Genomic DNA, 56015 nt, shown 5'->3' on the forward strand with positions numbered 1-56015 from the left:
TCCCTCCGAGCACTCAAAACCTGACATTTAGGCGGGACGCGGCGAAGGACTCGAAGGAGCCCACTTTGACCGATGCTGTGTGATGCCCCAATTTCAGCAATGCGCAGGAAGTGGACGTAGCAAACTCACGTTGGCCACGGCGGTGTAATATGTGCAATCGGCCTATTACCCACTTTCGACGACAGGTGATAAGCATGCGACATAGTATTTCAAAGTAGGAAGTATCCGCTGGTCATGCTTTGGGTGGCGGCCTTTGAACGTCGCTTTGGCACGCGCAAGCGCAGATTGGATTGGACCGTATGCCAGCCGCGAACGACCGCTTAGAAGTTTTGAACGCGATAAACTTCGGTTACATTCCAGAAAGCCCAGCATTGGTATTCAAAAGAAACTGGCGGAAAATTGGGCTGCTAGCCGCCCCAATGCCGCGAGCGTTTTCCCCAACTGCAGCGGCCTCAACGACCGGAGGAATCAAGCCGCGTTTGTCTTGGTTGACTAAGTAACGGCGAACCCTGGACACCAGTTCTTCCCGAACCTCAGGCGGGAACGCGCCATCGATAAAAATGGCCTCGAAGTCGATGACAGCACAGATTGAAAGAGCGGCCTTAGCTAATTCTTGCGCTGTGGTGCCAATCCACGGCTCGACATATCGAGAAATGCTGCTCCAATCTTGCGGCTTCTCCCATAGTATCCCCGGGTCGACACCCGCTTCGATCAATCGGTCCTCGAGCAAAAACAGCGACGCCGTGTCGATCAGTTGCTGGCTCTCACCCAATGGGCCCGTCGTGCGCATGGCGCCCAATGCACCGGCATTGCCTTGGTTGCCCTCGAACACGGTGCCGTTCAGCGCAACACCGCCCCCGATCATTGAGCCAATAAAGAAGTAGAAGTAGTCACGGTATTCTGCCCCACGCCCATACAGATGTTCTGCGTGACATGCGGCTGTTGCGTCGTTGACCACAAAAACCGGCAGATCGCTGAACTTGGCAACCTCGGAAAAGAAGTTCACGTTTCTCCAGGACCGGAATTTTTTTGCGGCAAGCCCAGACAGATCGTGCCATTTCCAAAGTTCGAATGGGGTCCCGATCCCGATCCCACAAACACGATCACGAAGCCTCTGAGCCTCGTGGGACAAAAGCGTGTCCAAACCAGTTTCCAAAAACCCGAAAATGACCTCTGGTAGCGGATAGTCATAAGCGGTGGAAAGCTGGCGGCGTGGTGTACCTGTAAAGTCGATCAAGAGCAGGTCGGCGCTACGCCGCCCGATCTTCATCCCAACCGACAAGATACCTTCCGGGTTCAATTCCATTGGGATCGAGGGCTTTCCAACTTTCCCGCGCAGTGGGGTTCCACGCTTAAGAATCGCATCCTTTTCAAGCTTGCGCAGAATAATTGATACAGTCTGAGGAGACAGGCCCGTCAATCGCGCGACGTCGGCGCCTGCGGTGGGGCCATGTCGTTGTAAAACTGTCAAAATCAGACGTTCGTTGTGATCGCGAACCCCGCTTTGACTTACCCCGCCGGTCAGTGTTCTGAGCGCCTCTTTCTCCATAATCCTGAACATAAACACCTTGTTTTCTTATGAAAAGACGTCTGGGTAAATTAATAAATAAACTTTATTTATTTATTGACAGGAAGGCTAGAATCACTTTTTCTTGAAAAAGACCTTCATTAGGGGATGAGGGCGAGCCTCGTTGGCGGGCCATGCGGGGCAACAACAATTTTCTGGGAGGACAACATGAAAAATCTATTCAAGATTGCCGCGTCTGCTACCGCACTTACAGTGGCTGCGGCGTCTGCTCACGCGGCTGGAGAAACCGTTTGCCTGATCACTAAGACAGATACCAATCCATTCTTTGTAAAGATGAAAGAAGGCGCAACGGCCAAAGCTGAAGAGCTTGGAATGACCCTTAAGGCGTTTGCAGGTAAGGTGGACGGCGACCATGAAACGCAGGTGCAAGCCATTGAAACCTGCATTCTCGACGGCGCAAAAGGCATCCTGCTTACTGCGTCGGACACAAGCTCGATTGTCCCTGCGGTTCAGCAGGCGCGGGATGCCGGTCTTTTGGTGATCGCGTTGGACACACCGCTAAGCCCGATTGACTCTGCCGATGCTACATTTGCCACGGACAACTACAAGGCAGGCCTGCTTATTGGACAGTGGGCGAAGGCCAAGATGGGCGATGCAGCCGCGGATGCAAAGATTGCAACGCTTGATCTGAACGTTAGCCAGCCCACCGTAGACGTCTTGCGCAATCAGGGTTTCCTCGACGGTTTCGGGGTGGAATTGGCAGATCCTAACGTCATCGGAGACGAAACCGACGCACGACTGGTTGGCAGTGACGTGACGGACGGCAACGAAGAAGGCGGGCGTCGCGCGATGGAGAACCTGCTGGCCAAGGACTCGTCCATCAACGTTGTACACACGATCAACGAACCGGCAGCAGCCGGTGCCTACGAGGCGCTTAAGTCCATTGGACGCGAAAATGATGTATTGATCGTCTCGGTCGATGGCGGCTGCCCCGGGGTCCAGAATGTGGAAGCTGGCGTTATCGGGGCCACCAGCCAACAATATCCGCTGTTGATGGCGTCACTTGGCGTTGAAGCCATCAAGAAATGGGCCGACGAAGGCGTGAAGCCGGAAAACACTCCTGGCAAGGACTTCTACGATACGGGCGTTGCTCTGATCACCGATCAGCCGGTTGATGGGGTGGAATCCATTTCAGTCGCAGAAGGTCTGGAGCTTTGCTGGGGCTAAGCAAAGACTTTATGGATGAGGCGCACCTGAGCGCCTCATCATTCCATTCACCATAAAACTGAAACTTCCTGTAAGCTGACCTCGTGGGACAACGCGATCCACGAAAAGGGGGAGAGATGTCCGAAGCAAACCAAGGCACCCAGGAATTCGAAACTGCGGCCAGTCGAACAGAAACTGTTGCAGAGTTCGAAGACCATCGGCGCGGCGTTCTGGGGAAGTTGCAGCATCTTCTCCACGTTAACCCATCTTTCGTGCCCCTGATCGTTCTGGTCGGTGCAATCCTGATCTTCGGGCTGCTTTTGGGCTCCAAGTTTTTCTCGCCCTTTGCGATGACCCTGATCCTGCAGCAGGTTCAGATTGTCGGCATTGTGGCGGCAGCACAGAGCCTTGTCATTCTGACCGCAGGCATCGACCTGAGCGTCGGTGCGATCATGGTGTTCTCGTCCGTGATCATGGGGCAGTTCACCTTTCGATATGGTATCCCCGTGCCCGTTGCAGTGTTTTGCGGCCTCGCCGTTGGCACCGCAATCGGAGCGATCAACGGCTGGCTTGTCAGTCGCGTTAAACTGCCCCCGTTCATCGTGACGCTGGGCATGTGGCAAATCGTTCTGGCCACCAATTTCTTGTATTCCGCAAACGAAACCATCCGCAGTCAGGATATTGAGGCCAACGCCCCCTTCCTGCAATTCTTTGGCACCAAGTTCAGCATCGGCGGCGCCACATTCACTGTTGGCGTGATGTTCATGCTAATCCTGATTTTCGTGCTTGCCTATGCGCTGAAACACACCGCCTGGGGCAGGCATGTCTACGCGGTCGGGGATGACCCCGAGGCCGCCGTGCTGTCCGGTGTCAACGTCCACAGAACCCTTATGTCCGTCTACATGCTGTCTGGTCTAATCTGCGCCTTCGCGGGTTGGGCTCTGATCGGGCGCATCGGATCTGTTTCGCCAACGTCCGGCCAATTGGCCAACATTGAAAGTATCACGGCGGTTGTGATCGGCGGCATCTCTCTGTTCGGTGGACGGGGCTCGATTCTGGGGTCGTTGTTCGGGGCACTGATCGTCGGTGTGTTCACTCTTGGGCTGAGGCTGTTGGGTGCAGATGCGCAGTGGACCTTCCTGCTCATCGGTCTTCTCATCATCGCAGCGGTCGCCGTTGACCAGTGGATCAGAAAGGTATCGGGCTAATGTCAGACGCAACTCCAGTCGTCCAAGGACGTGGGATCGTGAAGCGCTATGGCCACGTGACCGCCATCGATCACTCCGATTTTGAACTGCGGCAAGGAGAAATTCTGGCGGTGATCGGGGACAACGGCGCGGGCAAGTCTTCCATCGTAAAGGCAATCTGCGGCGCCACGATCCCGGATGAAGGCGAGATTCTGATTGAAGGAAAGAAGGTAAACTTTACCTCTCCAATCGACGCCCGGAATATGGGTATCGAAATCGTCTATCAGCAACTTGCCATGTCTCCTGCCCTGTCGATTGCGGACAACATGTTCATGGGGCGAGAGATCCGCAAACCGGGTTTCATGGGCAAGTACATGCGTCAGCTCGACCGCCCCGCCATGGAGAAGTTCGCACGGGACAAACTGACTGAGCTTGGCCTGATTACCGTCCAGTCGATCAATCAGGCGGTAGAGACACTGTCCGGTGGCCAGCGACAGGGCGTGGCCGTTGCGCGCGCAGCGGCCTTTGCGACCAAGTTCATCATCATGGACGAACCGACGGCTGCGTTGGGCGTGAAAGAGAGCCGCAAAGTACTTGAACTGATCCAAGATGTGCGGGCTCGCGGCATTCCGATCATCCTGATCAGTCACAACATGCCGCATGTCTTCGAGGTCGCTGACCGAATTCACGTGCACCGGCTGGGCAAAAGACTCTGCACGATTGACCCCAAGGATTACACGATGTCTGACGCTGTGGCCTTTATGACCGGAGCCAAGGAACCACCAAAAGAAGACGCCGCCTGATTGAGCAGGATGCAAGGCGCGTGTGCGACTTGATCACCTCCCGGAGGCAGGTTGGGGTTCGGACGATTGTCGCAATCGCCAGCCCCCCTGCATCAGGAAAATCGACACTGGCGGAAACCGTTGTGCAATTGCTGAACGCATAACAGAGCTCGACGGTTCCGTTGGCTACACTGGTGCCTTTGGATGGCTTCCATGTGGACAACCGTATACTTGAAGCGCGGAGTTGGTTGGCGAGAAAAGGCGCGTCAGAGAGCTTCGATGCAGTTGGATTTTGCACCGCAATCAAAGTGTTACAATCCGCGCATGACGAGTCTTTTCACCCCAATTTTGACCGTCAAATGGATCTAACCATTGCCAACGCGATTGCGGTTCATCCGGACACTCCTACCGTTGTTGTCGAGGCGAAAGACCTTTTGATGGATAGCGACCCGTGGAGAATGCTAGCGGATGTTTGTGTTGCGACGGTTTTTGTCAGCCCAAACATGGGTGAACTCGAAAAGCGGTTGCAACACCGTTGGATCAAGCCTGGATTTGATCCGAAAGCCGCCTTGCAACGCGCGAAAACGAACGATCTGCCCAACGTTGAACGTGTCATCCGTGATAGCCGGAAAGCCGATCTTACACTGAACCAGAATTACACCGAATTCGGGATGCGCTACGCATTCTGAATTTGCGCATTGGATTTGCCCATCCGTTAAAGCAGCACCTCTCAGCGGGTTCAGGTGCAACCAAAATCACTCCATTCACGATGAGGAAACCTCATGAAGTTCTTTGTGGGCACAGCAGAAGTAGACGAGATCAAAGACCTTACAGGCTTTGGATTAGTAGATGGTATCACCACCAACCCAAGCCTGATTGCCAAGTCCGATCGCAATTTCAAAGAAGTTGTCGCCGAAATTTGCACCCTGACAGATACACCCGTGTCGGCAGAAGTTGCAGCCCTGGACACTGCGGGAATGATTGCAGAGGGGCGGCATCTTGCAGCAATCGCCGACAACGTCGTTGTCAAACTGCTGCCGACACTTGATGGCCTCAGGGCCTGTGCTCATCAAAAAAGGAAGGGATCAGCACAAACGTCACACTCTGTTTCTCAGCCAATCAGGCACTCTAGGCGGCAAAAGCGGGTGCAACCTATATATCGCCTTTCATTGGCAGATTGGACGACATCAATCTGGATGGGGTCGACCTCATTAGAAGTATCCGGAGCATCTTCAACAATTATGACATTGAAACTGAAATCATTGCAGTATCCATCAGAAGCCCCAATCACATAACCGAGGCTGCTTTGGCCGGATCAGACATTGCCACGACACCCCCGTACGTCATCCGCAAACTAGTCGCACATCCGCTGACGGACGCTGGCATTGAACAGTTTCTTTTTGATTGGAAGTCTGCAGGGCAATCGATTCTATAATGGGCTTTCATTTTGATTGAAACGGGATGACCAGAGCCAGACCTTGAACGGCTGAGTAGCAAGGCCATGTTTTGGGACATAAAACTAAATGAGACGCTCCTTGATTTGACAAACTGGCCGAGTTTCGTGGAAAACTGACGAAACTCCTCTTCAATTGCGCATGAACACTGCGGCAACAGCAGACCGCTCCAACGTCCGCTTTGTTGAAGTGACTGGAGACTTTGGAGCGGTCGCAGCAACACGTCCGCTTCCCGCCCCGAGCGTTGGACTCAATCGTACGCTATTGGGCTGAAACTGGGCATCCAGAGGCCTAAGTGCAATCGGGGCTTTGTCCGCATTTCGGCGTTTGCAAAGCACGACGACGAAGCTCCGGTTTGGGCCGTCTGCTACCCTCCGGCGCAAGCTGGCCAATGGTGGAAAAGTCCGCGAGGCAGCCTTTTGTACTCGTCCCACTGAATGGCCGCCACTCAACCAGAGATCGCTTCACATAAAACCGCTTCAGCGATGTTCGCGGTTTGTTATGACGCTGCAATTCGTGCATTGGTTGCGAAATTCGGCCGATCAAGCTCTGTTTTGGCGAAGACTACGATGCGCAACACTGCTGTCTTAAGTGGTGACCGGTCAAACGTCAGCCTTGTAGTGAGCCAGAAACATGGCGACGAAATCGTCCAGTACATCTTTAGGCGTCGGGTTCTCGCCAAGGAAGAACTCCGGCCAGAAGAAGAAGTTTTTGACGAGTGCCAAAAGCTGGTTGGTCGCAAAAACCGGATCAGCTTTTCGGATTACACCTGCGTCCATGGCTTCGCTGATCAGCCTCGTTATTGGGTAGTCATGTGTCGCGGTTTCACTGAAGAATTGCCGGGACCGGTCAAGGTCACGGATCAATTCTGAGATAACCATCCGGTTTAATCCGATGGCGGTCTCATCTGTGATCACCCCAATGTAGCGCCACAAGGCTTCCTTCAACTGCTCGACGAAGTCGCGATCCGGATCATAGGGCACTGGCTCCATGCTCCGGTTCTGCTCCAGCATGATCTGTGAGATCGCCTCGAAAAGGGCCTCCTTGCTCTCGAAATGATTGTAGAGCGTGCGACTCGATACGTTGGCCTTTTTGGCAATTGCAGTGGTCTTTGCCCCCAGAAACCCCTGTTCTTTGAACTCATCGATGGCTGCATCGATGATATCTTTTCTTTTTTTATCAGTACGTTTCACGATTTTAGCCCCAAAAAGTAAAAAGATGTGTTTACAAACACCATCTCCCCACCATAAGTAAACACAACGATTTACTTTAGCAAGGCGCAAAGCTGTCTGACCCCGAAAGGACCAACACCATGACAACCCAAAATTTCACCGCGGGCAAAAACGAAGTCACCTTCAAATCCTTTGGCGTGGATCTGGCGGGCGATCTCTACCTGCCCGAAGGCTTTGATGAGACCAAGACCTACAAGGCCATCGTGGGGGCCAGCCCATTCCCGCAGGTCAAAGACCAGATCCCCGCAACCTATGGACCAGAAATGGCCGCACGCGGCTTTATCTATCTCGGCTTCGACTACCTCGGCATGGGCGATAGCCCTGCGCTGTCGGGCGAATTCAAGCAATCGCGCTACAATTTCCGCCTGATCGAAAACACGTGGGACGCGGTGTCCTACCTGGGCACGCTTCCATTCGTCGAAGAAATCTATGGCCTGGGCGTCTGTCAGGGCGGTCAGACAATCGCCTCGGCGGCGGTCACAGACCACCGCATCAAGAAAATCGCCATGGTGTCGGGCATGATGGCGTCGGACGCGTTCCAGTGGGCCAACCGCGATATGGTGAACCAGATGATCGCCGCCGCAAACGCGTCGATGCAGAAGCAATATGAAACCAGTGAACCGGACTACGTCGCGCCCTTCGGCCTGAACGACGATATGTCGCGCGAAGACTTCACATCGGCGGCCGCCTATCCGGAAATGGCTGGCGAGACCTATGACTACTATGGCCGCGATGGTGCCAAAGGGCCGGTTGCCGTGCCAAACTACACCAACATGCATATCGGTGATCAACCCATGCAGTCCTTGTTCTCGATTTGTGAAGCTTACGTTGACAAGATCGTACAGCCTTCGCTGACCATCTACGGCACAAACGCCTCTACCGCGATTTGCTCAACCGCTTTTGTCGCAAAACTGACCAACGACCATAAGGAGTTGGCCTTTGATGAATTCAGTCACGTAGACTTCTACTACAAGCCCGAGGCTGTGAAAGCGTCGACCGACGCAGTTGCCGAATTCTTTGGCAGATAAGTAGATGAGGCAGAAGTCATTCCGTGACCTCTGCTATTTTGATAGATCAAATGCGGGATCGCTTGACCGTAACACCTGTTTAGCGATGTTCGCGATTTGTTGTGTCGTAGCATTTCGGAAAGGAGATGTCTGCGCGCCTCTGAACCAGAAAACACGCGCAGACTATCAAGAAACCTGCCGGGCATCTGGCCCGGCGTGATGGGCTCCGACGGGTCCGCCGCCATCCCCATCGCCGCGCTTGATCCGCCCCACCGTGCGGCGTCTCCTGCGGTCCCCGCGCTTGATGGGTCCGGGTCCCCAAAATCAATTCCAATCAGCCGTGAGGGTTCAGGAAGTGAAGGCCTCGTTTTCTGTGATCTTTTCAAACGCGGGTAAGAACGCGTCATGGTGCAGCGAAAGGTAGCGTGTGATCTGCTCGCTGCGCATCAGTTTCGCGATGTACCCGCGTGTCAGGACCAGATCGAGATGATCCGCACCGTAGCTGTCTTCGACAAGGCGGACCTCGCGTTCCAGATTGGCAGACTCGCGCTCCATCAGCTCCAGCTGTTCGCGCGAAATGCCTTTGATCTTTTTCGGCGTTGCCGCTGATACCAACTGGCGCTCGGGTGTCGCGGCCAGAAGCGATCGGGCATAGTTGATCGTGAACTTGTTCATCGCAACCATCAGTTGCGCCGCTTCAATCTGGCGGATTGGCTTCATCTTTTTCAGAATCTGAAACCCGGTCAAAGCCACTTGTTTGTCTTTCAGCAGTTCCGCCGCCTCATCGCAGATACCATCCAGAAGTTGGCGTTTCTGCTTCAGGGTCTTGATGTTGACATTAAGCGCGCTCGCCAAACGGGCTTCCGGTACACCAAGAGAGAGGGCTCTCAGGATCATCTTGTGCTCTTGAATGGTCGCGAGACGAGAGATGCGTTTGTTGTAGGTGAAGGCTTCGTCGTCTGTGGAAACAAGACATCGCGTATGTGTCTGACCCTGGTCTTTCAAAACCTCAAGGCGTAGATGCCCATCAAGCAGAGTGTATTGACCAGCGTTGTATGGGTCGCGGGACACAACAATAGGTTCAACAAGGCCAATTTCATGAACTGATGCGGCGATCTGTTTGAATTTGATGCTGGACTTCTTTTGCGGCGTGAGCACATAGAGCGGCGCGATGTTCTCGAATGAGAGCGTCACCAGCTCCTGTTCAAAAGCAGCTACAACCGTCCGTTCTTTCCTGGTCACCGTCATGCGGACACCTCCTCGGATTGCGCCAACCGGTCTGCAACCTGCTTTGGCAGATTGGTTAGCCCTTCGGCGCGAAGCAAAGTAACGAAGTTTTCGTCAGTCATCAGGGTCTTGAGCGCTTCTGTCAGAAAGAGCAGCTCACTCCGCGTAGCACTTGCTTTTCTCAGCAATACCTTCTTTTTCTCGACATCGTTTTCATAAGTCTTGAGCAGGCTTTCGACCGACAGGCTTTTACGCGGTCGTTCGCCAGTGGGCGCGCGGCCCTTGCCATGCTTCTGGCGCGCCTCAACAAGACGCTTGGCCGCCAGGAGTCTGCCGCCGCGCAGAAGCTTTTTCTCATAAGCTTGCCTCAGCACACGTTGCACGCCGACGTCATCCGCGTCCGCAATGTCAACGGCAACACTGACCGGAATCTTACCGCTTTCCACTGCACGCAGAAGGCGGTGTTCGTGACTTTCCAGAAGTTTGATGACGCCGTGGACATACTTCTTGGACAGCTGGGTCTTGGCGGCGATTTCAGTTTCAGAGTACCCCCTTTCTTTGAGGCGCCCAATGTCTCTGAGCAAGTCCAGCGAATGGTGGTGCCTGCGCGCCAGGTTTTCCACCAGGCTCATAACAAGGCAATCTTCGCTGCTGGCATCTATGACGATCGCCGGTATTTCAGATTGGCCAAGAACCTTGAATGCCTCAAGACGGCCCTGGCCGCAGACCAATTCGTATGCTGGCTCACTTCCGTCCTCAGTCTCACGCGCAGCAACCGTTATGGGTCTTTTCAACCCAAGCTCCGCGATGTTCGCGGTAATCTCGTCGAAAACCTTTTTGTTCCTAAGCCTTGGGTTGACGACGGTAATTGCATCGACAGGAACAAGAACAGCGCGTCCGACCGGCGCATGGTCCATCACGCTGCCTCCAGTATTGGCGTACGTGCGGCCATGTCGAAGAAATGAGCCAGGTTATCGAAGCGGAATGCATCAAGGGACAAACCGTTGTTTTCCGCCAAGCGCAGCTTTGATTTGGTCATGTCAAAGGTAGGCAGCAAATAGTAGTCGAGCGGCGTTCTGTTTGACTGCCCCATCCTGACGACGATGGACATGTCGGGGAGCTGGCCGGTGTTCAAACGAATGTTCCAGCGATACGAACCTGCGCCTGTCTGAAGACAGCGCGCAATGACAATTGAAACGGTGAACTCGTCATTGATGATGAGGGTATCTGTATTGGGGTCACAGGCGACATCTCCGCCAACGGCTTCGACTCCTGCGATGATGTCCCGGATGATGTCGGAATGCAGGCTGCGCAATCGTCTGTTGATCTCAATGTACCGGTAATCTCTGTCAGGCTTGAAGCAGACGAGGCTGTAAGCGCGCAATAGGCTACCAAATCTGTTCTGATAGGCCCCGCTGGATGGGAGCTTTGGCGCTTCATTGATGACAAAGCCCGAGAGATACCCGTTTTTCTCCAGAACCTCCTTCAGCCGATCCAGCATTTCTTCGTCGGACAGCACATGGGAGCGGGCTGCAATGATTGCTCCGGCAGCGTCGAACAGATTGGCGTCAACGATTGCTTCAAAGGCACCAACAGCGCGAACCCAGTCTTCCGGATCGTTCCGGACATGGTGTTTCTTGAGTTTGAAGGAATTGCGGTTCCAGAGATTGTTCCCAATGTACTTTTCGTTGGTCAGAATTTGACGCACAACCGCTGGTGACCAGTCCCGATCCAGATCGGTTCGAATTCCGCGCTGGTTCAGGTCTGACGCTATCTCAGCTTCAGACCAACTGTCGTTCACAAACCTCAAGAAGATCTGGTTCACTATTGCGATTTCATCAGCGGGACCCGGAACAAGTGTTACCCGGTCGGTCTGAATACTCTTGTGTTCCCCTCGCGAAAGAAGGCCCTTGGTCCGTCCTGCTTCATCAATCAGCATCCGCCGTAACCCGAACCCGGCTGCGCCGCCTTGTCGATAGCCCAACTCGATCAGCCGCTGCTGCCCCGCAAAGACCTTTTGTGAAAGCTCACTACTATATTCGCCAGCCATAGCCCGCTTTAAACCTTTGACGACGGTGGACATTGGGCTGCCATCGTTTTCGAATTGTTCCGCGCAGTATTCGACCGAAATGCCCGCCCGTTTGCAGATATATTCGTAGTAGGCGCTTTCATCCGCGTCCTGGAAGCGCCCCCAACGGCTGACATCGTAAACGAGAACAGTTCCGAATTCGGTCTGGCCAGCTTCGATGTCGTCGATCAATTGCGATAGGCCTGCGCGGCCTTGAATTCTCAATCCGCTTTTGCCTGCATCAGAATAGGTTCGGATAATTCTGTAGCCGCGTTCATCGGCATAGCGCTGGATGGCGTCGGCCTGGTTTTCGGTCGAGTAGCGCTGATGCTCTGTCGACATGCGAACGTACTGTGCGGCGTTCCGGCGGTTTTCCCTATTTGTCTTGTTCTTCGGCCAACTCAATGCTGCGGCTCCCACCACTCAAATTTGCAAACCTGTACGGGAACACTGCGATTCCTTTCTCAATCCTAATGGGAGAGGTCCGGAAACATGTTTCATAAAAAGGGCAACACGTTTCATCGAAAGTGCGACGAGCGCGTTTCGGCGTCAGAATACAGGGAGGCGATTAGAGACGCTCTTTCTCAAGAACTGGGTGGGGCAGGGCGAGCTACAAAATCAACGATGCGGTGGACTGGAGCAAGTGAACGAACGGCTAAGAACTGGATATCTGGCTCATACGGACCAACAGGCGAAAACCTGATCGCATTGATGAAGCATTCAGACACAGTTTTCGCGGTTGTACTCGAATTGGCAGGACGGAGCGAAGCGATATCGATAGCACGGCTAAAGCTTGTCAGAGAAGAACTGGCCGGAATTTTGAGTGTTTTAGATACGATCTGTGCGGATGAGGGCGATCAAAAACCAGAATAGACTCTTTCGGGTGCTCCAACGTGATGGAAAGCCTTTGAGTCGCAAATGGCAAAACCCGTGCGGCCATAAAAAATCGAATGACTCAAAATCAATGATTTAGCTGTAGTTGAATGGCAAAACTATGTGTCGCCCGACAATCTTTGTCAGGCGACACATAGTTCTGCCACCAGCGACAGAACCTTTCCATTTTCGCCTCACATCCTTCATCCAGCACCTCACCCCGTGATGAGCTGGGTGCAAGACCCGACATTCGCTGCGTCGTGATGAGTGATCAAGTTGGGCTCTATTGAGACCTTAACCGACAGGGCGCGGTAAGGCATAGGGTAGCGCCAAGTCTGGCAACAATTCTTATTCGGGCACGCCCGCTTTTTGCAAACTAGCCAACCAGATCCGTCGGTTTTCGGGGTGGTTTTTTGATCCTGCGAATTGCCTGCGCATCGCTGAGATTGACAGTTTCGGGTTGATCTCAAGCGCATCGTTAACAGCTTCTTGAGCATCGTCTTGCCTGCCCATCTCGGCGAGAGTGGCCGCGCTCAACAGGTGATGAAACAGTCGCCAAGTATTGCTTGTTGCCACCGCGCCCAACTGCCGGGCTGCGTCCAGCGCTTCTTCGTAGCGTTCCAGATGAAACAAGATATGACCCTGGTAGAAGTACATGTTTTGCAACATCGGATCGCGCGGGCTTAACCGGATTGCCATCTCTATCTCGGGCAGGGCGCGGTCCTGCATGCGGAACCAGTCATAGGTATGTGCCAATTCCAGCCGTATTTGCGCATCATTGGGATTGAGCGCGACAGCGCGTTCGAGATTTGCGATGGCTGGATCGGCCTCTCCTGTAAAGCGGTAGATATAGCCAAGAGCCGCATGTGCCTGCGCGTCCTGATCGTCCAGTTCAATTGCTCTCTTGGCCGCCTCAGTAGCGGCAATCAACGTGTCCTGAGGAGTATCTGACCACTGAAAGAAGAATATCGTTCCCAGCGCGCGGGCCAACAGGCTGTGTGCTGCCGCGAATTCCGGATCCGCTGCGATGGCGGACTGTGCAAACGTCACCGCGTCTTGTTGAGCCTCTGGCGAAAACACTGCCTGCCGCGCCCGGCCGCGCAGATACAGATCCCATGCCCCCATGTCCTCGGTCGGTTTTTCCTGCGACCGTGCTTCGCCGGATTCATAAATCTCCGGCAATAGCTGGCCTGCGATCGCCCGGCTGATCTCGTCCTGAACGTCAAAGACATCCGTTACCTGACGATCAAAAACCTCGGCCCAGATGGTTTCGGCGCTGTCGACATCAATGAGTTCTCCGCTGATGCGCATCTGACCATCGGCGCGGCGGACGCTGCCGCGGACAACATAGCCAACCCCCAGGTCGCGTGCGATTTCAATCGGGGTTGCCTGATCCTTCGCGTAAGAGAACATCGTTGCGCTGGACACAACGAACAGTTCCCGGTTGCGCGACAAATGCGCGATCAGGTCGTCAGTTAGACCATCGACGAAATACTGACCCGTTCTTTCGTCCCCGATATTGTCGAACTGCACAACGGCCAAAGAGGGTTTTCCGGTGTCCGGCAATCGCTGCCGGTCGGCAAATATGGAGAGCGACAGCATGGCGATTGCCAAGGTCAACAGAACACCCGCAACTAGAAAGCCACGTTTGGGCGCCTGGGCAATACGCTCAGGCGAGTCGTCCGATGCAACCGGGGCCACAAATTGGAACCCGCGCTTTGGAAAGGTCTTGATGTAGTCTGAGCTTGCCGCAGTATCGCCCAAGGCTTTGCGCACGGACCGAATGCGCGTGTTCAGCGCGGCATCCGTGATCGCTGCGCCGCCCCAAATCTCGTCAATGATCTCTTGCTTGCTAACAATCCTGTCTCGGTTCCTGACGAGAAATTCCAACAATTGAAGGGCCTGAGGTTCCAGAGCAACCGGTTCGCCGCCGCGGTTCAATCCCTGTGTCGGATCAAGTTGGAACTCTAAGAAACGGTACATACTGAAACCTACACTCCGCCATGTCTTTGGCTCAACGAAGTTTGCGGATTGTCAGATGAATGTCAGAAAAAATCAGCATCCGATCAAGCCCGGCGCGTTCGCCGGGCGTAGCGTTTTCGGGGGCTCGCGCTCCGCAACGTTATCTGAAGCAAAAAGGAGACACGATATGGCACAACTAAAAACACTTTGCATGGCGGCCGCGATCGCTCTGACGGGAAGCATGGCATTCGCTGAAACGGATCTTGAGGCGGCATTGAATAACGGTGCCGAGCGCCTCAATGCCGATCAGATCGCAGAGCTTCTGATCGGAAATACTGTCACAGCCACGTCGGGAGAGAAGAGATTTCGCTTTTTCTATGACCCGAACAATGTCGTGAGCGGAGAGCTTACGAACGGTGGCTGGAATGGTGCAGGCGCATTTGCCATCACCGATACAGATAAGGTTTGCGTTTCCATGGCCGCCGACAAGGGGCGCTATCGCTGCATGACAGTGCTGCGTGTCGGGGACTCAGTCCAGAAGTTCAGCGCCGATGGAAAGAGAACTTTCGAGCTGCACAGCTTTGAACCGTCTACTGGTCTCTGAGTTTCGGTTTCAAACTGGTTCTAACTCTGGACCTCCCATTTTTCTGGCTAAGGTGAAATAGCAGGCGCGAACCCAGCGGCCCTGTTCTCCACGCGTGGTGAATGGTCGATTTTACGGGCTGCCTCGCAGCATCATTAGCCATGCCCGACGGCAGCAAAAGGCCGTCTCCAAAGACTTTGGGCGACATGCGCCAGTGGATGCGGCGTTGCCTCCTATGGCAAGCGTGAAGGAGAGTGCTGCAGTTCTTTGGATGGGAAGACTGTCGCGGACACTGCATTTTTCAGTGGATCATGTCTGAAACTGGGACCAGAGAATGCGGTGATCCGAGATATGATAGCGCATATAAGCATTAAAGATGGTCTGGCTCTCTCTTTGCCAAAGCTCCGAAAAAAGGGCACCATCAAAATCAAAGACCCCAGAGGCGACAAAATCATCTGACGTTCGACCTGGGAAGAAAGCGATCTGATCGTACTGCGCATCATTGGTGATCGTTGAACCTATGCGTGTCGAATGCTGAGGCACATGAAGGCCGCGTCTGGTCAAGGCGTCGAAGATAGGATCGCCGGGTTGCGACATTGGCATGTTCAAATCTCCGATGACCACGACATCCGTCGTATAGGCCAAAGCACTTTTGCCTGTCAGATCGGCCCACCGACCTAGCGCATAGGTTTCCAACGCCCGCCTATTCACATCGCCGGTCGAAGCGCTACCGAAAAACGAATGCGCATTGACGACTGTCAGGCGCAAGCCGCCTTGACGGAAGGCCACCGCAAAGGGGTTGCGATCAAAACCCCGGAATTTCCGGGTAATCCCAGGGAGTTTGATATGGCGATGATCCTTGGGCGGCACGGCCACCTCGCCTGCGAGTTCCTGTAGATCGACCTTTTCGCTATCGTAGAAAAAGGCCAAACGCTCCTGATTTCCCGCCTTGTCTGTGAAGATCAGTCGGTAAGACGATGGCAGGTTCGCCTGCACGCCTTTTAGGCCAACTAGGTCTTCTTTAGCCTCTTGGATCGCAATGAGATCAAACCACGAGATCATCTCCGCCATGATTTGATAATCATTGGGGTGCCGAGGCTGACGGGGGTCGCCGAGATTGGCAATGTTCCAGGACGCCAGCAGCAACCTGTTGGCCCGCTTGCGAGGGATATCACGACCCGGTTCCGAATCGCGGTACCGGCGCAGCGCACGGATTTCCCGTTCAGGAGTGTAGTTAAATGCAACCGGTGTCGGAAATGGGGGCATGGTATCCTTCAAAAAAATCTAAGCAGCTCTAATTGCGAGCAAGCTTAGGATGGGCCCGCGCTTGGATCAAATAGGATCAGCGTGGTTCATCTAGCAGTTCGCACAGATATCGGCGCGAAGTGCATCGAAGGCCGCAGGAGAGTTCGACAAGGTGAAACCACCTTCACCAATTCCGCGTTCAATCCCGGTAATCACTTCGCCAGCAGGCAATGCAAAGAAGGTGATGGAAAGCCCGGCATCAGCGGCCTGGATCATGATCAGGTCCTGGACATTCGGTCGGAGCCCAAAATTTCCGATCTTAAGACCACCGAACGATGCTTCTGGCGCATTGATCGCCGCCATTGCCGCTTCCAGATCGCGGTTCACCGTCGCGGCATAGATCGACGCGCCTCGATCCGGGTCGAAGAGGATGATCGGGCGACCGACAAGTGCCTGCACTTCTCGCCAATCGATCGCGTAAAGAAAGGCCCGTTCTGCCGCTGCTTGCGCCTCTGCCCCACCCGGTGCGTTCAGAACAAGGCTCAGATAGCCATTGTTGAGAGACACCGTGACCGAGGCCGACTTTGATGCGAGTAGGCCGGCGCCGTCCTCAACCTCCACCGTCACCGCGTGAGTACCAGGCATCACGAAGCGACAATTGACAATAGCGGGATCTTTTGCGGGCGTACAGCTTGCGGCAGGGTTCTCGCCAAAAGGCAAACCGTTTAGGCTCCAACGGAAGGTGATGCTATCTTGCTCGGGATCGCTTGAGCCGGCCGCGCTGAAATTGATTGGCTGATTGGCATCAGCTTCAAGCACACTTGGAACGAGGTCGGCCAACGGTGGCTCATTTTTCAAGGTGATCCAGGTTATCAAGGCCCCAAAGAGAGAACCTAAAATGGCGACGACCGCGCCAATGAATATCTGGCCCTTTGCCGTCTCTGCAAAACTACTCATGGCTTGAACTTTCAAATTTCGATGCGTTTGAAGAAATGTGTGTCTTAATTCCGATCATATGAAATCGTCCATGCAAAGCCAGTCACGTCAATACTGATAGGATTCCGGGCGCGTCGTACTGAAGTTGGATCGATTGGCAAAGTGCTTTCTCAGAGAGGCGGAAGCTCGGCGATCCTTCGTCAATGTCTGCCGTCGGAACCGCTGCACTGCGGCGAAGCCGGTGGTGACCAAAGCCCGGTTTGGGCCGCGAGCTTTCAATTCGAATTAATTTTGCCAGTCTATGTTGGCTTCGCAAACAAACTGTCCACCTAGCGAGCGGCCAGCGTTAGATTCGCTGGCCGTTCTACTGCGTTTAGCACTGAGGGTTCCAAGGTTGGGAAGCCAACCCTTACCCCGTTTGAGCGTGATTGCCGAAGTACATGAACTCTTTGTTCATACCCTTAACATCTGCCGCGTTCAGCGACAGGTTGGCGCTGTCCAACATCTTGTAGCTGGCCTGGGATTTCACCCACTCATCCGCGTCCTGCAAGGTGGTCAGGGTATAGCTGGTGGTCTCACTCAGATAATGTGTCGGAATGATAACCTTGGGGTTCAGGCGCGACACGATATCATCGCCCTGACCATAGCTGAGGATATGTTGCGATCCGTCTACCGGCAGCGTGAGGATGTCGATTTCCCCGATGGCATCCCAGAACTCCTGCGGTGGGTTGTGCCGGTTGTCGCCCCAGATCAGCGTTCGCAGCCCACCGGATTCGATCACATAGACCACCATGTCCATATGGCTGACGTTATTGGGCGGGCAGGCTTCAACGCCGAATTCGGCCAAGGCATTTGTCCAATTGTACCAGCCAGGTGCCTGGCACGCATGTTTGTCGGCAAACCCCGTGATCCTGATATCGGCAAATTCAAAGTTTCCGACCATCCGGTCCAGTACCATGGTTGAGACCGGGCGGTGGATGGCATCATGGTCAAAATGAGTGTGGGTGGACATGCAGATGTCCACTGGCACCTCGGGGAATTCGTTCTTGAACCACAGCCCCCAGGCACCGGACGGGTCATCGCGCCAGGGATCGAATAACACCGTCGCCCCGCCCGGCGAGGTGAATTTCAGTGCGCAGTGGCCGTAGAAGTCGATCCCCAGATCGCCGTCGACCGCAGTGCCAGTGGTTTTCTGCAGTTCGATGACACCATTGTTGTTGCCTGGCTGGGTCCAGTCCGTTGATTGCGCCTGAGCGGATGTGCTGGACAGAAAAGATGCGGCCCCACTCACCCCGGCTGCCCCGGCGGCCATAAAAAACGAACGTCGTGAAAGGCCCGGCGTCAGATCGTCTTTTTTGCCATTCACCAATGTTGGTTTCAGATTTAGGTCTTCTCGTTCCATTTTGTGTTTCCCTGTTGTTGCCCGGCACCCGGATGGGTGCCTTGGGCAAAAGGGTACCAACGGTATTCAGTCAGATGAGTGTGAGAAAACCAAGGGTAAACCATGGGGGTAATCCCCATGTTTATTGCAGGGACCGTAGCTTGCTGCGCAGGTTCTGGCCCGTTTTCCGCAAGCCCAGTTTCTTGCGAATGTTATTGCGATGAAACTCAATCGTGCTGGGCTCGCGCGACAGAACTTGCGCGATATCCTTTGTGGTCTGGCCGCGCATGATCATTTGGGCGATGTCCTGCTCGGACGGGGTCAGCTGTTCGAATGCATCCCGCTTTTCGTCGGACATCGAGGCGGTGATGGATCTTAGATTCTCTTCCAGGATATCAAGATAGACCAGAGCCGCGTCGTTTCCTGCGACCCGGCTACGCAGCTTGGCAAAGGTCGGTGCGACCACCCCTTTGATCTGTCGCATGATGTTCTGGTCATAGTCATCGCGTGACCGCTCAACGCTTTGCAGCAGAACGCGCAGGGCGATGTTTGCCTCTTCCAACTCGGCCGTACGCTCTTCGACACGTGTTTCCAGCTGATCCAGACTTTCCTGAAGCTGTCGTTCAAGCTGGACGCGCCGGTCCGCTTCGACAAGCAGTTTAAGGTCCGCTTCGATTACGCGGGCAAACTCTTTCAGCCCTTCGCGAAACATCAGAGCACGTCGGTTCAATTTCGAGTCCAATACGCAGATTGTCCCAAAAACAGACCCGTCCGGCCAGTAGAGTGGGAAGCCGACATAGAAACTCATACCGTGTTCCATGTCGTCATTGTCCGTCCATCGGGGATCGTGCTGCGCGTCTTCTACCACTAATTCGCCCCGTTCCAGAACGCCATGGCAGTAGAGTTTTTCGTTCAGCCTGAAACACAGCCCGACGTCATAAGGGTGGTCCGCAGTGTCATTGCTGACGAAGACTGAGTGTTCGGGGGCGTGGGTGCGCATCACCAGACTGGCAGGCACATCCGCCAATCTGGCGATGAGGTTCACAATTCTCTGCCAGTTATTGATCGTTTCTCTTGGAATATTCAACATTGGCCAAACAGCGCCTCTTGTATTTGCTGCCTTGGCACCACCATCACCAATTCCAAGCAACAGAACAATTAGAATAAGCCGATTGCCCTTCGATCAAGCCCTATTGCTCCAGTAAGGCGCGCGCTTGCCGCGCAGTCCGGCGTCCGCCAGTTAAATGATAGATATTTGCCGTGAACGATGGTCCGTTTCCACAAAAGAGCATAATCTGCCGCCGATCGTTTCCCTAACCCTTACCAAACACAAAGCCACATAAATTCGGAGATCAGCGTGGGTACTTTATCGAGCACGTGTAGCGAAAGTCTGCAATACGGGCTGCGATCACAGCATCGAAACAACGGGTTGGAAGTCGGCTCTGGGCCGTCCGCGTGATCAGTTAAGAGTTGGGCAGAAACCTTTTCCGCAGCGGCTCTGAAGTCGCAAACGAGCTCGCAGGTGACCAAGGATTTTCTCGCTGAGCGCTCGCAGAGAAACTATTACGACAACCCTGCGGCAACTCAATTGTCATACGTCATCATAGCCGCGGTTATGGCGCTGATCGGATTTGCGTTGGTTCAGTGCGACAGGTGTTGTCGACCGCTGTTTCGGGTCGAGATCCGCCATGCACTCCCACAAAGACAACACGACGTTGACCGATCCAGCCTATTACGTCATGCTGCGCTGCCTCCGAGGTCAGCTCCGAGCCTAAAGTGGACAAAGCTCGGTTCTCTGTCTGTTGCTCCAACCTAAGCTCTTGAAAAACTGTCTGTCGATAGGCCAATCTCAACTATAAGGCAAATCCAACTTGCCATTTGTGGAACCCTGAATGCGGCTGATCAGAACATGTTTGATTTTGGTAGCGGTGATCGCATTGATCATTATGGGGTTACGACTGACATTTCCGCTTCCTGGAGAAAACTTCTCTGAGCCAACGCTTAAGCAAGATGCCGATTGGGGCGGGCCACTGGGTGCAACAATAAAAAATGCACTTGAACGCAATCCCGGGCTCGACGGCGTAAGGCCGTTGGGAAATGGACGCGCAGCCTTTGCGGCCCGGGCGATCCTTGCAAGAGAAGCGACATCCTCAATCGATGCTCAGTACTATATCTGGCAAGATGACGTGACCGGCCTGATGCTTCTGGAAGAGCTCAGGGCAGCAGCAGAGCGCGGTGTCCGTGTCAGATTATTGGTCGATGACAACGGCATTTCCGGATTGGATGAATTGCTCGCCGAACTGAACGCTCTGCCAAATGCAAATGTTCGCATTTTCAATCCGTTCACTTTGAGAAACCCAAAACTTCTGTCCTATGCATTTGACTTTGGGCGCCTGAACCGGCGAATGCACAATAAATCAATGACAGTGGACGGGGTCGCCACAATTGTTGGCGGACGCAACATAGGTGACATCTATTTCGACTACGGGGCAGGAACGCATTATCTTGATGTGGACGCGATAGCTATCGGCCCGATTGTGGAGGAGGTATCGCAATCCTTCGACGCATACTGGAATAGTGGCTCCGCGTACGACGCGGAGTTATTTTTGGAGCCTCCGTCGGGAAAAAGTCTGAAAACGAAGGCAGACGCCGCTCGCCAGACTGCGGTTGGCGCAGGTTATCAAAGAGCAATTCAGGAAAATGAACTGGCCGACCGGATATCGGCACGCGATCTGAAATTCGAATGGAGCGAAGTCACTCTTTTCGTCGACGACCCGTCAAAAGGGTTGGGTGAAGTCGAGAGTGAAGATCTGATTGTCGAGCAACTTATCGAATTCGCCAAAACCTCTGAGACCTCGTTAGATCTTGTCTCAGCCTATTTCATTCCGGGCGAAAGAGGCGCGGAGGTTTTGGAAGGGTTGGCAGAGTCCGGAGTGAAGGTCCGCGTTCTGACCAACTCATTGGATGCCACGGATGTTATGCCTGTTCACGCGGCCTATATGCGTTACAGGGAAGACTTGCTGAACAGCGGTGTAGAGTTGCTTGAGCTACGAGCTTTGCGGCGTGAGCATCGTGAGCGCAGCCTGCCCGAGATGCTGGCCGGATCGGCCTCCGGTTTACACGCAAAAGTCTTTGGATCGGATGGAGAACGGATCTTTATTGGCTCTTACAACCTCGACCCCAGGTCCGCGCGGCTGAATACAGAAATGGGCCTTATGATCGAAAGCCCAACTATAACTCAGGCGCTTGCGGAGCAATTGAACCGGCCTGAGTTTTCTTATCGCGTCGAACTCAACGACAGCGGCGAGATGATATGGCTGCAAGAAGAGCAGGATGGGACAGCCACCATTCACACCGTGGACCCGGAAACCAACGGTTTGCAGCGTGCCCTTACGGCTGTTGTCAGGTGGCTGCCGGTCGAATGGATGCTCTAGTCACCAAACGACCGACAATCCATTGACCTGTGGCCACAGATGCCAGTGCTTGATCCGACTTACAGAGAAGTCACAATACCTCTGGCGTAAGCTTCCATGTCGATACTGGCACCTCCGGTTGCGTACCAAACGACAACGGTGTCTTTTCTTGGAGAGACATAGATTCCTTGGCCATTCATCCCACTTTTGTAGAAATCGCCATCGGCAAAAACAGCATCCCATTGGTATGCGTTTGCCATCGGTTGTTCGCGGAATGCGTCAGAAAGGTGCGGGCCAAGTGTTCCCTTCATGTAGTTTTCGGCGACACCCGCTGTTTGGATTGTGTCGATCATCTTTTCAGATACAATGCGGTCTGACGCTGTCTTGTCCCAGCTTGGCGTGTAGAGCAGACCAATCTTTGCCATGTCGATCAAGCGGCTGCTGATCAGACCGTGTATGATGCCGTTTCCTTGAGGCGACAGCGCTAGGGTGGCATCGCCAGTCATCCCAGCTTTGCTCCAGACCCGTTCCGTGATCGCTTCGCCAAGTCGCTGGTTCGTAACGGCTTCAATGACAAGACCAAGCATTTGTGTGTTTGCAGAGGAGTATTCGAAGGCCTCAGCCGGTTCCCGCAGTTTGGGTATAGCAAACAGGGCTTCGTTATGCGTTTGCAGGACGCCTGCTTCGTTTGGAACACCAAGCTCAGCCCTAACAAAACGCCCATATGGTGTGTCGCCTTTGCGTGAGAGGGGGTTCTCTTCCAGATCCAAACCAGACTGCATGTTCAGGACGTCGATGACTTTTATGTTTTCCCAAGCTGTTCTTTTGGTGCCATCTACATAGTCGCCAACTGTTTTCTGTACGTCGATCTTACCCTCATCTTCCAATTGACCGATCAACAAGCTCGAAAGGATCTTTGCATTGGACATCCAGACGTGGTTGTCCGTCCGTCGCATTCCTGGGTAGGCCTCGTAAGCGATTTCGCCTTTGTGAAGAACCATAACGCCCTGCACCGTGGAATTATCGGCATTAATCATCTCGTCAAGCGAGACAGCATCGCCATCAGCGCCCGGGACGCTCGTGGCACCTATGGCGTCGTTAAGGTTTGTCGCAAGCATCGCAACGGCCCCGTCGCGGCGAATTACCGAGCTTGGCAGGAACTCGGCGAGGTTCATGTACGAAAACGCCCCGGCTTCGGTGATGTCGAGAAACTTCTGCAAATTCCATTCAGAACTCAGGTTGTAGGCTTGCTCGGCCGTGTAACCATTCCGTAGGTCACGGATGGAAAAGTCTTCTCGCGGCGTAGCGTATGGGTCGTCTTCAGCATGTGCAGGAGATGTTCCAAGGCTTTGCATAATCAAACCTCCAATAAGCGCAAAAACTGGAAAATTGGACTTTGAAAGTAATGAAGTGTTTGGCATGGCAGTATCGCTCCAAATGAGTTGCAACTGAAGTATGGCCGCGGCCAGCGTGTTGAAATCGGGTTTTCGAAGAACTGAACAACGTAGTTTTGCTCGGCAAAGCATAGTCCGTTTTATCGGGAATTCGAGAATTACTGCCGCTCTCCCTTACCTGGTGAAATATCCACTTTGTTCGCATTGCAGTCATTCTGTGAATTTCGGCGAATGTCTGCCACGAGACAACAGCGGGCCGCGAAAGTGGCTTTCAAATTTATGTCGCTCAGTCGGTGTTTTGAGACTGACGGCTTAGGTTGACACATCGCAGACCAACCTGCTCTGATCGAAGCAATTTATTAATGTCCGCAATCCTATTCGGAGGCATCAATGAGTTTCTCTAAGTCTCTAACCATACTCGCTTTCGCCCTCATGCCGCTTCACGGTGCTGCGCAGTCTCCTTCTTTGCAAGACGCCTTCGAACGTTTCCCTGAGTTTCCCGGCACGACTGTCTACGTCGGTGGAGAAGTTCTTACCATGGACCCGGACGCCCCGTTGGCTGAGGCCGTGGCAGTTAGAAACGGTCGAATTGTCGACGTCGGAACCCTAGAGGGTATCGAGGGTCGGCTGCCCGAAGGTAGCTATGCAATTGACCGCAGTTTTGAAGACAAAGTCATTGTGCCTGGGTTCATTGAACAGCATTTACACCCGCTTCTGGGCGCACTTGCGATGATGTCGGATGCCATCATTTCCATCGAGGACTGGCAATCGCCGGCCGGATTTGCGCCTCTTGCCAATAGCGAGGAGGAGTTTCGCGCACGCCTGTCCGAGGTCATCAATACATATGATCCTAGCAGTGGGCGGCCGTTGATGGTCTGGGGGTATCACGCGTCGTGGCACGGCGACATGAACCGTGCGATTTTGGACGAACTGGCCCCCGACATTCCGCTGGCTGTATGGCAGCGCTCTACCCACGAGATGTACTTCAACTCGGCGGCCATCGAACAACTGGATATCACCGAAGAATACATTGAAAGCTGGTCGAGCGAGTTGGCCCGGTCTCAAGCCAATCTTGAAAAAGGCCTCTTCCTTGAAGCTGCATTCTGGGAGCATGTGTTCTTTGAGAAGTTTGCTCCGGTCTATGCGTCTATCGACAGGGTCATGGCAGCGCTGGAGTTCACAGAGGACTATTATCACCGCAGCGGGATCACGACCCTTGCAGAGCCTGCTGGCCCTGTTAATCAGAACGCCCAAGCACTCGTAGCAGAAGCGTTCGGGCCAGACGACACACCGTTCAACTTTTACTTTATTCCGGACGGTCGGACGCTTGGCGGTTTATTTCTGAACACAGAGGGCCCCGAAAAAGTACTAGCCGAAACCGAAGCCATGCTGGCTTGGAGCGAAGGCCGAACCCAGTTCCTACCTAAGCAGGTCAAGCTGCTGTTAGATGGAGCGATATTCAGTGAATTGATGATCATGCGCGATGGCTACCTGGACGGGCATGAAGGTGAATGGATTATGACGCCCGATTTCTTCAAGCAGGTTTTCGACCTTTATTGGGACGCAGGCTTTCAGGTCCATGTTCACAATCTGGGAGACGGCGGTCTGGACATTCTTCTGGATGCCCTCGAAGCTGCCATGCAGCGCAATCCGAGATATGACCATCGCACCGTCGTCGTGCACTTTGGCTACGCTCAACCTGATCAGATCGCACGCATTAAACGTCTTGGCGCGATTGTCAGCGGCAATTCCGTTTATACGCCGACCCTCGCAGATCGCTATGCCGCAGGCAGCGTCGGTAGCGAGCGTACAGAGCGCATGGTGCCTTTAGGCGATGCCGTTCGAGCAGGTATCCCCTTCTCGATGCACTCGGACATGCCGATGGCTCCTGCGGAGCCTTTGAAATACATGTGGGCTGCTGTCAATCGGATAGCCACGAGCGGTCGTGTCGTTGGTCCGGACCAGCGCATCAGTGCAGAACACGCTTTGGAAGGTATCACCATCGGCGCAGCCTATTCACTGCAATTGGAGGATGAAATCGGTTCCATCGAGCCTGGCAAACTGGCCAACTTCACAATCCTTGAAGAAAATCCGCTAACTGTGGATCCTTTGACGCTGGCCGATATCAATGTGTGGGGAACTGTCCTTGAAGGCCGTCTTCAGCCCGCTCCTCCCGCAGCAGATGGAGAACATGACGAAGCCGATGCAGGCCAGCTCATCTATAATCCGGAACGTGTGCTGATGGCGTCGCTACGCCACGCACGCAGTAAGGCCCACTATCACGATCACTCGCAATCAACGCAGTCCAACGTCTATGATCCGCTCGGGATTTCGACCTTTGATTCTCGCTGATATTGCCTTGAACAAGTCGGCTGATTGTCCCTTCTCGCTCCGATAGGCGCGGTGCCTATTCTAGCGTCTTGCGCAGGCGCAGAACTGTCGCGCCCTCTGCGTTCTTGAGCGCCAGATTTGTTCCGTTCGTCACGTAGCCCACTGCCGCAGACAAGGCTCAAAGCCACAGAGGACTTCATGGTGTCGATGGTTTGGGCGAGGCCGTTGAGACCGCCCAACTTCTTCACCTCGCCTATTCCTCTGCTCATCTTGCATGCGCTGCCATCGGAGACGGGTTTGCCGTCAGGCCCAGCGCTTATGGTCTTCGACAGCACGCCGCCGTTATTCTGCCATATCGTGACCGGGATCGTGTCTTTTGACATAACGCCCCTCGTATTCAGATCATTTGTCGTTGATCCGGTCCGCTGCAGTTGCCCTGAGGTCTGGCGTGTCGATCTTCACCAGCCGCCAGTCGATACCCGCGGCGATTGCGCGGACGTGTTCAGCGCGCCAGAAATGCTGGCGACCGATCTGGATGGGCTCGGGCGCATCGCCGCTGTCCACCATACGCAACCACGTTGATGGCGATCCGGGGAACATGCCCAATTGACCACTGTGAGTGGATAGCTGCTTGAGGGTGACGTTCCCTGTTTTCGGGAAATTATCCGGGTGAATGGGCATGCGGGCGACACTCATGCTGGCACCTCAATGACGAGACCGTTCAGCACGTCCACGTTCTGTGCGATCAGGATGTCCCGGCCCAGCCAGTATTCACGGCTTTTGACAACGGTCGGCGCGACGCCTGCACCTGTCATGAATTCGCGGTACTCCGGACCCTTCAGACCACACATGATGGCGGCTTCACGATCGGTGTAGAAACGATCAGGGATGATACGGCCCCCGGTGATGTAGGGCTTCTGATCCAGAAATGTCTGGGCGCTTGACATATTGGCCTCCGAGCAGGTGTCTCTTTGGCTTCAATAAGAATTCCATATCGGCAGTGGAGAGCAACAGGAGGTTTCCACTTTCTGAACTTTCGGACGAAAAAAGACCTTGCCGGTGATCGACAAGGTCCCTGAAATTGGCCACGCGTGTCCGTTTTAGTCTTCGAACTTTGCCCAGCGCCGCGCTTGAGTTTCGAAGTGCAGGAGCGCGCGATCAACGGTGTCGAGATCGTCATTGATAATGCTTGGCTTCCAGACAGCGACATAGTCCTTGATTACCCTCATCGCGAGGATGTCTTCATCGCGGCGCTGTCCGACAGTCCAGTCCCTCACCGTACCCCAAGCCGTGGGCCTGCCGTTGTTCGTCATGATGGATGCAATACGCGTACACGCATTCTCAACAGACCAACCTTTCGATTTCAGGATATCAACCACTGCCCGCGCCTCATGGACCAGCCTGTCATGAGCGCGATCTCGCCCACCTCGTTTCATCGGCCCAGCCAGATCGTTGATGATTGCATTGATCGGTGCCAGCAGGTCAGGATCAGCATTCAGTATTGGCAGGGATTCCAAGAAATTGTTGGCCGCATAGAGCGCAGCCCATTTCCTGATGCGTGCGGGCATTGCCTTATCGCTTTTAATGGCGATCAGGAACTGAACGAGACGCGCGAATTCCACGTTGAACGTCTTCTCAATATGCTCCACCGTATCGTGTTTGCTCATACTTTTGCCGCCGCAATCATCGGCACCACGTTAGCACGGCTTGCCTGCAACTGAACCAGAAACTGCGAATAGGCCTCCATCATCACCCTGCGCTTGCCGAGGAAGATGGTGCGGTCGTATGCGCGGCCATGTTGTTCCTTAGACGCGTGGCTCAACTGAGCCTCTGCGTGCTCCTTGTCGAACCCGAGGCGCTCGACCACCAATGTACGGAACGTGGCCCGCAGGCCGTGGCCGTTGGTCTCCTTCTCGAACCTGATCTTGCGGATCATGTCCATTGCAGCGGGCGCAGACACGGGGCCGTTGTCGCTGGCAAAGACGTATTCGCGGTGACCGTTCAGCTTGGACATCTCACTCAGGATATCGATCACCGGGTTCGTCAGAGGAATGGCAATGGTGATGCCTGTCTTGGTCACCACGTTGTTCCAGACACGCACGCCCATGTTGATGTCCGCCCAGCGCATCTTGCGCACTTCCCCGACACGCTGACCGGTATGCGCAACGATTTGCACCAGAGGTTTGCCCAGCGTCGGGTGCGGCCACGCATCCAGCGCCTGCAGGAACATCGACAGACGTTCTGGCTCAACGATGGCGGGGTGGTGTTTCTTGGGCTTGGGCTTGAACCTGTCGATCACGTTTGCACCCGGCACAGTGGAGATTAGGCCCTCGGCCTCCGCATAGCCCAGAACCTGCCGCAGGATGCGGATGACCCGGCGCGCAGTCTCATGGCTCCCACGATCCGCGATCTTGAGAGCAACGGCCTTTATATCGACTGCCGTGATGTCCGCGACCTCCACAGTCCCCAGCAGAGGGATGGCATCCTTTTCGATCCGGTTGCTGGCGCGGACATAAGTCTTCTCTCCCCAGTGCAAGCGCTCCTCCGCCAACCACGCGCGAGCAACCCCGGCGAAGGTGGTGACCGTCAGACCTGACCGAGCCTGTACCTCCGCGCGCATCTCCGCCACGTCAGGGGCGATATTGGTGTCCAGCAGGTTTCTCTGCGTCTTGACGCGCTGGCGCGCGTCCTTCAGGCCAACAGAGGGATAGGAGCCCAAGGTCATCTCACGCTGCTTACCATTGACCCTGTAGCGCCAGACCCACGTCTTGCTTCCCTTTGGGTGAACGATCAGGGCGAGGCCACCGCCATCTGCCAGCTTGATCTTCTTGTCTGTCAGTTTGGTCATCTTGCATACTTTCACACTGGCGAACCCCACACAGACCCACACAATGGGAATTCTGGCAGAGCCCAAGTTTCCTTGGGGGTGAGAAAGACTGACACGTCAAAGGCCTTATTTACAAAGCCGTGTGACTGCGAGTGAATTCGAACTGAGGAGAAAAATGGTGGAGCCTAGGGGAGTCGAACCCCTGACCTCTTGCATGCCATGCAAGCGCTCTCCCAACTGAGCTAAGGCCCCATCTAGGGACTGCCGAAGCAGTGGACGGACGTTTATGAGACGGCGGCAGCGAGTGCAAGTCCAAAAATGGATTCTGGCAAAATCTTTCCGCTCATCGTCCGGGAAGGTTCGAGGCGGCGCTGGGCCGCCTCTGAACGGTATTAGTTTTCGTCTTCAGACGACATGTCTTTGATGTCGTCCAGAGAGACGTCATCGCTGTTGTCGTCATCATCATCCAGCAGGTCATCTTCCAGATCGACATCGACATTGTCGTCATCGTCCAGAACAATATCCTCGTCCGACGCATTCTCGCGCGCTTTGGCCGAGGCCGCGTCTTCTGCGTCAGCGGCAATCATCCGGCTTTTGCCGGTGTCCAGCTCAACGATCTCGCCGGTGTAGGGGCTGACGATCGGGTCCTTGTTCAGGTCGTAAAACCGCTTGCCGGTTGTCGGGCAAACGCGCTTAACGCCCCATTCTTCCTTGGGCATGTGAAATCCCCTTGATATCAGGTGAGTCGTAATAACGATTCAGGTCACGTGCCACATGCAGCGGGCACTGTCAAAGCCTTTGCACAGGAGAACATAACCAATGGGAGAGCACGCACTGCCCGGCACACCCCGTGTGCGGCTGACATTGCGCAAATCAGCGCTTGCCAGGCGGATCAGCCTGCGGATTTCCCAATTGGATGGACGTGTTACACTAACTTACCCCGATGGTGTGCCCGAGTCTGAGGCGTTGAATTTTGCGCATCTCAAGGCAGACTGGATACGCCAACATCTGCAAGATCGTCCGGATCCTGCGGTGGTGCAATTTGGTCAGATGTTGCCAATCGAAGGAACCGAACGGCGAATCGTCCCGGCAGAAGGGCGGCGCGTGCTTCTCAGAGGCGACGAAATCGCCGTACCCGAGGGCGCCGAGGCAAAGCGTTTGGCCCGGTTTCTGAAAGAGCTCGCTCGCGACCGGTTGACCGGTGCCTGCGATGACTACGCGGCGATGTTGGGGCGCAGTTACTCTGGCTTGACTATTCGCGATACGCGGTCGCGTTGGGGGTCATGCAGCTCGGCCGGTGGTTTGATGTTTTCATGGCGGCTGATCCTCGCGCCGTCTGAAATTCTGCACTATGTCGCTGCACATGAGGTGGCCCATCTGGTCGAGATGAACCATTCCCGAGCGTTCTGGGCCCAGGTTGAGCGGATATTTGGTGACTACCGTGAACAGCGGCGTTGGTTGCGCGACAACGGGGCGCAGTTGCATCAGTACAGATTTGACGCTCCTGTGAGTTGACCCCAAATCATTTTGTGATCACATGGTCGAATGTTAAGCACGCGTCCTTCCGACTCGCAGACAGCTACGCATGACAGGGTGTATCGGACCCTGCGTGCGCGGATCATGCATGGGGAAATCGCCCCGGGGCATGCGTTGACCCTGCGTGGGATCGGTAAAGAATTCGGGGTGTCCATGACGCCCGCACGCGAAGCTGTGCGGCGTCTTGCGGCCGAAGGCGCCTTGTTTCTGTCCTCATCCGGGCGGGTGTCGACACCAGAGCTGACCAATGACCGTATCGAGGAACTTGCCGCTCTGCGCGCGCTTCTAGAGGTCGAGCTTGCCAGCCGGGCCCTGCCGCGCGCGCACATGGCCCTGATCGACCGATTGCAGAGCATCAACATGATCGTTGCCGAGATGGTTACCAAGCGCGATGCCGTCGGCTACATCCGCACAAATCTCGAATTCCACCGCACTTTGTACCTGAGGGCGCAGGCTCCAGCTATGCTGGCGATGGCCGAGACTGTGTGGCTGCAACTTGGGCCGACCATGCGGGCGCTTTATGGGCGGCTGCGGCGTACAGAACCCCCGCAGTATCACAAACTGATCATCGCCGCGCTCAAGGCCGGGGATGAGCCCGGTTTGCGTCTTGCGGTTCGTTCGGACGTGACGCAGGGTCTGCGGATGCTGGTAACTTAAGCGGCGATTTGCCGACATTGCCGCGTGCGTTTGTTTCGCGACAGCAGTTCTGGCTTGGACGGAGGGTCTGGGTTACTCTGATCCCAAATCACAACAAGAGCAGATTTTAAACATGATCAATCGTCGGGTATTTTCTGTCGGTCTTGGATCGACCCTTTTGGCCGCCTGTTCAGGTGGTACGCAAACGACAGCTCCCGCATCGCGGATGCGGCCGGTTCCGAATGCCGGGTGGGACGCCTGGGTAGCCGGTTTCAAAACCCGCGCCGCATCGCAGGGGATTTCGCAGACAACCCTCAACCGTGCGTTCCAGGGGGCAGGCTATTTGCCCGGAGTTATCGAACGTGACCGCAATCAGGTCGAGTTCAAGCGTTCGCTCGAGGATTATCTGGCTATCGCAGCCTCGGATGAGCGGATCGAGACAGGTCAACAGATGATGGTTCGGCACGCCGCAACTCTGTCGCAGATCGAGGCGCAATATGGTGTCGACAAAGAGGTTGTCGTCGCTGTCTGGGGGTTAGAGAGCCGATATGGCGCGCGGCGCGGGGATGTGCCGGTGGTTTCGGCAACATCCACATTGGCTTATGACGGGCGGCGCGGTGCGTTTTTCGAAAAACAGCTGATCGCGGCGCTTCAGATCATTCAGGCGGGGGATACGACCCCGGACAAGATGACCGGCAGTTGGGCCGGTGCAATGGGGCATACTCAGTTCATCCCGACCTCGTATCTGGCCTTTGCCGTGGATCATACCGGCGACGGCAGGCGTGACATCTGGTCCGAGGACCCCTCGGATTCGCTCGCGTCGACAGCGGCCTATCTGGCCCGTTCGGGATGGAAGCGTGGGCAGCCCTGGGGGGGTGAGGTCGGCACGGTTTCCGGTACACCCGTCGCGGTGCTGCAGCCGCAGGTGCCGGGGCCGCGCATTGCCGTGTTCCGCAATTTTCAGGTGATCAAGCGGTACAACAACTCGGATAGCTACGCGATTGGAGTCGGACACCTGTCTGACCGGATCGCGGGGGGCGCGCCGTTTCAGGCTTCATTCGGGCCGGATGCGACCGGGTTGACGCTGGAGGACCGCAAAGAGCTGCAGCGCCGTCTGACCGCTGCGGGTTACGACACGCAAGGCGCTGATGGGGTGATTGGGAACAACACCAAATCCGCCATCAGCGGCTATCAGCGCGCCAATGGCCTTCCGGTGACCGGAGAGCCCTCGGTCGCGCTGTTGCGCAGGTTGGGCGGCTAGGCGCTTTAGGCCGCCAGACCTTTCGAACCGATATCCAGGAATTTCTGGCGGCGGTCGCGTATCAGGGCTGCCGGGTCTTTGCCGTCGAGCTCTTGAAGCATCGAGGCAATCGCCGCACGCACCGATTCAACAGTGGTCGAGGGATCGCGATGTGCCCCGCCCTTGGGCTCGGTGATGATCCGGTCGCAGACGCCAAGTTTGTATAGGTCTTGGGCGGTCAGGCGCAACGCCTCGGCGGCCTCGCGCATTTTCTCGGCATCTTTCCACAGGATCGAGGCACAGCCCTCGGGCGAGATCACCGAGTAGACCGAATGTTCCAGCATCGCGACACGGTTAGCCGTCGCGAACGCAACCGCACCGCCCGAACCTCCTTCTCCGATGATCACGGAAACCAGCGGCACACCGATCTTCAGGCACATCTCGGTTGACCGCGCGATGGCTTCGGACTGGCCGCGTTCCTCGGCCCCTTTGCCGGGATAGGCCCCGGCCGTGTCGATCAGGGTGATCACCGGCAGGCCAAAACGCCCCGCCATTTCCATCAGGCGCACGGCCTTGCGATAGCCTTCTGGGCGGGCCATGCCGAAATTGCGCTCGATCCGCGATTTGGTGTCTGATCCTTTTTCGTGGCCGATCACCATCACGGGCTGATCGTTGAACCGCGCCAACCCGCCGATCACCGCGAGATCGTCGGCAAAATTGCGGTCGCCGGCCAGAGGGGTGAATTCGGTAAACAGCTCTTTGACATAGTCCTGACAATGAGGGCGCATGGGGTGCCGCGCCACCTGGCATTTGCGCCAAGGGGTCAGATCGCCATACAACTCATCAAGCAGCTTGGCGGCCTTGGCATCCAGCGCCGCGGCTTCTTCGGCCACGTCCATTTCTTCGTTGGCGCGGGCCAGCGCGCGCAGTTCCTCGGCCTTGCCTTCGATCTCGGCCAGCGGTTTTTCGAAATCCAGATACTGGGTCATGACGCCTCTCAACGCGGAAGTTCCCTGCTATATGACCTGACGTCGCCTGGGATGCAACTCAGCAAGATTTGTGGATCGGCAATATGCTTGTGTGAGGGGGCAAGGAAGAAGGACGAAGCCGGATGGCAAACAGCTATGAAACCCGCATCCTGCGTGTGCTTGAATACATCCACGACAACCCCGCAGGGGATCTGTCATTGGATGCACTTGCGGATGTGGCGGCGATGTCGAGATTTCACTGGCACCGTGTGTTTCGGGCAATAACGGGCGAAACCTGTGCGCAGGCAGTGCGTCGGATCCGTTTGCACCGTGCCGCCAGCCGGTTGGTGCAGACCGACGTGCCGGTTGCGCAAGTGGCCAACGACGTGGGCTATCCGAACCTGAACTCCTTTGCGCGGGCGTTCTCTGACGCCTATGGCACCAGCCCAGCCGCCTTTCGCAAGGCCGGTCTGTTTCTGCCAGCACATCCACATTTCAAAACAGGAGACTACCCGATGCACCCCGTTGAAACCCGTACCGAACCTGCCCGCCGGATTGTCGCGTTGAAGCACCGCGGCAACTATGCCGAGATCGGCAGGAGTTTTGAAACCTTCGGCGCGTTGTGCGAATCCCGCAAGCTTTGGCCTCAATTAGGCCCGGTCATTGGTCTTTACCTAGACAGCCCCGACGAGGTGCCCGAGCAAGACCTGCGCAGTTACGCAGGCGCGGAATATCGTGGAGACGCGGCCCCGGACGGGATGGAAGACCTCAGTATCCCCGGCGGTAAGACGGCTGTCTTGCGCTACAAAGGTCCCTATTCCGGTATTCACGCCGCCTATCACAGCCTGTTCGGCAATTGGCTGCCGGACTCAGGCGAAGAGCCTGCGGATCAACCCTGCTATGAGATTTACCTCAACGACCCACGCGATACGCCGCCCGATGAACTGCTGACCGAAATCTGCCTGCCTCTCAAGTAAATCAAGCAGGCCAAAGGACCGGATAGAGCGATGCAACCAGCAGCGTGGCCATGGTCCAATTGAAAACCAGCAAGCGGCGCGGGTTCGTGAGGACTCGCGCCATTTGCTGTCCAAGTACCGTCCATGTGCTGACCGAAGGCAGATTGACGGCGCCAAAGATCAGCGCCACGATCAAAATGGCCTCGGGCGTGCGGCCCGGAGAATAGGCCGTGATCGCTGTCAGGGCCATGGCCCACGCTTTGGGATTAACCCATTGAAATGCGGCAGCTTGCAGGAATGTCATGGGCGTTCCAGCCCCGGCCGCTTGACCTGAAGGCGCGGCATTGGCGATTTTCCAGGCCAAGAATAGCAGATAGATCACGGATGCGATTTTCAGCACCGTGTAACTGGTTGGGTATTGGTCGAAGACAGCCGCCAGACCCAGCCCAACCAAAACAACCATGAAGGTGAAACCAAGTCCGATCCCAAGCATATGAGGGATTGACCGGCGGAACCCGAAATTTGCGCCCGAGGCCATTAGCATCAGGTTGTTCGGTCCCGGTGTAATGGAAGAGACAAAGGCAAAGGTGATCAGGGCCAGAAGCAAGTCGTAGGTCATGGCGCGCAGCATTGCCCAGAAAACAGCAAATGAAATTGCAAAATTGTGTGTGTGTCTTTATTTTTAGCAACAAATGTCGAAGATAGATCAAATAAACCAACATATATTGCGTGAATTGACCCGAGATGGCCGTATCAGCAACCTGGAATTGGCCGACCGCGTGGGCCTGTCCCCCTCGGCTTGTTTGCGCCGGGTGCAGGAGCTGGAGCGCTCAGGCGTAATTTCAGGTTACCGCGCAGTATTGAACCCGGCGGAGTTAGGGGTGGGCTTTGTGGCCTATATCGGTGTCGGGCTGGGCGAGCATACAAAAGCGGCGCAGGAAGGGTTTGAGCGCGCACTGCAAAACGCGCCCGAGGTGGTTGAGTGCCACAACATCACCGGGACGATCGAGTACCTGTTGCGCGTAGAGTGCCAAGATCTGCCGGCCTACAAAACATTCCACACCGACGTTTTGGGAACACTGCCGCATGTCACCTCGATCACGTCATATGTGGTGATGGGTTCTCCCAAAGACATGCGCGGATGACTGCGAAAATGTGATTGTTAACTCTCTTGCCGGGTAATTTCCGACGTCCTAGTGTTGGACAAATGTCCCAACCAAAATGGGGAATAACCTCAAAGGGACCGTATCAGGGAGAAGACCATGAACCTCGTTCGAACCGGAGCACTTGCCGCTGCCTTGGCGATTTTCGCCGGGGGTGCGTTGGCTGCACCCTTGAAACTGCAACCGGCAAACCCGCAACCCAATCCCAAACCCGGATTGGATGTGAAATACGCATGGGAAGGGAATCCTCCTCGCAAAATTCAAAACTTGGCCAAAGTTGGTTTTCTTCTGAAGAAAGCCAAGTCAGGTAAACCACTGCGAGGCTTGGATTATCGCGATACGACCGAAGGCGATCCGGTTTTGACATTCAACGAGGCGTTCAACGTCGCAGCCGAAGTCACTGGGTATATCAAGTTCGATTCACCGGGTGTCTACGAGCTTGAGACTTGGTCGAATGACGGTATCGACGCTTGGGTCGGGGGGCAGCAGATCGGCTATGTCAATGGGCGGCAAGGCTGCGAAGCCAATCAGAGAACCGAGGTCGAAGTGCCACAAGCCGGGTGGTATCCGCTGAAGATCACATATTTTCAGAAATATGGCACATCCTGCCTGATGATGAAATCGGGCAAGAAGGGCGAGCGTTTTACATGGACGCCCAACGACGTCTTCGGTCGGTAAAGAAAAAGGCGCCCCGCGGGGCGCCTTGCTTCGTTAACCGTTGGCGGCGATCAGTTCGGCCTGTGCCACGATCACCTCGGCCTGTTTGATCGAGGCGATATCGACCAGACGCCCTTTGTAGACGGTTGCGCCTTCGCCATTGGCTTTGGCCTGTTCCATCGCGGCCAGGATCTCGCGCGCCTCGGACACCGCTTCGTCCGACGGGGTGAAGACCTGATTGGCCAGCGCGATCTGCTTGGGGTGGATCGCCCATTTGCCCACCATACCCAGCGTGGCCGAGCGCTTGGCCTGTGCGATATACCCCTCATCATCCGAGAAATCGCCGAACGGGCCGTCAACCGGCAGCACGCCATGGGTGCGGCAGGCGGCGACGATGGCGGCCTGCGCCCAATGCCACGGATCGGACCAGTGCTTTTCGCCTTCGCGCAGCATGTAGTAGTTTTCCTGCGTGCCACCGATGCCGGTGGTCTGCATCCCCATCGAGGCCGCAAAGTCTGCTGCCCCAAGACTCATGGCCTGCAGACGCGGGGAGGATGCCGCGATGGCTTCGACATGGGCGATACCAGCAGCGGACTCGATGATGACCTCAAAGCTGATCGGTTTGGTGCGGCCCTTGGCGCGTTCGATCGCGGTGACCAGCGCGTCGACGGCGTAAACATCCTCGGCGCAGCCCACCTTGGGGATCATGATCTGGTCCAGACGGTCGCCGGCCTGCTCCAGCAGATCGACCACGTCGCGATACCAGTAGGGCGTGTCGAGGCTGTTTATACGGACCGACATGTATTTGCCGCCCCAGTCGATGCTGTTCAGCGCCTCGATCACATTGGCGCGGGCCACGTCCTTGTCGGTGGGGGCGACGGAATCCTCCAGGTCCAGGTTGATCACGTCTGCGGCCGAGGCTGCCATTTTAGGGAACAGTTTGGTGTTCGATCCGGGGCCGAACAGCTGACAACGGTTGGGGCGGGCAGGGGCGGCGGGTTGAAGGCGAAAGCTCATCTGGACCTCGTGCGAGTAAGGAAATTACGATTTTCTTGCCTCATTGGGTATTAAATTGCGCAAGCCTGCGCAAGCGCCTTTGTGCAGTTGCGGCATTGCATTCGCAGCATTCACTAAAATACGCTGCGTCTCCGGTGGTTAAAGTTTAATCGCTTTGTGAACATGAAAGATTTTTGCGGAAATTTGGGTAGGTGTGCAAAAATTTCCCAACCGGCCTTATGTTGCCCAAGGAATTCGCGAAACTCTCGCCTGCCGGCTCCACTAGCCTGCGTCGGAATCAAAGGAGTGCACCGCAATGATCGAGACACCGTATCTGTTGTTTTTGGGCGATGCGCCCGACCAGCTGGCCGCAAAAGTTGCCATCGGCATCCGGGACTGGCGTCCCGAGAACGCTGTGGGCCAGTACCGGATGGAGGGTTGCAAGGCCGATCTGGGCATGACCGACCTGACTCTGGCCGAGGCCAAAGCTGCCGGGGCGAAAACGCTGGTCATTGGCGTTGCCAACCGGGGCGGTGTGATCAGCGCGGCGTGGAAAAAGGTGCTGATCGAGGCGCTTGAGATGGGGTTTGATCTGGCCTCTGGCCTACATAACCTGCTGCGCGATGAGGGCGATTTGGTGGCCGCGGCGCAAACCCATGGCTGCACGTTGCATGATGTGCGGGTGCCGACCGTTGGCTATCCGATTGCCAATGGCAAAAAGCGCAGCGGCAAGCGGTGTCTGGCCGTGGGAACCGATTGCTCGGCCGGTAAGATGTATACCGCCATGTCGATGGATGCCGAGATGCGCAAGCGCGGCATGAAGTCAACCTTCCGCGCCACGGGGCAGACGGGTATCCTGATCACCGGGCAGGGGGTTCCTTTGGACGCGGTTGTGGCCGATTTCATGGCCGGTGCGGTCGAGTATCTGACGCCCGAGAATGACGCGGATCACTGGGATCATATCGAAGGGCAGGGGTCACTGTATCACGTGTCCTATTCTGGTGTGACCATGGCGCTGATTCATGGTGGTCAGCCCGATGCGCTGATCCTGTGTCATGAACCCACACGGACGCATATGCGGGGCTTGCCCGAGTATTCTCTGCCATCGTTGCCGGACTTGCGCGATACGGCCCTGCCGCTGGCGCGGGTCGCAAACCCGGCTTGTCAGGTTGTTGGCGTCTCGATCAACACGCAGAACCTGAGCGAAGACGAGGCGCGCGCCTACATCGCCGAGGTCGAGGCCGAGATGGGCCTGCCCGCCACCGACCCGTACCGCTTTGGCGCGGGTAAGCTGGTTGACGCGCTGGCGGCGCTGTAACACGGTCTGGCAAAGATTTTTCGTCGAAAAATCTTGGTCGCACTATTGGGGAAAGATGTGTAATGCGGATAGACGTTTCGCGGGATGTGTTTCGGTTGGCGCAGGTGTTCACCATTTCGCGCGGATCGCGGACCGAGGCCAAGGTGCTTACCGTTCGGATCTCGGACGGGGTGCATCAGGGCTGGGGAGAATGCGTGCCCTACGCGCGGTATGATGAAACGCTGGAGTCGGTCGAAGCCGAGATTGCGGGATTGCCTGCGGACTTCACCCGTCAGTCATTGATGGATCTGCTGCCTGCTGGGGCGGCGCGAAATGCCGTAGATTGCGCGCTGTGGGATCTGGAGTGCAAACGTGCGGGCAAACGGGCGTGGGACTTGGCCGGTCTGCCGGTGCCCGGCCCCGAGATCACCGCATATACCCTGTCGCTGGACACGCCCGAGGCGATGCAGGCGCAAGCTGCGGCCAATGCGCATCGCCCGCTACTAAAGATCAAGCTGGGCACACCGGATGACATGCCACGGCTTGAAGCTGTGCGCGCGGGCGCGCCGAACGCGCAGATCATCGTCGACGCGAATGAGGGTTGGTCGGCCGCTGTTTATGCCGACCTTGCCCCGCATCTGGTGCGTCTGGGTGTGGCGCTGGTCGAGCAACCCTTGCCTGCAGGTGAAGATGACGCGCTGATCGGGATGGAGCGCCCGGTGCCCGTTTGTGCCGACGAGTCCTGTCATGATCGCAGCAGCTTGCCCGGCCTCAAGGGCAAATATGATGTGGTCAACATCAAGCTCGACAAGACCGGTGGTTTAACCGAGGCGTTGGCGCTGCGCGAACAGGCACTGGCCGAGGGTTATAATGTCATGGTTGGTTGCATGGTCGGCAGCTCGCTTGCGATGGCCCCTGCGACCTTGTTGGCGCAGGGTGCGATGGTAACGGACCTTGACGGCCCGCTTCTTCTGGCCGAAGACCGCACCAACCCGCTGATTTTTGATGACGCCGGAGTGCATCCGCCAAAAGCGGCGCTCTGGGGCTGAGGAGAGTGACATGACCCGCACCGTTTACGTGAACGGAGAGTACCTGCCCGAGACCGAGGCCAAGGTCTCGATCTTTGACCGTGGCTTCCTGATGGCTGACGCCGTTTATGAGGTGACCAGCGTGCTGGACGGCAAGCTGATCGACTTTGACGGCCACGCGGTGCGTCTGAAACGCTCGCTGGACGAGCTGCAGATGGCCGAACCTTGCAGCAAGGAAGACCTGCTGGAGATTCACCGCAAGCTGGTCGAACTAAACGGGATCGAAGAGGGGCTGATCTATCTGCAGGTGTCGCGCGGCAGCGATGGCGACCGGGATTTCGTCTTTCCCGCTGAGGGAACCAAGCCAACGCTGGTTCTGTTCACCCAGAACAAGCCGGGATTGGCCGACAGCCCGGCGGCGCAGAAGGGCGCCAAGATCATCTCGATTGACGACATCCGCTGGGGTCGCCGTGATATCAAGACGGTTCAGTTGCTGTACCCGTCCATGGGCAAGATGATGGCCAAGGCCGCCGGATGCGATGATGCGTGGATGATCGAGGATGGCTATGTCACCGAAGGCACCAGCAACAACGCCTATTTCGTCAAGAACGGCAAGATCGTGACCCGTCCGCTGTCCAATGACATCCTGCACGGCATCACGCGTAAGGCTGTGCTGCGCATGGCAGCTGAGGCGCAGATGGAAGTCGAAGAGCGCTTGTTCACGATTGATGAGGCGAAAGAGGCGGATGAAGCGTTCACCACCTCGGCCAGCGCTTTTGTCATGCCGGTGGTTGAGATTGACGGCGTCGCGCTGGGCGATGGCACGCCTGGCCCGATTGCCAAACGCTTACGTGAGATTTATCTGGATGAAAGCCGCAAGGCGGCGATCTAAACACAAAGGCCCGCCAAACCGGCGGGCCTTTTGATTTCAGCGTTCAGCCTTTTTTGGTGACGTTTTCGTCAAAGGCGACCTCGAAGGCGGCCTGTTTTTCGGGGCTGGCTTCGGTCTGATAATTGGCTTTCCATTCATCCATGGTCATGCCGTAGAACATCTGACGGGCCTCGTCCTTGCCCATCTCGATGCCCTTTTCATTGGCCGCTTCCTGATACCAGCGCGACAGGCAGTTGCGGCAGAACCCGGCCAGATTCATCATGTCGATGTTCTGAACGTCGGTGCGGTCTTCCATCAGGTGCTTTTGCAACCGGCGGAAGGCTGCGGCCTGAAGTTCGATTTCGGTTTGCTTGTCCATGTGCTGACTCCGGATGACAGTATCGTTGTCCTTGACCTAGCGGCCCGGAGGCGATGTTTCAACAAACAGGACGTCAGGCCAGTTTCAAGGCCAGCCAAGGCACGATGCAAAAGATCAATGTGAGGACCTTGTAGTTGGCCAGATACCGGAAGTACGATCGTTTCACTTCCGACCGCTCCATCTGGAATAACTTGCTGTGAATGCCCGCAATCTGCTCCTGCAGCAGCAGGACCATTAATGTTGTGAACAACAGCACTGCGATGTTCAGCGCGGCCATCCAACCAAACACAGAGGTTGCGAATTCCTGGGTCATGGCGATCCCCTTTCGCCGAATATATGGGGATCAGGAGGTATCCTCACAATGGCGTGTGATTAAAGGTCGCTGGTATCCAGCGCGTCCTGTAGCACAACGGCCAAACGTTCCGCCCAAGCCCGTTGTCCCGCGTGATCGGCGATCAGATCATTGCGCAGCTCGATCAGGGCATTGGGGCGGCCAAAAGCGGTGCAGTGCTTGTCGATGGCATCTCCTGGCAGGACACCGGTATAGGGTTCGTTTACACCGACGCACAGGTCGTCTTCGGCCTGCAACCGGGTGATCAGCGGGCGCGCAAAACGCTCGTCCGGGGTGTGCAGCACGCCAACATGCCACGGACGCGGCTCGCGCCCCCGCAGCTGTCGGGTAAAAGAGTGCATGGACACAATCACCGCATGGGGCAGGGCCGCCAGCTCGGCCAAAGCATTGTGATAGGGGCGATAGCACATGTTCAGCCGCCGTTCCCGCTCGGCCGCGTCGGCGTGACGATTGCCGGGGATGATTGATCCGTCATACAGCTTCATCAGAATGGTCGGGTCATCCTCGCCCCGGTTCGGGTCGATCACAAGACGCGAGAAATTGGCCGCCACAACGGGCGCGTTCAGGATTTCCCCAAGATGTTTCGAGACCTCATAGGCGCCTACGTCATAGGCGATGTGACGCTCCATATCCTCGCGCGGCAGGCCAAGGTCTCCGCCATTGATGTCATGCGGGACGGTGTTGGTGGCGTGGTCACATGTGATCAGCCAACGCGAAGGGCGATCTGCGCCGTGGATAAAAAACGGAGAATACGTCATAAGCCTGTCATCTGGTTTGTCGCAGGTGTAGGGCAGTTGCTAATAAAAGGGAATTGCGCAATAAGCAGCTTGAAGCAATGTTTGCGGTAACATTTGCGCGACGCCCAGGGAATACATGAGGAGAGCACCAACAATGCGACGCCTGAGAAATGTGAAAATCGTGGCGACGCTGGGTCCGGCGTCGAATGACTATGACATGATCCGCGCCCTGCACGAGGCCGGGGCCGATGTGTTCCGCCTGAACATGAGCCACGGTAGTCATGATGAAATCCGCGAACGCCACCGGATTATCCGTCAGGTTGAAAAGGACTTGGACAGCCCGATTGCCATTCTGGCCGATTTGCAGGGGCCGAAACTGCGTGTCGGCGTCTTTGCCAACGACTCTGAGGAATTGGAAGAAGGCGCGGCCTTCCGGCTGGACCTTGACCCGGAGGCCGGGGACATCAATCGCGTTTGCCTGCCGCATCCCGAGATTTTCGCCGCGTTGGAACCCGGCGCACGCCTGCTTGTCAATGACGGTAAAATCCGCCTGATCGTGCAGGAGTGCGGTCAGGATTTCGCCAATTGTACCGTTGAGGTGGGCGGCACGATCTCTAACCGCAAGGGCGTAAATGTGCCTGATGTGGTGCTGCCGTTGGCGGCCCTGTCGGCCAAGGACCGCGATGATCTGGAATTTGTTTGCCAATTGGGTGTCGACTGGCTGGCGCTGAGCTTCGTGCAGCGCGCCAAGGACGTTTTTGAGGCGCGCGCGCTGGCCGATGGTCGGGCCGCGATCCTGTCCAAGATCGAAAAGCCCGCCGCGGTCGAGGCGTTTGACGACATTCTGGATGCGTCTGACGGGATCATGGTGGCGCGTGGCGATCTGGGGGTTGAACTGCCGGTTTCGGCTGTGCCGCCGATCCAGAAACGTCTGGTGCGCAAGTGCCGGGGCGCGGCCAAACCGGTGATTGTCGCGACGCAGATGCTGGAAAGCATGATTGAAAGTCCAATGCCCACTCGGGCCGAGGTCTCGGACGTGGCCACCGCGATCTATGAGGGCACCGATGCTATCATGCTCAGTGCCGAGTCGGCTGCGGGTTCCTACCCGGTCGAAGCTGTGCAGACAATGAACAAGGTCGCCATCGAGGTCGAGGCGGACCCGACATATGGCCAGATTATTGCCTCGTCTCGTACGGCCAAGGGGACAACGATCGCCGATGGGATCGTTGCCGCTGCGCGCGAGATTGCGGAAAAGACTGATATCAAGGCGATCTGCTGCTTCACCCAAAGTGGGACTACTGCTTTACTGACAGCCCGAGAAAGGCCCGAAGTGCCGATTATCGCCATGACCCCGGCCACCGGCACTGCGCGGCGACTATGCCTGAGCTGGGGGTGCCATTGCGTGATGACGCCCGAACTGGAGCGATTCAAGGGCGCGGTTGTGAATGCAGCCCGTGCAGCTCGTGCTGGGGGCTTTGCCGCTGAAACTGATCAGATCGTGGTGACTGCTGGTGTGCCGTTTAATGTGCCGGGCACCACCAATATCTTACGTATCGCGCCCTGTGATGAGCGTTTGATTTACAACACAGATCCGGGTTGAGGTCCTGAATTGCTCAATAAATAGGCAAAATATACACTTTAAAAACATATATATAGGTGAAATTTGAGGGCAATCTGCAGTTTCCCCTCTGTTTTTCGCTGTTTTTCTCGGATACTGATTTTCACGGGTAGTCTATTGAATTCGTTCCAGACTCCGGCTGCCCGCCCGGGGGCACGGGCCCCGGTATAATCAACAATATTGGAGAAACGTCATGACAACCAAGATTGTCATCGGACTGGACGGGACAGAAACCGGAGAGCGCGCGATCGCCTTTGCCAAAGACCTGGCCGAGCGGATCGGAACGTGTGAATTACTTGTGGTTTACGTCATCGAATGGTCCCCTTTTACTTTCCAGACACCGGAAGAAAACGCCCAGCGACACAAGCGGCGCGAAGAAGAAGTTGCATTGGCGACTTCGCGCATCGTTACGCCTGCGGTTGAGGCTTTGACCTCGGGCGGGTTCACGGCTCAGGGCATCGTGCGCCACGGCGACGTGGCCGAAACGCTGAACGCGATCACGGTCGAAAATGGCGGCACCCAGATCATCGTCGGGCGTGCCTCGGCGGATGGGTTCAAGAAACGGCTGTTCGGCAGTTCGACCCAGAATCTGGTCATGCATGCCGATGTACCGGTCACTGTCGTGAACTGAGGAGAGCGATGAAAATGAGTATCTATCAGAAAACAGCGCTGGCCGCCGCCGCGATGCTGGGCGCCAGCCCTGCAATGGCGCAAGAGGCCGCGGGTCTGGACGACAGGATCAATCAGGCTTTTGCCGATTTTACCGGTCCGTTCGTCAGCTTTATCTTCGCGCCGTTTCCCGGCTCGGGTTTCCCATGGATCGTAGGGTGGCTGGTTATCGCCGCGACGGTCTTTTCGCTGTATTTCGCCTTTGTGCAGTTCCGTTTCTTCGGGCACGCGATCAGCCTTGTCAAAGGCGATTACTCCGACCCGAATGACGCGGGTGAGGTCAGCCACTTTCAGGCGCTGGCGACGGCGCTTTCGGGTACGGTCGGTCTGGGCAACATTGCCGGTGTGGCCGTGGCCATCGGGATCGGCGGTCCGGGCGCGACCTTTTGGATGATTGTGGCGGGCCTTCTGGGCATGGCCTCGAAATTCACCGAGTGTACGCTGGGTGTGAAATACCGCAACGAATACGAAGACGGCACCGTCTCGGGCGGTCCGATGTACTACATGTCCAAGGGCTTTGCTGAAATGGGCCTGCCAGGTGGCAAAATTCTGGCGGTTCTGTTCTCGATCTTCTGTATCCTTGGCGCGCTGGGCGGGGGCAATATGTTCCAGGCCAACCAGGCGCACCAGCAGATCGCGGGTATCGTGGGCGACTATCCGGGTTGGATTACGGGTGTGGTTTTCGCATTGATCGTCTTCCTTGTGATCGTGGGCGGCCTGAAATCCATCGCGCGCGTGACCGAAAAGGTCGTGCCGTTCATGGGCGTCATGTATGTTCTGGCCGCTCTGGTCATTATCATCATGCATGCGGATCAGATCGGCTGGGCCTTTGGCCAGATCTTTGCGGGTGCCTTCACCGGGCTTGGCGTCGCTGGCGGTATGGTCGGTGCGCTGATTCAGGGCTTCCGTCGTGCGGCATTCTCGAACGAAGCGGGCGTGGGTTCGGCTGCGATCGCGCACTCGGCGGTGAAAACCAGCGAGCCGATCACCGAAGGGTTCGTGTCCCTGCTGGAGCCGTTCATCGACACGGTTGTGATCTGTACCATGACAGCGCTGGTAATCATCATCACCCAACAGCTGATCGTTGATCCGGCAACTGGCCTGTACGTGCTGAACGAAGCGGGCAACGGTATTGCAACCGTTGACGGCAATTCGGGCGTCAGCCTGACCTCGGCGGCCTTTGGCAGCGCCTTTGGCTGGTTCCCGTTCGTGTTGGCTATCGCGGTGGTTCTGTTCGCCTTCTCGACCATGATCAGCTGGTCCTATTACGGCCTCAAGGCCTGGACCTACCTGTTTGGCGAGGGCCACACCAAAGAGCTGATCTTCAAGATCATCTTCTGTGTGTTCGTGGTGATCGGTGCGGCAGCCAACCTTGGCCCGGTCATCGATTTCTCGGACGCGGCGATCTTTGCCATGGCGGTCGTGAACGTCTTTGCGCTGTACTTCCTGATGAAAGTGGTGCGTGAGGAATTGGCCAGCTATGTGGCTCGGCTGAAAAGTGGTGAAATCCGCAAGTTCGGCCACTAAATCCTTTCACCGGGGCGGCATGCGTCGCCCCGGTGCCTGACCAGTTGCAGAATCCGCAGATTCTGGTCCAAACCCCCTTGCCAGTATGATCGAACTTGCGTAAACGGCGCATCTGTTGCGTGACCGGCCGAGATGGCATGCCGAGTCGCGTCTGAAACCGAACCCTGGAAGGAGACGGAAATGCCTAAGATGAAGACCAAGTCGAGCGCCAAGAAGCGCTTTAAGGTGACTGCGACCGGTAAGGTCCTTGCTGGCCAGGCCGGCAAACGGCACGGCATGATCAAGCGGACCAAGAAATTCATCCGCGATGCCCGTGGCAACACCACCCTGTCCGCCCCCGACGCCAAGATCGTCAAGGGCTACATGCCCTACGACCGCTAAGAGGAGATTAAGAGATGTCCCGCGTTAAAGGTGGAACCGTAACTCACGCCCGTCACAAGAAGGTTATCAAGGCCGCCAAAGGTTACTATGGCCGCCGCAAGAGCACCTTCAAGGTTGCCCGTCAGGCCGTCGACAAGGCCAACCAGTATGCAACCCGCGACCGTAAGAACCGCAAGCGCAACTTCCGCGCGCTGTGGATCCAGCGTATCAACGCTGCTGTCCGTTCGCATGACGAGGCTCTGACCTATTCCCGCTTCATCAACGGCCTGAACCTGGCCGGTATCGAAGTGGACCGCAAAGTTCTGGCCGACCTGGCCGTGCACGAACCGGAAGCGTTCGGCGCGATCGTCGCCAAAGCTCAGGCCGCTCTGACTGCCTGATCCTCTGAATACAGAGACAGTGAAGGAAAGGCCGTCCCATTCGGGGCGGCTTTTTTCATCCCGTATTGTAGCCGGTATGTTGTCAGGCGATGTGGATCCCCGGTAAAGGCTTCATCCGAGGCTGCCGCTATCCGGTCTGATACGTTACACGTGGCGTACTTCCACGATGCAAATTTAGCGCAGCGATTCAGGTAATTGGTTGGTGTGACTGGCCAAAAATCTGCCGTAATTCCAAAATACGGTTCTATAGAAACTTTTTAGAATCGACAGGTTTGTATGCCCGTCAACGTACTCGATTGGAGAAAGCGATAATGTGCGGACACTGCGGAAGGCCATTAAATCCCAACCTTATTGATGATCTGCGGACTGAGCTTGCCACTGATGCAGCCGCCTCGGGCACTGGAGGCAATTCTGGGACTGTGGCGCTGGTTGATCCAGGTGCTGTCGAGGCAAGTGGCGGTTGGAATTTGCAGGCTGAAGGTATTTCCTTTCAAAACAATGAAGCGGCGCCCAACACCAACGCGTGGGGCGGCGAAGATACATTTGTGTTTCATGCTACGGGGCGTGACTCGGACAGCAATACATCAACCAATTGGATAGAAATCGGGCTTTCCGATGGGTCAAATAGTGATTCCCCACTCATGTCCTGGCAAGTTTCCGGTGCGGAGGAAGCAGAGTTTTGGACCTATAATCTGGAGTCATTACTCGAAGACTGGCACTTCTGAACGAAGCGTGAGGTTGCTTTCGTGATGAACTGATCACGTTACCGGATTGCAGTTCTGCCCACCAAGTTATGTGTATGGTTGGACTACGCGAAAAAAACCGGCGCCGTTCGTGCGCCGGTTTTTTTAGGATTATACGGGTTTAACCGAAGACCCGCCCTAGCGCACCGTCGACCGCGTCGGTGATCTGGTCTATGTCGTCCGCCGTCGCAATCAGCGCTGGTGAGAAACATAGCGTGTTGTTCTTGCCCGGGACCGAGCGATTGGTCACACCGATGATTACGCCCTGCGCCATGCAGTCGGCCACAACGGCTTGTGCCATCTTTTCGTTCACCGGCTCGCGGGTGGAACGATCCGCAACCAGTTCTGCGCCAAGGAACAGGCCCTTGCCGCGCACGTCGCCGATGACCTTGTGTTTCTCCATCAGCCCTTGCAGGTTGCCCATCATACGCGCGCCCATGTCGGTGCAGTTTTGCAGCAGGTTCTCATCTTCGATGATCCGCATGTTCTCGATCGCCGCCGCCGGACCGGCGGTGCAGCCACCAAAGGTCGAGATATCGCGGAAATAGTTCATCGGGTCGTCTGCATTGTCTTTGAACATGTCAAAGATTTCCTCGGTGGTGACCATGCAAGCGATGGCGGCGTAACCCGAGGCGACGCCCTTGGCCATGGTCACGAAGTCAGGCTTCACGCCATATTGCTGATAGCCAAACCATGTGCCGGTACGACCGATGCCACAGACAACTTCGTCGATATGCAACAGGATGTCATACTTGTCGCAAATCTCCTGCACGCGCTGCCAATAGCCTTCGGGGGCCTCGATCACGCCGCCACCGGCCGTCACAGGCTCAAGACACAGGGCGCCCACGGTGTCGGGGCCTTCGCGCAGGATGACCTCTTCGATCTGGTCAGCCGCCCATTCGCCGAAATTCTCTTCGGGGGCGCCGTCCAGCTCGTGCTTGCGGTATTCCATGCAGTGCGGCACGCGCACGAAATCCGGCGCGAAGGGGCCGTATTGCGCGTTGCGCTCATCCTGACCGCCCGCCGACATCGCCGCCAGGGTCGAGCCGTGATAGTCGCGATCACGGTAAAGAATCTTGGTCTTCTTGCCGCCGTATTTCTTGTGGGCGATCTGACGGACCATCTTAAAGGCTTTCTCATTCGCCTCAGAGCCTGAGTTCATGTAGTAAACGCGGCTCATCCCCGGCATCTTGCTGATCAGTTTCTCCGCAAAGATCGAGCCCGGAATCGAGCCTGCCGACTGGGCGAAATAACACAGCTTCATCAACTGGTCATAGACCGCCTTGCAGATCGATTCGCGGCCATAGCCCACGTTGACCGTCCAGACCCCGCCCGAGACGGCGTCCAGATGTTCCTTGCCGTTCTGGTCCCAAACGCGCATGCCTTTGCCTTCGACGATGATACGCGGATCATTGGTTTCAAACGGCTTATGCTGGATCAGATGATGCCAGATATGGGCGCGGTCGGCCTCGACCACGCGGGAAAGATCGTTTTCGTTGAACGTGCCGTCCATGACATGTCCTTTCACAAAGTATGGGTGCGCAAGGTGCGGGAACTGGGCCCCGGCCTGTGTGTTCTTGATGGCTCAGATCACCGCGAATGGCCATCCGTAGATAGGGCCAGATTGCATCATCGCGTATCGCCAGTCCATGACTGTGCGCGTATTTCTACGAATTTGTCTTGCCCGCAGGATTGTGATCAAGTCCCGTGCAACAAGGGAGGGGCAAACGATGACCGAAGCCAATATCTATGAGCGCCACCTGGGCAGGAACCGGGCAAATTTTACGCCCTTGTCGCCGCTAAGTTTCATCGAGCGGACCGCGCAGATTTATCCCGACTATCCGTCCGTTGTTTACGGCGCGCGCCGGTACACATGGTCCGAGACATATACCCGGTCCCGCCAAATGGCTGGCGCTTTGGCTGCGCGCGGGATCGGCAAGGGCGATACCGTCTCGATCATCGCCGCCAACATCCCCGAGATGTACGAGGCGCATTTCGGTGTCCCAATGTCCGGGGCGGTACTGAACGCCATCAATACGCGACTGGATGCACCGATCATCGCGTTTATCCTGAATCACGCAGAGTCCAAGGCCCTGCTGGTTGACCCTGAATTCTCGGGCGTCGTCAAAGAGGCGTTGAAACAGGTCGATCACGACGTACTGGTGATCGACATAGAAGATGAAAGCTTTGAAGGCAGTGAGAAGCTTGGGGCGCTGACCTATGACGCGCTGCTGGCTGAAGGCGACCCAGAATTCGCGTGGTCTTTGCCAGATGACGAATGGGACGCAATCACCCTGAACTATACGTCGGGTACAACGGGCAATCCCAAGGGTGTTGTGTACCATCACAGGGGTGCGATGCTGAACGCGCAGTCGGATCTGTTGGATTGGGATATGCCCAAACACTCGGTCTATCTGTGGACCTTGCCGATGTTTCACTGCAACGGTTGGTGTTTCCCATGGGCGATGGCGGCGAATGCGGGGGTTTCGGTCTGCTTGCGCGCTGTGCGGGACGAGCCGATCTATGCCGCTTTCCGCGACGAAAAGGTTACGCATTTCTGCGGCGCGCCAATCGTTCTGAACATGCTGGCGAACGCGCCGGATCACCTCAAGGATTTCGACCACCAGATCAAAGTGATGACCGCTGGTGCTCCGCCACCTGCGGCAGTTATCGCGAATATGGAAGGGATGGGGATCGAGGTCACCCATGTCTATGGGCTGACCGAGACATACGGCCCTTCGGTTGTCTGCGCCTGGAAAGACGAGTGGAACACTAAAGATGCAGACGAACGCGCTGCGTTGAAGGTACGGCAGGGTGTTCGGTACACGGCTTTGTCCGGGCTGATGGTAGCCGACCCCGAAACGCTGGCCCCTGTGCCCGCCGATGGCGAGACCATGGGCGAGATATTCATGCAGGGCAATGTGGTGATGAAGGGGTATCTCAAAAACCCCGATGCGACCGACAAGGCGTTCAACGGCGGATGGTTCGCCTCGGGCGATCTGGGGGTAATGCACCCCGATGGCTATATTGCGCTCAAAGACCGGTCCAAAGACATCATCATCTCGGGGGGCGAGAACATTTCATCGGTCGAAGTGGAAGATATCCTGTATAAACACCCCGCCGTGATGGAGGCTGCTGTGGTCGCCCGGCCCGATGATAAATGGGGCGAGACGCCCTGTGCATTTGTCGAACTTAAGCCCGGCGCGCAGACGAGTGACGCAGACATCATAGCATTCTGTCGCGATCACATGGCCCATTTCAAAGCGCCCAAGACGGTGGTGTTCGGGCCGCTGCCCAAGACGTCGACCGGCAAGGTTCAAAAGTTCAAGCTGCGCGATCGGGCTAAAGCGCTGGGCTAAGCACCCATTCGGTCAAAGATCGACAGGTCCAGCTTCAGCATCTCGCCCATCCAGATGGCGCGATCCCGATGGTCCTCAAGATGCTGGCCGGTTTCGGGATGCGTAAAGATGGTCAATCCTTGCCGGTTCAGCATCAGCCACGGAATGACTTGATCGAAGGCGTCCGGGGCAAATGCCAATTGGCAACTCCACCGCGGATGCGGGCCAACATTTTTGGCGTGCATCCGACCTATCTCGACGGGGAACAGGCGACCTGCTTCTTGGCAAAGCTGTTCCGCGAGTGTTTGAGTATCAGCATCGAAATAGACATGGGCGTGATAGCCGGTGATCTCGGGCATAGGGGCCTCCATCCTTGCTGAGAAGACTTTATGCCACCGCGGTTCTATTTCCTACTAACGTGCGCACACAGACCCTGTGCGGTCAGTCATGCGCGTGCCGGTCCGGGTGCGCCTGTGCAAAAGCGGGCAGGTCTGCGCAGGCAGCGTCGACACTCAGGATACGGGGTAGCCCGGTCAGATCGACCTGCCAGCGACGTGCGTTGTATAGCTGAGGGATCAGACACAGATCGGCCAAACCGGGCTGTGCGCCTGTGCAGTAGGGGGATTGTTCAAAATCGCCCAAAAGGGTTTCGAACGCCAAAAGGCCGGGGCGGATGAAATGGCGCATCCAGTCGCCGGGCATATTGTCGGTATCGTGGCTCAGCGAGGTGGCGTGGCGCGCAACCGATAGGTTGCAGACCGGGTGCAGATCAACCGCGATGGATTGTGCCAAGGCCATTGCCTGTGCGCGGGCTGCGGGTTCAGCGGGCAACAGACCCAGCCCCCGCGTGTTGTCCAGATAATCTATGATCGCCAGCGATTGAGTCAGCCGCAGGCCGTCAATCTCAAGCACGGGGACCAACCCTTGCGGATTACGTGCCAGATGCGTGTCAGACTTTTGGTCACCACTGGCCAGATCGACAGAAACCGCGCGATAGGCGACCCCAGCCAAATTCAGCGCGATGCGCACGCGGTAACTGGCTGAAGAGCGCCAAAAATCATACAATATGACGCTCATCCTTACCTCCTGTCAGTCTTGGTTGTCATCCAATTCTGCCGTTTTCAAAGCCTGAGACAAGACGTCAGCGTCACCGATATGGTTGGCCAGCACCAAAACCAGCCGTGCGTTGAGCGCGTCGCTGTCTGTCTTGTCCAGCCCGTCATGCAGGGCCAGCAGGTTGGCATAAAAGTCGTCTGCATTGTCGAAATTCGGTGTGAGTATCAAGTCAGCCATCCCACTTACTCCTTTCCGGTTGCACGGCGCATCGCCTGCCGAAACGCGTTTTCTTCGAAAGTGTCCCGCCGGGCGGCCACGTGCTGGTCGGGGCGGATCAAATAGACCGCGCTGTCCGCATCCCCCAGATAGCGACGCTTTAACTCCAGCGTCAGGTCATCCTTCACGGACAATGCCAAGCGCGTGGCTTCGATACCGCCTTCTTCAAGGCGCTCAGGCGCTTCGGCGTCTATCGTCAGCAGCGTGAATTTTCCGGCCAGTTTCGGCAGCAGGAATTCGTCGCCCAAAGGCGCGTCCGGACAGGCCGAGCCCGGGCATGTGATATCTGGGCCATTCAATGCGTCCGCCGAACTGAGCGATGATCCCTTGTACGTACAGGGCGCGCTAAGACGTCCGGAATTTACCAGAGGGCGTGCGAATTCGTATTGCTCGCTCAGGTCCAGTACCGCGTCGCGCAGTAAACGCGACATTTCGGATTTGGGCGTGATGAAATCGGTTGAGCGGGTCGACATAGTGATGTTCTCATCTGCGGCCTGAACACGCTCGCGGCTATAACTATCCAGTAGCAGTTCAGGTGCTTTCCCTTCGATCACCAGTTTCAGCTTCCAGCACAGGTTGTCGGTGTCCTGAATGCCCGAATTCGCCCCGCGCGCGCCGAACGGGCTGACCTGATGGGCGCTGTCTCCGGCAAAGAGGACACGGCCATGGCGGAACCTCTCCATCCGGCGGCACTGGAATGTGTAGATCGAGACCCATTCGAGTTCGAACTCCACATCCTCGCCCAGCATCGCCTTGAGGCGAGGGATGACGTTTTCGGGGCGTTTCTCGCGCTCTTTGTCGATGTCCCATCCCAGTTGCAGGTCAATGCGCCAGACATTGTCAGGCTGTTTGTGCAGCAGCGCGGATTGACCCCGGTTGAAGGGCGGGTCGAACCAGAACCAGCGCTCGGACGGGAAATCGGCCTCCATCACCACATCGGCGATCAGGAAGTTGTCTTCGAATACCCGCCCGTCGAAATCCAGCCCCAGCATCCGGCGGGTCGGAGAATGCGCGCCATCGCACGCAATCAGCCAGTCGGCTTCGACGTTGTAGGGGCCTTCTGGCGTCTCGACCTCAAGCTTGACGTGGTCGGCATGGGTGCCGATCGCCTCGACCTTGTTGCGGCCGCGAATTTCGATCGGTGCGCCTTCGGCCTGTAAAGCGCGGACACGGTCTACCAGAATATTCTCAAGATGATATTGTTGCAGGTTCACGAAGGCGGGGTTGGCAAAGCCTTTTTCGGGCAGCAAGTCGAACTCATAGACTTTGCGGTCGTCGAAAAAGACCTTGCCCGCCTCCCATTGAACCCCGGTTTCAGCCATCGGATTGCCGCACCCCAACCGGTCGGCGATATCCAATGTGCGTTGCGAAAAACAGATCGCCCGGCTGCCAAAGCTGACTTTGTCGTTGTCGTCCAGAACAACCACCCCAACACCTTGCTGGGCCAGGTCGATGGCTGCGGTCAGGCCGACCGGACCGGCGCCAACAACGATCACTTTGTGGCGTACAGGCGTCGCAGTGTCCTGATCCGGGCTGCGCTCATAAGCATAGAGCGGTGTTTCGAAGATCTTGTTCATGGTTTCTCTCCCCGATGCGTTGACGCAACTGCTTGCCTCTGGCGAGGTTAGGCCAGAGCCCTATGGGAATGGTTCCATCGAATACGCCTGCGAAAAACGATCTGGATCAAATGCGACGGTTTGTCCTTAACCTTGCAGGGCCTCCCACATGTCCAGATCGCGTTGGGCGGTCCAGATGCGTGGCGTGTCAATGCCGCGTGCCTCGTCATAGGCACGGGCTACGTTGAAGGGCAGGCAGTGTTCATAGATCGCGTAATCCGCGAATTTCGGGTCACATTCAGCGCGCACGGCGTCCCATGCTTCTTTTAAAGAACCACCACGTGCCGCGACCTTTGCTGCAGGACGGTATGTGCTGTCGACGAAATCACGGGTGCTTTCAATAGCTGCATTCACCATCTCTTTGCCGATCAGGGCGTCTCCGCGTCCCGGAGCGATGGCGTCGACATCGAACAGGCTGATTGCATCCAAGGTATCGCCCCAATCGCCGAAATGCCCATCGCCGCAGTAGCAGGCCGAGTGGTATTCGACGATGTCGCCGGTGAACATGACGTTCTGATCGGGTACATGAATGACGATATCACCCGCCGTATGAGCGCGGCCCAGATACATCAGGTCAACCCGACGATCACCCAGATAGACCGTCATCGTATCGCTGAAGGTGGTGGTGGGCCATGTCAGGCCGGGGATGCTTTCATGCCCCTCGAACAGTCGCGGAAAGCGTTGGAATTCGCTGTCCCAATCCTCCTGCCCGCGCTCCACGACCATCGCGCGGGCCATGTCTGACATCAAGATCTGCTGTGCCCCATACGCGCTGGCGCCCAGCACACGCACGGCGTGATAGTGGGTTAGCGCAACGTGGGTGATTGGCTTGTCAGTGACCGAGCGGACGCAGTCGATGACTTTTTGTGCCAAACGCGGTGTCGCTTGGGCCTCGATAATCATGACGCTGTCATCGCCGATAATGACGCCGGAATTCGGGTCGCCTTCGGCGGTGAACGCATATAGCCCGTCACCGATTTCGGTAAATGAGGTCTTCTTCTCGGACATGTCCCCCTGGGACGCGAATGCTTTGGCCATGTTGGGTTCCTTATCGTGCGAATGGGTTTTCAAGTGCGGGCAATACTGTTCCCACGCAATTGCCAAAGCCGATCGAATAACCGTCGCCTTTTGCCGCGCCGGTAAGGGTCATGGTGTCGCCGTCTTCGATAAAGCTGCGGGTCTCGCCCGTGTCCAGCGTCAGCGGTTCCTTCCCGCCCCAGCTGAGTTCCAGTAACGAGCCGCGTTCAGGTTTCGTTGGCCCCGAGATGGTGCCTGAGCCCAGCAAATCACCAGTATTCATTGGGCAGCCCGACGTCGTGTGATGCGCCAGTTGTTGCGCGGCAGAGTAATACATCTCGCGGTAATTCGTGCGGGCGATGGTGCTTGCTGGTTTTCCGGACGGAGCCATCGTGATGGAAAGGTCGATGTCGTACAACATTGGGCCGCAATCCTTGAGGTGATCCAACAGCTCATGCTCGCGCGCGGGTGTGTCACAGCGGAAGGGCTCAAGCGCTGCCTTGGTCACGATCCACGGGCTGATCGACGTTGCCGTGGCTTTGGCCTGAAACGGTCCGAGCGGCTGGTACTCCCACGCCTGGATATCGCGCGCGGACCAATCGTTTAGCAGAACATAACCAAAGATATTGTCGTCCGCCTCTTGGACCGAGATCGGACCGTCCGATGGTGTGCCGACGATGGCACCCATCTCAAGCTCAATGTCAAAACGGCGGCTGGGCAGAAAGGCGGGACGGTCATGATCGGGCGATTTCAGCTGGCCCCAGGGACGGCGAACATCTGTCCCCGACACAACGACAGAAGAGGCGCGGCCATTATAGCCGATCGGAATGTGCAGCCAATTGGGGGGCAGCGCATTCTCTGACCCGCGGAACATGGTGCCGACATTTTGCGCGTGGTGGCGGCCTGCATAGAAGTCTGTGTACTCACTAACCGCGAAGGGCATATGCAATACGGCGTTGCTCTGCGCCACAAGCAGGGGCTCAACTCTGTCTTGCTCTTCTGATCCCGCGGCCAAAAGGCTGGTCAGGCGCGCGCGAAGGGCGGCCCAGACGGCGGGTCCTTGCTCCATCAATGGGTTCCAGAAGGGCAGGTCGAACAGGGGTTCGTCAATCAGGTTAATCAAACCTTCGGCCTCGGCGCTGGTGATGTCGAAAATCATGTCCCCGATTGCAACGCCACAGCGCGGCTCGGCACCTTCTGTCGCGAAAACACCATAAGGTAAGTTGTTCAGCGGAAAGGGGTGGGTCGCGTTATTGGCCGAGGCGATCCAGGATTTCAAAAGGGTCATTGGCGTTCCTTGTCGTCTTTATCGGCGCGACTCGTGACGGGGCGCGCCGTTTGTGCCTGTTTCTGTTGATCAGTCGCTCAAGTCGGTTCCGCCGGATGAGCCGTCCTGCCGGTGGCCGGGCATTGGATTGTGGTTGTAGTGGTCCCGCTTGCCGTTCCAGCGCGCACGCCGACTCCAAAGAAACAAGCATACAAAGCCCAGGAACACAGCAACTACTATGTAACCAGCATCCATCACTTTTTCCCTGGCGTTCCGTCGAACTTTTTCTCAAGAGAGGTCCAACAGTCAATGTAGTCGTCCTGCAGGGGCGCTTCGTTTGCGGCAAACGGGGTCAGGTGCTGCGGAAAGCGGGTTTCGAACATGAAGGACATCGTATTGTCCAGCTTGTCCGGCCCGAGGTTTGCATTCGACGCTTTGTCAAAGGCTTCGCGGTCCGGCCCGTGTGGCAGCATCATGTTGTGCAGGCTCATCCCGCCGGGAACAAAGCCCTGCGGTTTGGCGTCGTATTGGCCGTAAATATTGCCCATTAGCTCGGACATGATGTTCTTGTGATACCAGGGAGGACGGAAGGTGTCCTCGGCCACCATCCAACGCTCGCGGAACAGGACAAAGTCGATATTGGCCGTCCCCGGCTGACCTGATGGGGCCGTCAGC

General features: G+C 56.3%; 55 protein-coding genes, 1 tRNA gene and 1 pseudogene (1 of these 57 only partly in view). 26 read left to right on the forward strand and 31 right to left on the reverse strand.

The features are described from left to right. Positions 1-349: 349 nt before the first annotated feature. The gene (locus J7380_RS04650) at positions 350-1549 is read right to left on the reverse strand and encodes an ROK family transcriptional regulator (RefSeq protein WP_209195133.1); all 1200 of its coding nucleotides are present in this window, start codon (positions 1547-1549) and stop codon (positions 350-352) included. Between the two features lie 186 nt (positions 1550-1735). Between J7380_RS04650 and J7380_RS04655 the strand changes: the two genes are divergently transcribed. The 5 genes and pseudogenes from J7380_RS04655 (at position 1736) to fsa (ending at position 6138) form a co-directional block, all read left to right on the forward strand. Next, the gene (locus J7380_RS04655) at positions 1736-2755 is read left to right on the forward strand and encodes a sugar ABC transporter substrate-binding protein (RefSeq protein ID WP_171093906.1); all 1020 of its coding nucleotides are present in this window, start codon (positions 1736-1738) and stop codon (positions 2753-2755) included. Between the two features lie 116 nt (positions 2756-2871). Further along, entirely contained in the window at positions 2872-3942 is a 1071-nt protein-coding gene (locus J7380_RS04660; RefSeq protein ID WP_209194702.1) for an ABC transporter permease, read from the forward strand. After that, entirely contained in the window at positions 3942-4724 is a 783-nt protein-coding gene (locus J7380_RS04665; protein WP_209194703.1) for an ATP-binding cassette domain-containing protein, read from the forward strand. The genes J7380_RS04660 and J7380_RS04665 overlap by 1 nt, the downstream gene beginning before the upstream one ends. Before the next feature lie 338 nt (positions 4725-5062). Beyond that, positions 5063-5392 (forward strand): hypothetical protein, encoded by a 330-nt coding sequence (locus J7380_RS04670; RefSeq protein ID WP_209194704.1) that lies wholly within the window; start codon positions 5063-5065, stop codon positions 5390-5392. Between the two features lie 93 nt (positions 5393-5485). Further along, a pseudogene (fsa, locus tag J7380_RS04675) lies at positions 5486-6138 on the forward strand (fructose-6-phosphate aldolase). Between the two features lie 621 nt (positions 6139-6759). Here fsa and J7380_RS04680 read toward each other — a convergent pair. After that, positions 6760-7350 carry a TetR/AcrR family transcriptional regulator gene (locus tag J7380_RS04680; RefSeq protein ID WP_209194705.1) on the reverse strand — a complete coding sequence of 197 codons (591 nt, stop codon included), beginning with the start codon at positions 7348-7350 and terminating at the stop codon, positions 6760-6762. A 119-nt stretch (positions 7351-7469) separates the two neighbouring features. Here J7380_RS04680 and J7380_RS04685 point away from each other — a divergent pair, with 119 nt between their 5' ends. Continuing rightward, positions 7470-8417 (forward strand): alpha/beta hydrolase, encoded by a 948-nt coding sequence (locus J7380_RS04685; RefSeq protein ID WP_209194706.1) that lies wholly within the window; start codon positions 7470-7472, stop codon positions 8415-8417. 327 nt (positions 8418-8744) lie between these two features. Here J7380_RS04685 and J7380_RS04690 read toward each other — a convergent pair whose 3' ends face one another. Genes J7380_RS04690 through J7380_RS04700 form a run of 3 tightly spaced genes read right to left on the reverse strand, consistent with a single transcriptional unit; the run spans position 8745 to position 12096 of the window. After that, positions 8745-9644 (reverse strand): plasmid partitioning protein RepB C-terminal domain-containing protein, encoded by a 900-nt coding sequence (locus J7380_RS04690; protein WP_209194707.1) that lies wholly within the window; start codon positions 9642-9644, stop codon positions 8745-8747. Beyond that, positions 9641-10540, reverse strand: coding sequence for a plasmid partitioning protein RepB C-terminal domain-containing protein (locus J7380_RS04695; RefSeq protein WP_209194708.1), 900 nt, complete (start codon positions 10538-10540; stop codon positions 9641-9643). The genes J7380_RS04690 and J7380_RS04695 overlap by 4 nt, the downstream gene beginning before the upstream one ends. Beyond that, a complete protein-coding gene (locus tag J7380_RS04700) occupies positions 10540-12096 on the reverse strand; it encodes a recombinase family protein (RefSeq protein ID WP_280635728.1) in 1557 nt (518 codons plus the stop codon). The genes J7380_RS04695 and J7380_RS04700 overlap by 1 nt, the downstream gene beginning before the upstream one ends. Before the next feature lie 87 nt (positions 12097-12183). Between J7380_RS04700 and J7380_RS04705 the strand changes: the two genes are divergently transcribed. Further along, positions 12184-12564: a hypothetical protein gene (locus tag J7380_RS04705; protein WP_209194710.1), complete on the forward strand. Its 381-nt coding sequence runs from the start codon at positions 12184-12186 to the stop codon at positions 12562-12564. A 348-nt stretch (positions 12565-12912) separates the two neighbouring features. Here the strand turns inward: J7380_RS04705 and J7380_RS04710 are convergent, their stop codons facing one another. Continuing rightward, positions 12913-14547: a winged helix-turn-helix domain-containing protein gene (locus tag J7380_RS04710; RefSeq protein ID WP_209194711.1), complete on the reverse strand. Its 1635-nt coding sequence runs from the start codon at positions 14545-14547 to the stop codon at positions 12913-12915. A 166-nt stretch (positions 14548-14713) separates the two neighbouring features. Here J7380_RS04710 and J7380_RS04715 point away from each other — a divergent pair, with 166 nt between their 5' ends. Beyond that, positions 14714-15130 (forward strand): hypothetical protein, encoded by a 417-nt coding sequence (locus tag J7380_RS04715; RefSeq protein ID WP_209194712.1) that lies wholly within the window; start codon positions 14714-14716, stop codon positions 15128-15130. A 288-nt stretch (positions 15131-15418) separates the two neighbouring features. Here J7380_RS04715 and J7380_RS04720 read toward each other — a convergent pair whose 3' ends face one another. The 4 genes from J7380_RS04720 to J7380_RS04735 form a co-directional block, all read right to left on the reverse strand. Further along, positions 15419-16375 (reverse strand): endonuclease/exonuclease/phosphatase family protein, encoded by a 957-nt coding sequence (locus J7380_RS04720; protein ID WP_209194713.1) that lies wholly within the window; start codon positions 16373-16375, stop codon positions 15419-15421. Between the two features lie 90 nt (positions 16376-16465). Next, the gene (locus J7380_RS04725) at positions 16466-17311 is read right to left on the reverse strand and encodes a PKD domain-containing protein (RefSeq protein WP_209194714.1); all 846 of its coding nucleotides are present in this window, start codon (positions 17309-17311) and stop codon (positions 16466-16468) included. A gap of 388 nt (positions 17312-17699) precedes the next feature. After that, positions 17700-18692, reverse strand: coding sequence for an MBL fold metallo-hydrolase (locus J7380_RS04730; RefSeq protein WP_209194715.1), 993 nt, complete (start codon positions 18690-18692; stop codon positions 17700-17702). A gap of 121 nt (positions 18693-18813) precedes the next feature. Then, positions 18814-19716, reverse strand: coding sequence for a LuxR C-terminal-related transcriptional regulator (locus tag J7380_RS04735; protein ID WP_348539073.1), 903 nt, complete (start codon positions 19714-19716; stop codon positions 18814-18816). 847 nt (positions 19717-20563) lie between these two features. Between J7380_RS04735 and J7380_RS04740 the strand changes: the two genes are divergently transcribed. Next, positions 20564-22105, forward strand: coding sequence for a phospholipase D family protein (locus J7380_RS04740; RefSeq protein WP_209194717.1), 1542 nt, complete (start codon positions 20564-20566; stop codon positions 22103-22105). Positions 22106-22164: 59 nt separating this feature from the next. On the opposite strand, the gene J7380_RS04745 is transcribed toward J7380_RS04740, so the two are convergent. After that, positions 22165-23505 (reverse strand): serine hydrolase domain-containing protein, encoded by a 1341-nt coding sequence (locus tag J7380_RS04745; RefSeq protein ID WP_209194718.1) that lies wholly within the window; start codon positions 23503-23505, stop codon positions 22165-22167. Positions 23506-23868: 363 nt separating this feature from the next. Here J7380_RS04745 and J7380_RS04750 point away from each other — a divergent pair, with 363 nt between their 5' ends. Then, positions 23869-25830, forward strand: a complete 1962-nt coding sequence (locus tag J7380_RS04750) for an amidohydrolase (protein ID WP_209194719.1) — start codon at positions 23869-23871, stop codon at positions 25828-25830. A 381-nt stretch (positions 25831-26211) separates the two neighbouring features. Here J7380_RS04750 and J7380_RS04755 read toward each other — a convergent pair whose 3' ends face one another. The 6 genes from J7380_RS04755 to J7380_RS04780 form a co-directional block, all read right to left on the reverse strand. Beyond that, positions 26212-26505, reverse strand: a complete 294-nt coding sequence (locus tag J7380_RS04755; RefSeq protein WP_209194720.1) for a hypothetical protein — start codon at positions 26503-26505, stop codon at positions 26212-26214. Then, positions 26502-26756, reverse strand: coding sequence for a hypothetical protein (locus J7380_RS04760; RefSeq protein WP_209194721.1), 255 nt, complete (start codon positions 26754-26756; stop codon positions 26502-26504). The genes J7380_RS04755 and J7380_RS04760 overlap by 4 nt, the downstream gene beginning before the upstream one ends. 153 nt (positions 26757-26909) lie before the next feature. Beyond that, positions 26910-27476, reverse strand: a complete 567-nt coding sequence (locus tag J7380_RS04765; protein ID WP_209194722.1) for a hypothetical protein — start codon at positions 27474-27476, stop codon at positions 26910-26912. Continuing rightward, the gene (locus J7380_RS04770; protein ID WP_209194723.1) at positions 27473-28657 is read right to left on the reverse strand and encodes an integrase arm-type DNA-binding domain-containing protein; all 1185 of its coding nucleotides are present in this window, start codon (positions 28655-28657) and stop codon (positions 27473-27475) included. Before J7380_RS04770 ends, J7380_RS04765 begins: the two co-directional genes overlap by 4 nt. A 155-nt stretch (positions 28658-28812) precedes the next feature. Next, positions 28813-28888 (reverse strand) — tRNA-Ala (locus J7380_RS04775). Between the two features lie 140 nt (positions 28889-29028). After that, positions 29029-29355: a TIGR02300 family protein gene (locus tag J7380_RS04780; protein ID WP_209194724.1), complete on the reverse strand. Its 327-nt coding sequence runs from the start codon at positions 29353-29355 to the stop codon at positions 29029-29031. Positions 29356-29455: 100 nt separating this feature from the next. Between J7380_RS04780 and J7380_RS04785 the strand changes: the two genes are divergently transcribed. The 3 genes from J7380_RS04785 (at position 29456) to J7380_RS04795 (ending at position 32069) form a co-directional block, all read left to right on the forward strand. Next, on the forward strand, positions 29456-30151 hold the full coding sequence (locus J7380_RS04785; protein ID WP_209194725.1) for a SprT family zinc-dependent metalloprotease: 696 nt from the start codon (positions 29456-29458) through the stop codon (positions 30149-30151). Positions 30152-30181: 30 nt separating this feature from the next. After that, a complete protein-coding gene (locus J7380_RS04790) occupies positions 30182-30829 on the forward strand; it encodes a GntR family transcriptional regulator (RefSeq protein WP_209194726.1) in 648 nt (215 codons plus the stop codon). Positions 30830-30941: 112 nt separating this feature from the next. Then, entirely contained in the window at positions 30942-32069 is a 1128-nt protein-coding gene (locus J7380_RS04795; RefSeq protein ID WP_170356068.1) for a lytic murein transglycosylase, read from the forward strand. Positions 32070-32074: 5 nt separating this feature from the next. Here the strand turns inward: J7380_RS04795 and J7380_RS04800 are convergent, their stop codons facing one another. Next, positions 32075-33037 (reverse strand): acetyl-CoA carboxylase carboxyltransferase subunit alpha, encoded by a 963-nt coding sequence (locus tag J7380_RS04800; RefSeq protein ID WP_209194727.1) that lies wholly within the window; start codon positions 33035-33037, stop codon positions 32075-32077. 122 nt (positions 33038-33159) lie between these two features. Here J7380_RS04800 and J7380_RS04805 point away from each other — a divergent pair, with 122 nt between their 5' ends. Next, entirely contained in the window at positions 33160-33993 is an 834-nt protein-coding gene (locus J7380_RS04805; protein WP_170356070.1) for an AraC family transcriptional regulator, read from the forward strand. A gap of 1 nt (position 33994) precedes the next feature. Here J7380_RS04805 and J7380_RS04810 read toward each other — a convergent pair whose 3' ends face one another. Then, a complete protein-coding gene (locus J7380_RS04810) occupies positions 33995-34591 on the reverse strand; it encodes a LysE family translocator (RefSeq protein WP_209194728.1) in 597 nt (198 codons plus the stop codon). A gap of 73 nt (positions 34592-34664) precedes the next feature. On the opposite strand from J7380_RS04810, the gene J7380_RS04815 reads away from it, so the two are divergent. Together J7380_RS04815 and J7380_RS04820 are read left to right on the forward strand one after the other, a co-directional pair. Beyond that, a complete protein-coding gene (locus tag J7380_RS04815; RefSeq protein WP_209194729.1) occupies positions 34665-35117 on the forward strand; it encodes an Lrp/AsnC family transcriptional regulator in 453 nt (150 codons plus the stop codon). Between the two features lie 117 nt (positions 35118-35234). After that, positions 35235-35813: a PA14 domain-containing protein gene (locus J7380_RS04820; RefSeq protein ID WP_170754939.1), complete on the forward strand. Its 579-nt coding sequence runs from the start codon at positions 35235-35237 to the stop codon at positions 35811-35813. Positions 35814-35846: 33 nt separating this feature from the next. Here J7380_RS04820 and J7380_RS04825 read toward each other — a convergent pair whose 3' ends face one another. Continuing rightward, the gene (locus tag J7380_RS04825; RefSeq protein WP_209194730.1) at positions 35847-36809 is read right to left on the reverse strand and encodes a CoA ester lyase; all 963 of its coding nucleotides are present in this window, start codon (positions 36807-36809) and stop codon (positions 35847-35849) included. A 295-nt stretch (positions 36810-37104) separates the two neighbouring features. Here J7380_RS04825 and dgcN point away from each other — a divergent pair, with 295 nt between their 5' ends. The 3 genes from dgcN (at position 37105) to J7380_RS04840 (ending at position 40005) form a co-directional block, all read left to right on the forward strand. Further along, on the forward strand, positions 37105-38106 hold the full coding sequence (gene dgcN / locus J7380_RS04830; RefSeq protein WP_209194731.1) for an N-acetyltransferase DgcN: 1002 nt from the start codon (positions 37105-37107) through the stop codon (positions 38104-38106). Between the two features lie 62 nt (positions 38107-38168). Further along, the gene (dgcA, locus tag J7380_RS04835) at positions 38169-39134 is read left to right on the forward strand and encodes an N-acetyl-D-Glu racemase DgcA (RefSeq protein WP_209194732.1); all 966 of its coding nucleotides are present in this window, start codon (positions 38169-38171) and stop codon (positions 39132-39134) included. 10 nt (positions 39135-39144) lie between these two features. Further along, the gene (locus J7380_RS04840) at positions 39145-40005 is read left to right on the forward strand and encodes a D-amino-acid transaminase (protein WP_209194733.1); all 861 of its coding nucleotides are present in this window, start codon (positions 39145-39147) and stop codon (positions 40003-40005) included. A gap of 43 nt (positions 40006-40048) precedes the next feature. Here the strand turns inward: J7380_RS04840 and J7380_RS04845 are convergent, their stop codons facing one another. From J7380_RS04845 to J7380_RS04855, 3 genes are all read right to left on the reverse strand, one after another. Next, entirely contained in the window at positions 40049-40363 is a 315-nt protein-coding gene (locus tag J7380_RS04845) for a DUF1244 domain-containing protein (RefSeq protein ID WP_209194734.1), read from the reverse strand. 73 nt (positions 40364-40436) lie between these two features. Beyond that, positions 40437-40676, reverse strand: a complete 240-nt coding sequence (locus J7380_RS04850) for a DUF6868 family protein (RefSeq protein WP_209194735.1) — start codon at positions 40674-40676, stop codon at positions 40437-40439. 59 nt (positions 40677-40735) lie between these two features. Then, positions 40736-41473, reverse strand: coding sequence for an N-formylglutamate amidohydrolase (locus J7380_RS04855; RefSeq protein ID WP_209194736.1), 738 nt, complete (start codon positions 41471-41473; stop codon positions 40736-40738). A gap of 133 nt (positions 41474-41606) precedes the next feature. Here J7380_RS04855 and pyk point away from each other — a divergent pair, with 133 nt between their 5' ends. From pyk to J7380_RS04885, 6 genes are all read left to right on the forward strand, one after another. Next, on the forward strand, positions 41607-43052 hold the full coding sequence (pyk, locus tag J7380_RS04860; protein ID WP_170356080.1) for a pyruvate kinase: 1446 nt from the start codon (positions 41607-41609) through the stop codon (positions 43050-43052). A gap of 211 nt (positions 43053-43263) precedes the next feature. Beyond that, positions 43264-43701 carry a universal stress protein gene (locus tag J7380_RS04865; RefSeq protein ID WP_209194737.1) on the forward strand — a complete coding sequence of 146 codons (438 nt, stop codon included), beginning with the start codon at positions 43264-43266 and terminating at the stop codon, positions 43699-43701. Between the two features lie 14 nt (positions 43702-43715). After that, entirely contained in the window at positions 43716-45266 is a 1551-nt protein-coding gene (locus J7380_RS04870) for an alanine/glycine:cation symporter family protein (protein WP_209194738.1), read from the forward strand. Between the two features lie 180 nt (positions 45267-45446). Beyond that, the gene (gene rpmI, locus J7380_RS04875) at positions 45447-45647 is read left to right on the forward strand and encodes a 50S ribosomal protein L35 (protein WP_010443552.1); all 201 of its coding nucleotides are present in this window, start codon (positions 45447-45449) and stop codon (positions 45645-45647) included. Positions 45648-45661: 14 nt separating this feature from the next. After that, entirely contained in the window at positions 45662-46027 is a 366-nt protein-coding gene (rplT, locus tag J7380_RS04880) for a 50S ribosomal protein L20 (protein ID WP_152457001.1), read from the forward strand. A gap of 419 nt (positions 46028-46446) precedes the next feature. Next, a complete protein-coding gene (locus J7380_RS04885; protein WP_209194739.1) occupies positions 46447-46752 on the forward strand; it encodes a hypothetical protein in 306 nt (101 codons plus the stop codon). A 139-nt stretch (positions 46753-46891) separates the two neighbouring features. Here the strand turns inward: J7380_RS04885 and J7380_RS04890 are convergent, their stop codons facing one another. After that, positions 46892-48283, reverse strand: coding sequence for an aminotransferase class III-fold pyridoxal phosphate-dependent enzyme (locus J7380_RS04890; protein ID WP_209194740.1), 1392 nt, complete (start codon positions 48281-48283; stop codon positions 46892-46894). A gap of 217 nt (positions 48284-48500) precedes the next feature. Here J7380_RS04890 and J7380_RS04895 point away from each other — a divergent pair, with 217 nt between their 5' ends. Continuing rightward, positions 48501-50129 carry an acyl-CoA synthetase gene (locus J7380_RS04895; RefSeq protein ID WP_209194741.1) on the forward strand — a complete coding sequence of 543 codons (1629 nt, stop codon included), beginning with the start codon at positions 48501-48503 and terminating at the stop codon, positions 50127-50129. On the opposite strand, the gene J7380_RS04900 is transcribed toward J7380_RS04895, so the two are convergent. From J7380_RS04900 to hmgA, 7 genes are all read right to left on the reverse strand, one after another. Next, complete coding sequence (locus tag J7380_RS04900; RefSeq protein ID WP_209194742.1) at positions 50126-50467, reverse strand: DOPA 4,5-dioxygenase family protein; 342 nt, start codon at positions 50465-50467, stop codon at positions 50126-50128. The two genes, J7380_RS04895 and J7380_RS04900, sit on opposite strands and share 4 nt — an antisense overlap. 82 nt (positions 50468-50549) lie before the next feature. Continuing rightward, positions 50550-51185 (reverse strand): maleylacetoacetate isomerase, encoded by a 636-nt coding sequence (gene maiA, locus J7380_RS04905; protein ID WP_209194743.1) that lies wholly within the window; start codon positions 51183-51185, stop codon positions 50550-50552. Positions 51186-51197: 12 nt separating this feature from the next. Continuing rightward, on the reverse strand, positions 51198-51401 hold the full coding sequence (locus J7380_RS04910) for a DUF2783 domain-containing protein (RefSeq protein ID WP_209194744.1): 204 nt from the start codon (positions 51399-51401) through the stop codon (positions 51198-51200). A 5-nt stretch (positions 51402-51406) separates the two neighbouring features. Beyond that, the gene (locus tag J7380_RS04915) at positions 51407-53017 is read right to left on the reverse strand and encodes an FAD-dependent oxidoreductase (RefSeq protein ID WP_209194745.1); all 1611 of its coding nucleotides are present in this window, start codon (positions 53015-53017) and stop codon (positions 51407-51409) included. 126 nt (positions 53018-53143) lie between these two features. Continuing rightward, a complete protein-coding gene (locus tag J7380_RS04920; protein WP_209194746.1) occupies positions 53144-54094 on the reverse strand; it encodes an MBL fold metallo-hydrolase in 951 nt (316 codons plus the stop codon). A 10-nt stretch (positions 54095-54104) separates the two neighbouring features. Next, complete coding sequence (gene fahA, locus J7380_RS04925; protein ID WP_209194747.1) at positions 54105-55361, reverse strand: fumarylacetoacetase; 1257 nt, start codon at positions 55359-55361, stop codon at positions 54105-54107. Positions 55362-55594: 233 nt separating this feature from the next. Then, positions 55595-56015, reverse strand: the final stretch of a protein-coding gene (gene hmgA / locus J7380_RS04930) for a homogentisate 1,2-dioxygenase (protein ID WP_209194748.1). The gene runs 935 nt beyond the window's last position; 421 of the gene's 1356 nt are visible here — the last part of the coding sequence; its start codon lies off the right edge, out of view — the gene reads right to left on this strand; the stop codon is at positions 55595-55597.

The organism is Ruegeria sp. R8_1, assembly GCF_017743815.1.
GTDB lineage: Bacteria > Pseudomonadota > Alphaproteobacteria > Rhodobacterales > Rhodobacteraceae > Ruegeria > Ruegeria lacuscaerulensis_A.

Bases quoted from the DNA above. Each gene is read 5' to 3' on its own strand.
- J7380_RS04670 (WP_209194704.1), top strand. From the start codon at position 5,063: ATGGATCTAACCATTGCCAACGCGATTGCGGTTCATCCGGACACTCCT.
- fahA (WP_209194747.1), bottom strand. From the start codon at position 55,361: ATGACCCTTTTGAAATCCTGGATCGCCTCGGCCAATAACGCGACCCAC.
- J7380_RS04750 (WP_209194719.1), top strand. From the start codon at position 23,869: ATGAGTTTCTCTAAGTCTCTAACCATACTCGCTTTCGCCCTCATGCCG.
- J7380_RS04850 (WP_209194735.1), bottom strand. From the start codon at position 40,676: ATGACCCAGGAATTCGCAACCTCTGTGTTTGGTTGGATGGCCGCGCTG.
- J7380_RS04705 (WP_209194710.1), top strand. From the start codon at position 12,184: ATGTTTCATAAAAAGGGCAACACGTTTCATCGAAAGTGCGACGAGCGC.
- J7380_RS04760 (WP_209194721.1), bottom strand. From the start codon at position 26,756: ATGTCAAGCGCCCAGACATTTCTGGATCAGAAGCCCTACATCACCGGG.
- J7380_RS04755 (WP_209194720.1), bottom strand. From the start codon at position 26,505: ATGAGTGTCGCCCGCATGCCCATTCACCCGGATAATTTCCCGAAAACA.
- J7380_RS04910 (WP_209194744.1), bottom strand. From the start codon at position 51,401: ATGGCTGACTTGATACTCACACCGAATTTCGACAATGCAGACGACTTT.
- J7380_RS04815 (WP_209194729.1), top strand. From the start codon at position 34,665: ATGTCGAAGATAGATCAAATAAACCAACATATATTGCGTGAATTGACC.
- J7380_RS04900 (WP_209194742.1), bottom strand. From the start codon at position 50,467: ATGCCCGAGATCACCGGCTATCACGCCCATGTCTATTTCGATGCTGAT.
- dgcA (WP_209194732.1), top strand. From the start codon at position 38,169: ATGCGGATAGACGTTTCGCGGGATGTGTTTCGGTTGGCGCAGGTGTTC.
- J7380_RS04805 (WP_170356070.1), top strand. From the start codon at position 33,160: ATGGCAAACAGCTATGAAACCCGCATCCTGCGTGTGCTTGAATACATC.
- J7380_RS04795 (WP_170356068.1), top strand. From the start codon at position 30,942: ATGATCAATCGTCGGGTATTTTCTGTCGGTCTTGGATCGACCCTTTTG.
- J7380_RS04725 (WP_209194714.1), bottom strand. From the start codon at position 17,311: ATGAGTAGTTTTGCAGAGACGGCAAAGGGCCAGATATTCATTGGCGCG.
- J7380_RS04915 (WP_209194745.1), bottom strand. From the start codon at position 53,017: ATGAACAAGATCTTCGAAACACCGCTCTATGCTTATGAGCGCAGCCCG.
- J7380_RS04780 (WP_209194724.1), bottom strand. From the start codon at position 29,355: ATGCCCAAGGAAGAATGGGGCGTTAAGCGCGTTTGCCCGACAACCGGC.
- J7380_RS04770 (WP_209194723.1), bottom strand. From the start codon at position 28,657: ATGACCAAACTGACAGACAAGAAGATCAAGCTGGCAGATGGCGGTGGC.
- J7380_RS04870 (WP_209194738.1), top strand. From the start codon at position 43,716: ATGAGTATCTATCAGAAAACAGCGCTGGCCGCCGCCGCGATGCTGGGC.
- J7380_RS04650 (WP_209195133.1), bottom strand. From the start codon at position 1,549: ATGGAGAAAGAGGCGCTCAGAACACTGACCGGCGGGGTAAGTCAAAGC.
- J7380_RS04690 (WP_209194707.1), bottom strand. From the start codon at position 9,644: ATGACGGTGACCAGGAAAGAACGGACGGTTGTAGCTGCTTTTGAACAG.
- rpmI (WP_010443552.1), top strand. From the start codon at position 45,447: ATGCCTAAGATGAAGACCAAGTCGAGCGCCAAGAAGCGCTTTAAGGTG.
- J7380_RS04765 (WP_209194722.1), bottom strand. From the start codon at position 27,476: ATGAGCAAACACGATACGGTGGAGCATATTGAGAAGACGTTCAACGTG.
- J7380_RS04855 (WP_209194736.1), bottom strand. From the start codon at position 41,473: ATGACGTATTCTCCGTTTTTTATCCACGGCGCAGATCGCCCTTCGCGT.
- J7380_RS04720 (WP_209194713.1), bottom strand. From the start codon at position 16,375: ATGCCCCCATTTCCGACACCGGTTGCATTTAACTACACTCCTGAACGG.
- J7380_RS04740 (WP_209194717.1), top strand. From the start codon at position 20,564: ATGCGGCTGATCAGAACATGTTTGATTTTGGTAGCGGTGATCGCATTG.
- J7380_RS04825 (WP_209194730.1), bottom strand. From the start codon at position 36,809: ATGAGCTTTCGCCTTCAACCCGCCGCCCCTGCCCGCCCCAACCGTTGT.
- J7380_RS04710 (WP_209194711.1), bottom strand. From the start codon at position 14,547: ATGTACCGTTTCTTAGAGTTCCAACTTGATCCGACACAGGGATTGAAC.
- J7380_RS04655 (WP_171093906.1), top strand. From the start codon at position 1,736: ATGAAAAATCTATTCAAGATTGCCGCGTCTGCTACCGCACTTACAGTG.
- J7380_RS04785 (WP_209194725.1), top strand. From the start codon at position 29,456: ATGGGAGAGCACGCACTGCCCGGCACACCCCGTGTGCGGCTGACATTG.
- J7380_RS04695 (WP_209194708.1), bottom strand. From the start codon at position 10,540: ATGGACCATGCGCCGGTCGGACGCGCTGTTCTTGTTCCTGTCGATGCA.
- maiA (WP_209194743.1), bottom strand. From the start codon at position 51,185: ATGAGCGTCATATTGTATGATTTTTGGCGCTCTTCAGCCAGTTACCGC.
- J7380_RS04865 (WP_209194737.1), top strand. From the start codon at position 43,264: ATGACAACCAAGATTGTCATCGGACTGGACGGGACAGAAACCGGAGAG.
- J7380_RS04845 (WP_209194734.1), bottom strand. From the start codon at position 40,363: ATGGACAAGCAAACCGAAATCGAACTTCAGGCCGCAGCCTTCCGCCGG.
- J7380_RS04820 (WP_170754939.1), top strand. From the start codon at position 35,235: ATGAACCTCGTTCGAACCGGAGCACTTGCCGCTGCCTTGGCGATTTTC.
- J7380_RS04745 (WP_209194718.1), bottom strand. From the start codon at position 23,505: ATGCCAAACACTTCATTACTTTCAAAGTCCAATTTTCCAGTTTTTGCG.
- J7380_RS04840 (WP_209194733.1), top strand. From the start codon at position 39,145: ATGACCCGCACCGTTTACGTGAACGGAGAGTACCTGCCCGAGACCGAG.
- J7380_RS04685 (WP_209194706.1), top strand. From the start codon at position 7,470: ATGACAACCCAAAATTTCACCGCGGGCAAAAACGAAGTCACCTTCAAA.
- dgcN (WP_209194731.1), top strand. From the start codon at position 37,105: ATGATCGAGACACCGTATCTGTTGTTTTTGGGCGATGCGCCCGACCAG.
- J7380_RS04790 (WP_209194726.1), top strand. From the start codon at position 30,182: ATGTTAAGCACGCGTCCTTCCGACTCGCAGACAGCTACGCATGACAGG.
- rplT (WP_152457001.1), top strand. From the start codon at position 45,662: ATGTCCCGCGTTAAAGGTGGAACCGTAACTCACGCCCGTCACAAGAAG.
- J7380_RS04660 (WP_209194702.1), top strand. From the start codon at position 2,872: ATGTCCGAAGCAAACCAAGGCACCCAGGAATTCGAAACTGCGGCCAGT.
- J7380_RS04895 (WP_209194741.1), top strand. From the start codon at position 48,501: ATGACCGAAGCCAATATCTATGAGCGCCACCTGGGCAGGAACCGGGCA.
- J7380_RS04920 (WP_209194746.1), bottom strand. From the start codon at position 54,094: ATGGCCAAAGCATTCGCGTCCCAGGGGGACATGTCCGAGAAGAAGACC.
- pyk (WP_170356080.1), top strand. From the start codon at position 41,607: ATGCGACGCCTGAGAAATGTGAAAATCGTGGCGACGCTGGGTCCGGCG.
- J7380_RS04665 (WP_209194703.1), top strand. From the start codon at position 3,942: ATGTCAGACGCAACTCCAGTCGTCCAAGGACGTGGGATCGTGAAGCGC.
- J7380_RS04890 (WP_209194740.1), bottom strand. From the start codon at position 48,283: ATGGACGGCACGTTCAACGAAAACGATCTTTCCCGCGTGGTCGAGGCC.
- J7380_RS04800 (WP_209194727.1), bottom strand. From the start codon at position 33,037: ATGACCCAGTATCTGGATTTCGAAAAACCGCTGGCCGAGATCGAAGGC.
- J7380_RS04810 (WP_209194728.1), bottom strand. From the start codon at position 34,591: ATGACCTACGACTTGCTTCTGGCCCTGATCACCTTTGCCTTTGTCTCT.
- J7380_RS04715 (WP_209194712.1), top strand. From the start codon at position 14,714: ATGGCACAACTAAAAACACTTTGCATGGCGGCCGCGATCGCTCTGACG.
- J7380_RS04730 (WP_209194715.1), bottom strand. From the start codon at position 18,692: ATGGAACGAGAAGACCTAAATCTGAAACCAACATTGGTGAATGGCAAA.